The 57671-nt window shown below is 32.5% G+C and carries 57 protein-coding genes (1 of these 57 running past the window's edge); 42 read left to right on the top strand and 15 right to left on the bottom strand.

Features of this window, described 5'->3' with window-relative positions; all coding sequences use genetic code 11:
• The 5 genes from IWX84_RS12870 to IWX84_RS12850 form a co-directional block, all read left to right on the top strand.
• Nucleotides 1-442, top strand: partial view of a DUF1972 domain-containing protein gene (locus tag IWX84_RS12870; RefSeq protein ID WP_196851167.1) — the final stretch only. Its footprint begins 665 nt before the window's first position; only the last 442 of its 1107 coding nucleotides appear in the window; its start codon lies off the left edge, out of view; its stop codon occupies nucleotides 440-442.
• Complete coding sequence (locus IWX84_RS12865) at nucleotides 384-1709, top strand: O-antigen ligase family protein (protein WP_196851166.1); 1326 nt, start codon at nucleotides 384-386, stop codon at nucleotides 1707-1709. Before IWX84_RS12870 ends, IWX84_RS12865 begins: the two co-directional genes overlap by 59 nt.
• Nucleotides 1710-1717: 8 nt before the next feature.
• The gene (locus IWX84_RS12860; protein WP_196851165.1) at nucleotides 1718-2701 is read left to right on the top strand and encodes a UDP-glucuronic acid decarboxylase family protein; all 984 of its coding nucleotides are present in this window, start codon (nucleotides 1718-1720) and stop codon (nucleotides 2699-2701) included.
• 460 nt (nucleotides 2702-3161) lie between these two features.
• The gene (locus IWX84_RS12855) at nucleotides 3162-4529 is read left to right on the top strand and encodes an undecaprenyl-phosphate glucose phosphotransferase (RefSeq protein ID WP_196851164.1); all 1368 of its coding nucleotides are present in this window, start codon (nucleotides 3162-3164) and stop codon (nucleotides 4527-4529) included.
• 1 nt (nucleotide 4530) lies between these two features.
• Nucleotides 4531-5304 (top strand): glycosyltransferase family 2 protein, encoded by a 774-nt coding sequence (locus IWX84_RS12850; RefSeq protein WP_196851163.1) that lies wholly within the window; start codon nucleotides 4531-4533, stop codon nucleotides 5302-5304.
• Here IWX84_RS12850 and IWX84_RS12845 read toward each other — a convergent pair.
• From IWX84_RS12845 to IWX84_RS12835, 3 genes are read right to left on the bottom strand one after another with little or no spacing between them, the layout of a single operon-like run.
• Nucleotides 5288-6598, bottom strand: a complete 1311-nt coding sequence (locus IWX84_RS12845) for a phenylacetate--CoA ligase family protein (protein ID WP_196851162.1) — start codon at nucleotides 6596-6598, stop codon at nucleotides 5288-5290. The genes IWX84_RS12850 and IWX84_RS12845 overlap by 17 nt on opposite strands.
• Nucleotides 6599-6901, bottom strand: a complete 303-nt coding sequence (locus IWX84_RS12840) for a HigA family addiction module antitoxin (RefSeq protein ID WP_196851161.1) — start codon at nucleotides 6899-6901, stop codon at nucleotides 6599-6601.
• Between the two features lie 11 nt (nucleotides 6902-6912).
• The gene (locus IWX84_RS12835; protein WP_196851160.1) at nucleotides 6913-7194 is read right to left on the bottom strand and encodes a type II toxin-antitoxin system RelE/ParE family toxin; all 282 of its coding nucleotides are present in this window, start codon (nucleotides 7192-7194) and stop codon (nucleotides 6913-6915) included.
• A gap of 113 nt (nucleotides 7195-7307) precedes the next feature.
• Here IWX84_RS12835 and purD point away from each other — a divergent pair, with 113 nt between their 5' ends.
• Nucleotides 7308-8582, top strand: a complete 1275-nt coding sequence (purD, locus tag IWX84_RS12830; RefSeq protein WP_196851159.1) for a phosphoribosylamine--glycine ligase — start codon at nucleotides 7308-7310, stop codon at nucleotides 8580-8582.
• A gap of 30 nt (nucleotides 8583-8612) precedes the next feature.
• Here the strand turns inward: purD and IWX84_RS12825 are convergent, their stop codons facing one another.
• Entirely contained in the window at nucleotides 8613-8843 is a 231-nt protein-coding gene (locus IWX84_RS12825; protein WP_196851158.1) for a DUF6341 family protein, read from the bottom strand.
• Between the two features lie 143 nt (nucleotides 8844-8986).
• Here IWX84_RS12825 and IWX84_RS12820 point away from each other — a divergent pair, with 143 nt between their 5' ends.
• Nucleotides 8987-9916, top strand: a complete 930-nt coding sequence (locus IWX84_RS12820; protein WP_196851157.1) for a DUF6427 family protein — start codon at nucleotides 8987-8989, stop codon at nucleotides 9914-9916.
• On the opposite strand, the gene upp is transcribed toward IWX84_RS12820, so the two are convergent.
• Nucleotides 9911-10564: a uracil phosphoribosyltransferase gene (upp, locus tag IWX84_RS12815; RefSeq protein ID WP_196851156.1), complete on the bottom strand. Its 654-nt coding sequence runs from the start codon at nucleotides 10562-10564 to the stop codon at nucleotides 9911-9913. The two genes, IWX84_RS12820 and upp, sit on opposite strands and share 6 nt — an antisense overlap.
• 88 nt (nucleotides 10565-10652) lie before the next feature.
• Between upp and IWX84_RS12810 the strand changes: the two genes are divergently transcribed.
• Together IWX84_RS12810 and IWX84_RS12805 are read left to right on the top strand one after the other, a co-directional pair.
• Nucleotides 10653-11258, top strand: a complete 606-nt coding sequence (locus IWX84_RS12810; protein ID WP_196851155.1) for a DUF4254 domain-containing protein — start codon at nucleotides 10653-10655, stop codon at nucleotides 11256-11258.
• 44 nt (nucleotides 11259-11302) lie between these two features.
• The gene (locus IWX84_RS12805) at nucleotides 11303-12331 is read left to right on the top strand and encodes a glycosyltransferase family 9 protein (protein WP_196851154.1); all 1029 of its coding nucleotides are present in this window, start codon (nucleotides 11303-11305) and stop codon (nucleotides 12329-12331) included.
• A gap of 45 nt (nucleotides 12332-12376) precedes the next feature.
• Here the strand turns inward: IWX84_RS12805 and IWX84_RS15395 are convergent, their stop codons facing one another.
• Nucleotides 12377-12532 carry a hypothetical protein gene (locus IWX84_RS15395; RefSeq protein WP_231385493.1) on the bottom strand — a complete coding sequence of 52 codons (156 nt, stop codon included), beginning with the start codon at nucleotides 12530-12532 and terminating at the stop codon, nucleotides 12377-12379.
• A 265-nt stretch (nucleotides 12533-12797) separates the two neighbouring features.
• Nucleotides 12798-13850 carry a ferredoxin--NADP reductase gene (locus IWX84_RS12795; protein ID WP_196851153.1) on the bottom strand — a complete coding sequence of 351 codons (1053 nt, stop codon included), beginning with the start codon at nucleotides 13848-13850 and terminating at the stop codon, nucleotides 12798-12800.
• 152 nt (nucleotides 13851-14002) lie between these two features.
• On the opposite strand from IWX84_RS12795, the gene IWX84_RS12790 reads away from it, so the two are divergent.
• The 28 genes from IWX84_RS12790 to IWX84_RS12655 all read left to right on the top strand — a co-directional run bounded on the left by IWX84_RS12790 (nucleotide 14003) and on the right by IWX84_RS12655 (nucleotide 37790).
• Nucleotides 14003-14344: a PadR family transcriptional regulator gene (locus IWX84_RS12790; RefSeq protein ID WP_196851152.1), complete on the top strand. Its 342-nt coding sequence runs from the start codon at nucleotides 14003-14005 to the stop codon at nucleotides 14342-14344.
• An 11-nt stretch (nucleotides 14345-14355) separates the two neighbouring features.
• The gene (locus tag IWX84_RS12785; protein ID WP_196851151.1) at nucleotides 14356-15036 is read left to right on the top strand and encodes a hypothetical protein; all 681 of its coding nucleotides are present in this window, start codon (nucleotides 14356-14358) and stop codon (nucleotides 15034-15036) included.
• Nucleotides 15033-15704 carry a hypothetical protein gene (locus IWX84_RS12780; RefSeq protein WP_196851150.1) on the top strand — a complete coding sequence of 224 codons (672 nt, stop codon included), beginning with the start codon at nucleotides 15033-15035 and terminating at the stop codon, nucleotides 15702-15704. The genes IWX84_RS12785 and IWX84_RS12780 overlap by 4 nt, the downstream gene beginning before the upstream one ends.
• Entirely contained in the window at nucleotides 15701-16372 is a 672-nt protein-coding gene (locus IWX84_RS12775) for a hypothetical protein (RefSeq protein WP_196851149.1), read from the top strand. The genes IWX84_RS12780 and IWX84_RS12775 overlap by 4 nt, the downstream gene beginning before the upstream one ends.
• 348 nt (nucleotides 16373-16720) lie before the next feature.
• Nucleotides 16721-17032 carry a GIY-YIG nuclease family protein gene (locus tag IWX84_RS12770; protein ID WP_196851148.1) on the top strand — a complete coding sequence of 104 codons (312 nt, stop codon included), beginning with the start codon at nucleotides 16721-16723 and terminating at the stop codon, nucleotides 17030-17032.
• A gap of 89 nt (nucleotides 17033-17121) precedes the next feature.
• Complete coding sequence (locus tag IWX84_RS12765) at nucleotides 17122-17829, top strand: hypothetical protein (RefSeq protein WP_196851147.1); 708 nt, start codon at nucleotides 17122-17124, stop codon at nucleotides 17827-17829.
• 47 nt (nucleotides 17830-17876) lie between these two features.
• Entirely contained in the window at nucleotides 17877-19340 is a 1464-nt protein-coding gene (locus IWX84_RS12760) for a DUF5687 family protein (RefSeq protein WP_196851146.1), read from the top strand.
• 43 nt (nucleotides 19341-19383) lie between these two features.
• A complete protein-coding gene (locus IWX84_RS12755) occupies nucleotides 19384-20079 on the top strand; it encodes an ABC transporter ATP-binding protein (protein WP_196851145.1) in 696 nt (231 codons plus the stop codon).
• 391 nt (nucleotides 20080-20470) lie between these two features.
• Nucleotides 20471-23095 (top strand): tetratricopeptide repeat protein, encoded by a 2625-nt coding sequence (locus IWX84_RS12750; protein WP_196851144.1) that lies wholly within the window; start codon nucleotides 20471-20473, stop codon nucleotides 23093-23095.
• 2 nt (nucleotides 23096-23097) lie between these two features.
• Entirely contained in the window at nucleotides 23098-23505 is a 408-nt protein-coding gene (locus tag IWX84_RS12745; protein ID WP_196851143.1) for a polymer-forming cytoskeletal protein, read from the top strand.
• Complete coding sequence (locus IWX84_RS12740; protein WP_196851192.1) at nucleotides 23474-23701, top strand: AtpZ/AtpI family protein; 228 nt, start codon at nucleotides 23474-23476, stop codon at nucleotides 23699-23701. The genes IWX84_RS12745 and IWX84_RS12740 overlap by 32 nt, the downstream gene beginning before the upstream one ends.
• Before the next feature lie 71 nt (nucleotides 23702-23772).
• Entirely contained in the window at nucleotides 23773-24165 is a 393-nt protein-coding gene (locus tag IWX84_RS12735) for a hypothetical protein (protein ID WP_196851142.1), read from the top strand.
• A 121-nt stretch (nucleotides 24166-24286) separates the two neighbouring features.
• Nucleotides 24287-25441: a F0F1 ATP synthase subunit A gene (atpB, locus tag IWX84_RS12730; protein WP_196851141.1), complete on the top strand. Its 1155-nt coding sequence runs from the start codon at nucleotides 24287-24289 to the stop codon at nucleotides 25439-25441.
• Nucleotides 25442-25557: 116 nt separating this feature from the next.
• Nucleotides 25558-25749: an ATP synthase F0 subunit C gene (atpE, locus tag IWX84_RS12725; protein ID WP_007136870.1), complete on the top strand. Its 192-nt coding sequence runs from the start codon at nucleotides 25558-25560 to the stop codon at nucleotides 25747-25749.
• Nucleotides 25750-25874: 125 nt separating this feature from the next.
• The gene (locus IWX84_RS12720; RefSeq protein WP_196851140.1) at nucleotides 25875-26375 is read left to right on the top strand and encodes a F0F1 ATP synthase subunit B; all 501 of its coding nucleotides are present in this window, start codon (nucleotides 25875-25877) and stop codon (nucleotides 26373-26375) included.
• A 2-nt stretch (nucleotides 26376-26377) separates the two neighbouring features.
• Nucleotides 26378-26911, top strand: coding sequence for an ATP synthase F1 subunit delta (atpH, locus tag IWX84_RS12715; RefSeq protein WP_196851139.1), 534 nt, complete (start codon nucleotides 26378-26380; stop codon nucleotides 26909-26911).
• A gap of 38 nt (nucleotides 26912-26949) precedes the next feature.
• The gene (gene atpA / locus IWX84_RS12710) at nucleotides 26950-28527 is read left to right on the top strand and encodes a F0F1 ATP synthase subunit alpha (RefSeq protein WP_073209437.1); all 1578 of its coding nucleotides are present in this window, start codon (nucleotides 26950-26952) and stop codon (nucleotides 28525-28527) included.
• A gap of 83 nt (nucleotides 28528-28610) precedes the next feature.
• Nucleotides 28611-29471, top strand: coding sequence for an ATP synthase F1 subunit gamma (gene atpG, locus IWX84_RS12705; protein ID WP_196851138.1), 861 nt, complete (start codon nucleotides 28611-28613; stop codon nucleotides 29469-29471).
• 93 nt (nucleotides 29472-29564) lie between these two features.
• Nucleotides 29565-30008: a GNAT family N-acetyltransferase gene (locus IWX84_RS12700; protein WP_196851137.1), complete on the top strand. Its 444-nt coding sequence runs from the start codon at nucleotides 29565-29567 to the stop codon at nucleotides 30006-30008.
• 11 nt (nucleotides 30009-30019) lie between these two features.
• Nucleotides 30020-30517, top strand: a complete 498-nt coding sequence (locus IWX84_RS12695; RefSeq protein WP_196851136.1) for a hypothetical protein — start codon at nucleotides 30020-30022, stop codon at nucleotides 30515-30517.
• A gap of 37 nt (nucleotides 30518-30554) precedes the next feature.
• Complete coding sequence (locus IWX84_RS12690; RefSeq protein WP_196851135.1) at nucleotides 30555-32024, top strand: lipopolysaccharide biosynthesis protein; 1470 nt, start codon at nucleotides 30555-30557, stop codon at nucleotides 32022-32024.
• Nucleotides 32021-32455: a dUTP diphosphatase gene (gene dut, locus IWX84_RS12685; RefSeq protein ID WP_196851134.1), complete on the top strand. Its 435-nt coding sequence runs from the start codon at nucleotides 32021-32023 to the stop codon at nucleotides 32453-32455. Before IWX84_RS12690 ends, dut begins: the two co-directional genes overlap by 4 nt.
• A gap of 68 nt (nucleotides 32456-32523) precedes the next feature.
• Nucleotides 32524-32937 (top strand): nucleotidyltransferase substrate binding protein, encoded by a 414-nt coding sequence (locus tag IWX84_RS12680; RefSeq protein ID WP_196851133.1) that lies wholly within the window; start codon nucleotides 32524-32526, stop codon nucleotides 32935-32937.
• Nucleotides 32937-33239, top strand: a complete 303-nt coding sequence (locus IWX84_RS12675; RefSeq protein ID WP_196851132.1) for a nucleotidyltransferase domain-containing protein — start codon at nucleotides 32937-32939, stop codon at nucleotides 33237-33239. The genes IWX84_RS12680 and IWX84_RS12675 overlap by 1 nt, the downstream gene beginning before the upstream one ends.
• Before the next feature lie 88 nt (nucleotides 33240-33327).
• Nucleotides 33328-34338 carry a sugar phosphate nucleotidyltransferase gene (locus IWX84_RS12670; RefSeq protein ID WP_196851131.1) on the top strand — a complete coding sequence of 337 codons (1011 nt, stop codon included), beginning with the start codon at nucleotides 33328-33330 and terminating at the stop codon, nucleotides 34336-34338.
• A gap of 40 nt (nucleotides 34339-34378) precedes the next feature.
• Nucleotides 34379-35731 (top strand): tetratricopeptide repeat protein, encoded by a 1353-nt coding sequence (locus IWX84_RS12665; protein WP_196851130.1) that lies wholly within the window; start codon nucleotides 34379-34381, stop codon nucleotides 35729-35731.
• The gene (locus IWX84_RS12660) at nucleotides 35728-36513 is read left to right on the top strand and encodes a DUF4292 domain-containing protein (protein ID WP_196851129.1); all 786 of its coding nucleotides are present in this window, start codon (nucleotides 35728-35730) and stop codon (nucleotides 36511-36513) included. Before IWX84_RS12665 ends, IWX84_RS12660 begins: the two co-directional genes overlap by 4 nt.
• A gap of 23 nt (nucleotides 36514-36536) precedes the next feature.
• Entirely contained in the window at nucleotides 36537-37790 is a 1254-nt protein-coding gene (locus IWX84_RS12655; RefSeq protein WP_196851128.1) for a murein hydrolase activator EnvC family protein, read from the top strand.
• Between the two features lie 261 nt (nucleotides 37791-38051).
• Here IWX84_RS12655 and IWX84_RS12650 read toward each other — a convergent pair whose 3' ends face one another.
• The 3 genes from IWX84_RS12650 to IWX84_RS12640 all read right to left on the bottom strand — a co-directional run bounded on the left by IWX84_RS12650 (nucleotide 38052) and on the right by IWX84_RS12640 (nucleotide 40271).
• Nucleotides 38052-38903 (bottom strand): polysaccharide deacetylase family protein, encoded by an 852-nt coding sequence (locus IWX84_RS12650; RefSeq protein WP_196851127.1) that lies wholly within the window; start codon nucleotides 38901-38903, stop codon nucleotides 38052-38054.
• A 24-nt stretch (nucleotides 38904-38927) separates the two neighbouring features.
• Entirely contained in the window at nucleotides 38928-39965 is a 1038-nt protein-coding gene (locus tag IWX84_RS12645; protein ID WP_196851126.1) for a hypothetical protein, read from the bottom strand.
• Nucleotides 39966-40061: 96 nt separating this feature from the next.
• Nucleotides 40062-40271 (bottom strand): hypothetical protein, encoded by a 210-nt coding sequence (locus IWX84_RS12640; protein ID WP_196851125.1) that lies wholly within the window; start codon nucleotides 40269-40271, stop codon nucleotides 40062-40064.
• 148 nt (nucleotides 40272-40419) lie between these two features.
• Between IWX84_RS12640 and IWX84_RS12635 the strand changes: the two genes are divergently transcribed.
• On the top strand, nucleotides 40420-41520 hold the full coding sequence (locus IWX84_RS12635; protein ID WP_196851124.1) for an alpha/beta hydrolase: 1101 nt from the start codon (nucleotides 40420-40422) through the stop codon (nucleotides 41518-41520).
• Between the two features lie 512 nt (nucleotides 41521-42032).
• On the opposite strand, the gene IWX84_RS12630 is transcribed toward IWX84_RS12635, so the two are convergent.
• Genes IWX84_RS12630 through IWX84_RS12620 form a run of 3 tightly spaced genes read right to left on the bottom strand, consistent with a single transcriptional unit; the run spans nucleotide 42033 to nucleotide 44604 of the window.
• Complete coding sequence (locus tag IWX84_RS12630) at nucleotides 42033-43166, bottom strand: restriction endonuclease (protein WP_196851123.1); 1134 nt, start codon at nucleotides 43164-43166, stop codon at nucleotides 42033-42035.
• Complete coding sequence (locus IWX84_RS12625) at nucleotides 43163-44386, bottom strand: DNA cytosine methyltransferase (protein WP_196851122.1); 1224 nt, start codon at nucleotides 44384-44386, stop codon at nucleotides 43163-43165. Before IWX84_RS12625 ends, IWX84_RS12630 begins: the two co-directional genes overlap by 4 nt.
• Complete coding sequence (locus IWX84_RS12620) at nucleotides 44383-44604, bottom strand: helix-turn-helix domain-containing protein (RefSeq protein WP_196851121.1); 222 nt, start codon at nucleotides 44602-44604, stop codon at nucleotides 44383-44385. Before IWX84_RS12620 ends, IWX84_RS12625 begins: the two co-directional genes overlap by 4 nt.
• 978 nt (nucleotides 44605-45582) lie before the next feature.
• Between IWX84_RS12620 and IWX84_RS12615 the strand changes: the two genes are divergently transcribed.
• Nucleotides 45583-47682, top strand: a complete 2100-nt coding sequence (locus tag IWX84_RS12615; protein WP_196851120.1) for a TonB-dependent receptor family protein — start codon at nucleotides 45583-45585, stop codon at nucleotides 47680-47682.
• A gap of 22 nt (nucleotides 47683-47704) precedes the next feature.
• On the opposite strand, the gene IWX84_RS12610 is transcribed toward IWX84_RS12615, so the two are convergent.
• Together IWX84_RS12610 and IWX84_RS12605 are read right to left on the bottom strand one after the other, a co-directional pair.
• Nucleotides 47705-48148, bottom strand: coding sequence for a c-type cytochrome (locus IWX84_RS12610; protein ID WP_196851119.1), 444 nt, complete (start codon nucleotides 48146-48148; stop codon nucleotides 47705-47707).
• A gap of 3 nt (nucleotides 48149-48151) precedes the next feature.
• Entirely contained in the window at nucleotides 48152-49276 is a 1125-nt protein-coding gene (locus IWX84_RS12605; RefSeq protein WP_196851118.1) for a PQQ-dependent sugar dehydrogenase, read from the bottom strand.
• Nucleotides 49277-49712: 436 nt separating this feature from the next.
• Here IWX84_RS12605 and IWX84_RS12600 point away from each other — a divergent pair, with 436 nt between their 5' ends.
• The 3 genes from IWX84_RS12600 (at nucleotide 49713) to IWX84_RS12590 (ending at nucleotide 57597) form a co-directional block, all read left to right on the top strand.
• Nucleotides 49713-50744 (top strand): AAA family ATPase, encoded by a 1032-nt coding sequence (locus tag IWX84_RS12600; RefSeq protein WP_231385492.1) that lies wholly within the window; start codon nucleotides 49713-49715, stop codon nucleotides 50742-50744.
• Between the two features lie 270 nt (nucleotides 50745-51014).
• Nucleotides 51015-54125, top strand: coding sequence for an Eco57I restriction-modification methylase domain-containing protein (locus tag IWX84_RS12595; RefSeq protein WP_317192121.1), 3111 nt, complete (start codon nucleotides 51015-51017; stop codon nucleotides 54123-54125).
• A gap of 205 nt (nucleotides 54126-54330) precedes the next feature.
• On the top strand, nucleotides 54331-57597 hold the full coding sequence (locus tag IWX84_RS12590; protein WP_196851115.1) for a hypothetical protein: 3267 nt from the start codon (nucleotides 54331-54333) through the stop codon (nucleotides 57595-57597).
• The last annotated feature ends 74 nt before the right edge of the window (nucleotides 57598-57671 follow it).

Genomic DNA, 57671 nt, shown 5'->3' with positions numbered 1-57671 from the left:
AATTATTGTTGTTGGAAATCATCAAACAAAATATGGAGTGTTCCTAAAGAATAAATTTAAAGAGTACTCAAATATTAAATTCTTGGGCGGAATTTATAACTTAGATCACTTAAACAATCTAAGATACTATTCTAATTTGTATTTTCATGGTCATTCTGTGGGAGGGACTAATCCATCTCTTTTAGAAGCAATGGCTTCGAGAGCCTTGATTATTTCTCATGATAATATTTTCAATAGAGCTATTTTACAAGAAAACGCATTTTATTTTTCAAATGCTCAAGAGGTAAAAGAGCTTTTTTTGACAGTAAATAAAGAGTTGGACTCAAATTTCGTTCAAAATAATTTTGACACGATTGTTAATGAATTTAATTGGGATAAAATTAATGGAGACTACCTGCAATTATTTGAAAAATGCATGTCAAGAAATAAAATTGGAAAGTAAACAAAATCCTAATTTGCTGGCTTTAATAGTAGTTTTGCTTACTTTACCTTTGAGTTATGCGGTCAATAGTATTGCTATATTAATTTTTGCATTAATAGCTCTATTCTCTTTCAGAAAAAATAATTTTAGAATTGAAAAATATCTGATTGCGCCAATTATTTTATATCTTTTGATGGTAATTTCAATATTTTGGAGTCAGGATGTACATGCAACATTAAAAGCGATTTCAAAAGAACTTCCTTTATTGATTTTTCCAGTTTGCTTCATGGCAATGCCTGCTTTAGATGAAAATAAAAAACAATTTGTACTAAAATATTTTAGTTTTGGGATGTTCTTTTACATGGTTTTCTACTTGATTAAAGCCATAATTAGGTATTTAATTACTACAAACAACGCCGTATTCTTTTACCACGATTTAGTAAATGAAGATCTTAATGCTATTCATGTTTCAGTTTATATGAGTGTCGCATTTTTTTATTTTTATACAAAAATATCAGAATCAAATTTTTTTAAAACAATCTCTTTTTTATTGTCGATATTTATTTTTCTATTGTCATCAAAGAATATAATTATAGTTTTTGTATTCCTAGTTGTATTTTATGAATTTTATAATTTTAAAAAGAGTTTGGCGCGAAAAAAGACAATGATTGGTTTAATTGTAATGGGGTTGTTACTATTAGTGTTATCTCCTAGAATTAGAGACCGCTTTTCATCTGAATTTTATTCGAACAACAATACTGCCGTTAGTAACAAGCTTGAAAAACAAGGAAATGTAATTTATGTAAGTGTTTACCAGGCTTGGAAGCAACAAAAATTCCAACAAAACGATTATTTTTCCGGTACTGCTTTTAGAGTGTATCAAACCAGGATTTTTAAAGAAATGCTGCAGGAGGATCCAATTTTTTTTACCGGCTACGGACTTAACGCAACTGCTTTTAAAATTAAAGAAAAGGGAAAAGAACACGCCATTTTTTCCGGGGATAGCACTCATGATGGTTATCAAAATAAAAATTTCCACAATGAATATATTCAACTTTTTGCTGAAATGGGTGTTTTCGGTTTTTTATTAATAGTTGCGATTGTTATTTTAAATTTAATAAAAGGTATTCGATCAAAAGATTTCGTTCATATTTCTTTTGCAGTACTAACGATTAGTTTATTTTTGACGGAATCATTTTTATCTCGGCAACGAGGAATTGTTTTTTTTACGATAATGTATTGTCTTTTCAATTCAACAAAAATTTCAAAAGACATCAAAATAAGCTAAAAATCTATATGAAAAGAATACTTATTACCGGAGCTGCAGGATTTTTAGGATCACATCTTTGTGATCGTTTTATAAAAGAAGGTTATTTTGTCATTGGCATGGATAATCTGATTACAGGTGATTTAAAAAACATAGAACATTTATTCAAATTAGAACATTTTGAATTTTATCACCATGATATTACAAAATTTGTTCATGTTCCTGGAGATTTAGATTATATATTACATTTTGCATCACCAGCAAGTCCTATTGATTATTTGAAAATTCCTATTCAAACCTTAAAAGTGGGTTCACTTGGCACGCATAATCTTTTAGGATTGGCACGTGTCAAAAAGGCAAGAATTCTTATTGCATCTACCTCGGAGGTTTATGGAGATCCATTGGTTCATCCGCAAACCGAAGAATATTATGGAAATGTAAATACAATTGGGCCAAGAGGCGTTTATGATGAAGCGAAACGTTTTCAGGAATCTATAACGATGGCGTATCATACTTTTCACGGAGTAGAGACCAGAATTGTTAGAATTTTTAATACCTACGGCCCAAGGATGAGACTTAATGACGGAAGAGTGATTCCTGCATTTATAGGACAAGCACTTCGTGGTGAAGATTTGACCATTTTTGGCGATGGGATGCAAACACGCTCTTTTTGTTATGTAGATGATCAGGTGGAAGGTATTTTCAGATTATTGCATTCTGATTATGTTTTACCAGTAAATATTGGAAATCCAGATGAAATCACCATCAAGGATTTTGCAGAAGAAATAATTAAATTGACGGGAACGAATCAAAAAATAGTATATTTTCCTTTACCAATAAATGATCCTTTACAACGACAACCGGACATTACAAAAGCAAAAAAACTTTTGGGATGGGAAGCCAAAGTAAACCGTGCCGAAGGAATGAAAATTACCTATGAGTATTTTAAATCATTATCAAAAGAGGAGCTTTCAAAAGAGGAGCATAAAGATTTTTCAAGCTATATAAAGTAAAGCAATTTATTTCGAGGAAAATGAGTTTCGTCTGTTTTGTATCATATAATTGTTTAAATAGACAGCATAAACTACAGATTTATTAGTTAAACAGGTTGAAATTTAATGGATTAAGAACTAATTTTGATGTGGTATCGGATTGTATAGTTTAAATATACTTTGAATTTAATTAAAAATAAAAAAATAGCAGCACATTTACTGTAATAGATTTTGTGGGTGATTAAGTTGTTAAAAAAAAAGTACAGAAAGTAACATTAAGGTAATTTTTATGCGTTTTTCTGGAAGTTGATTTTTTAAAATTACTATTTGCTAACCAAAAGTCAAAACAGATAATATGTTGGAAAGCCAAAGTAAACCGATACGAAATGATAACCATTACCTGCAGCTGTTTCAATTCAATGGCAACAGGGATTTTTTTAAAAAAATTGATAAAGTACCGAACAGGTTATATTCGTTAATTATGACTGCATTTCAAACAGGAAGATATTCAAAATACATAAGACCGATTAGTGTTGCCACAGATTTATTGGTCATTTCTGTTATGAGCCTATTTTTCTTTAAAGAACTTAATTTAAACATTGAAATTTATCTTATTTATCAATCAGTTGGATGGATTTGCACTGCTGTTTTTATACAGTTTTATGATGTATATCGCTTTACTACACCAATCGAAATTATTTCAAAAATAATTAAGCAATCTGTCTTATTTTTGCTTATTGTCATTGCTTATTTTCCTTTCTCAAAACAGGTTGTTTTTAGCGGTAATACTATCGCTCTTTTTATAAGTTCTAGCATATTGCTGATTACTTTATCAAAATTCATGCTGTTTTATTATCTAAAAGAATATAGAATAGTAACCGGAAGTAATTACAGAAGCGCAGTAATCATTGGATATACACCAGAGGCAATTCAATTAAAAAATCTTTTCGAAACCAGAAACGATTACGGTTATCGATTTTTGGGTTATTTTTCCGATAAGAAATCGAATCAAAACATCAAAGGTAAGTTGGCAGATTTAAAGCCTTTTGTAATTGAAAATTGTGTTCATGAAATATATTGTTCATTAAATGAAATCTCCAACGTTGAGTTGAAAGATTTAATTGATTTTGCCGATGAAAATAACAAAACAATAAAATTCATACCAGACACAAAAGAGATTTTTTCAAAGAATTTGAAAATAGATTATTACGATTTTTTCCCGGTTCTTTCCTTAAAGAAAACAATTTTGCATGAACCTTTAATAAAGATATTTAAAAGGGTTTTTGATATTGTTTTTTCATCGCTTGTTGTAATATTTCTTTTATCTTGGCTAGTGCCTTTATTAGCTATTTTGATAAAATTGGAGTCTAAAGGGCCTATTTTTTTTAAGCAAGGCAGACCTGGAATTGATGAAAATGAATTTTTTTGTTATAAGTTTCGTTCGATGAGAATCAATGGAACAACCGAAAATGAGGCTTCCAAAAATGATCCGCGTGTCACCCGTATCGGTAAATTTATGAGAAAAACAAGCATAGATGAAATGCCGCAATTTTTGAATGTTTTACTGGGTGATATGTCAGTTGTAGGCCCTCGTCCGCATCTTTGGGCACAAAATAAATCATATGGAAAAAAAATAAAAAAATATATGGTGCGTCATTGCGTTAAACCTGGCATTACGGGTTTAGCTCAAGTTAGCGGCTGTCGAGGTGAAATTGAAACCGAAAAAGATATGATTAACCGAGTTAATTTTGATATTTTTTACATCGAAAACTGGTCGCTTATCTTGGATTTAGAAATTATTTTGCAAACGGTTGTCAATATTTTTAAAGGCGAAGAAAAAGCATATTAAAATGGAAACAGCATTAGTATCTATTATTACACCTTCTTTCAATTCTGAAAAATTCATTGCAGAAACGATTCAATCCGTGCAAAATCAAACCTACCAAAACTGGGAAATGATTATTGTTGATGATTGTTCTTCGGACAAAACAGTTTCAATTGCGGAAGAAATTGCAATTAACGATAGAAGAATTAAAATTTATACACTCGAAAAAAATTCAGGAACCGGAATTGCCAGAAACACCGCTTTAAACAAGACTTCGGGGAAATATATTTCATTTTTAGATGCTGATGATTTATGGAAACCAGAGAAATTGGAAAAACAAATAAATTTCCTAAAAAGCAACCATTTACCGTTTTCCTTTTCTTTTTACGAATGTATTGATGAAGAAGGGAAGTCATTAAAGAAACGAGTGGAATCACCCAGAAATCTTTCCTATCAACAGTTGTTTTTTTGTAATTATGTTGGGAATCTTACGGGTATTTACGATGTTGATTATTTCGGAAAGATTAATATTTCATCTATCAGAAAACGCCAAGATTGGATGCTTTGGCTCACGATTCTCAAAAAAATTAAATCTGCTCAACCTGTTCCTGAAAGTTTGGCTTATTACAGAATTAGAGAAAACTCAATCTCTGCTTCAAAATTAGATTTATTAAAGCATAATTTTGCCGTTTACAGAAGGTTTCACGGATTCAATTTGGTTGTGGCAACAATTTGTATGATAGGATTTTTATTTACGCAATTGTTAATAAAACCGCGCTACATTAAAGCATCGATTTAAACTGCTTCAATTTGCCACGATTACTTCTTTCCAAAGTACTTTTTCGAATAAAACTGAAGTTTAAATTAGGTTCTAAATACAACTCAATTGCTTTTCTAATTTTTTGAATTTGTGCCAAATTTAATTCGGTTTCACTAACGTATTCAATTTCAAAACAATCCATTTTTGTTTGTTTAATAATGAATTCTTTTACGTTTCCATCGTCTTCAATAATGCTTTTTGTCACATAATAAAAGGTCAGTCCGGGAGATTTTTTACCGCTTGGCAAAATCGCAACGTCATTAGTTCGACCAACTAATTTTTTGAGAATGGGTTTTTTTAAGGTGCTTTTTTCGTCCAAAATCCCAATATCACCTATGTCATATCGAATAAACGGATGCGCTTTATTGAACAAGGAAGTGATGACAACGCGACCTTCTTGACCATACGGTAAAACAATGTCGTTTTCATCCAAAATTTCCACAAACAGCGTTTCTGAATTCACTTGCCATTGTCCTTCGGGATTCTGAAAAGCAATTAAATCCAGTTCTGATGCGCCGTATTCATTGACAATAGGGATTCCAAATTGTTTTTCCAGCACTATTTTATCATCTTCAAAAAGCATTTCGGAAGTAACCATACACACTTTTAACGAAGGACAAATATCTTTTAATACGATATTTTTCTTCTGTAAAAATTTGGCAAACAAAACAATCGAACTCGTGTAGCCATTGATATAATCGAATTTTTTATGATAAAACTTTTTCAGCATCTTTTCTAAAACAGCATCTGATAAATCGAAAATAGAGAATCGAAACCGATTACTCAAAAAATCCTTGAACCGTTCTTTTTTGTTGCCAATAAAATCCATTGGAATTCCATAAAAACGGGCTTGATAGGAACTGTTGAAATCAATTCCGTACCAGCCGAAACGATAGATATTAGAAGCCCAAGTTAATGCATGACTGTATTTGTCTTTGGCAAAAATAAATGGATCACCGCTGGAACCGGAAGTCTTATTAACGTAAACATTTTTTGGAGTATAGCCTTTCGAAAGTCGTTCCAATAATGGTTTTTGTAAATTTTGTTTATTTAAAACAGGTAAATCATGCCAGTTTTTATCATTTTTTAAACCAATTAATTCCCGATAAAAAGGATTGTTTTGCATATGAAATGCAACAATTTCTCTTTTTTTATTATCGACAAAAATTTTGTGGTCTTCAGCTGATAGAGCAACAATTTTTTGCAATTCGGATTTGGCTTCCTTCATTGGGAAACCATTTATTTGGAGTGATAAGTCGAATAGTGGAAACATCTAAGCTATATTTTTAGTAGCAAAACGTTTGATGGATTGCAGTTCTTGTGCTTTATTTTCTTGTTCTTCTTCAATATCAAAATCATCCTGAAGTCCTAACCAAAATTTTGCAGAATTGCCAAAATACAGACTCAAACGCAAAGCGGTATCAGCCGTAATTCGTCGGTTTCCTTTAGTAATTTCAGAAATTCTGGTTTGCGGAATTTTCAGTTCCTTTGCTAATCGGTAGGCGGATATTTCTAAAGGAATAAGAAATTCTTCCAATAAAATTTCACCAGGATGTATATTTTTTAATTTTTCCATTTTAAGAACTTTTAATGGTAATCTATAATTTCGACATTAGCAACATTTCCTTTTTCCCATATAAAAATGATCCGCCATTGACTGTTAATCCGAGTGCTGTAATAGGCATTCAAGTCGCCTTTTAATTTTTCTAATCGATTGGAAGGAGGAATGCTCAAATCTATTAAATCTTGAGAGTTATTAAGCATTCTTAGCTTTCTTCGGGCTATTTGTTGTATTTCTATTGATGGTTTTTTTACCACAATTCCATTCCATATTTTTTCAGTTTCTTTGGATCCAAATGAAATTATCATATCTTTTACGTTACTAACGTCAAAAGTAAGTAAAAAAAATTATTATTTCAGCCTAAAACCAACTATTTTTGCACCATCCTCCAAAAGGTGGATACACAACTAAAAACTACACCATGACAATTTTACTACTGGGTTCCGGCGGAAGAGAACATGCTTTTGCATGGAAAATGATTCAAAGCCCACTTTGTGACAAACTTTTTGTAGCACCGGGAAATGCTGGTACCGCTTCAATCGCAACTAATGTTGATATGAGCCCAACTGATTTTCACGCTATAAAAACGTTCGTGATTCAGGAAAAAGTAGCGATGGTTGTTGTAGGTCCAGAAGATCCATTAGTAAAAGGAATTTACGATTTCTTTCTTAACGATGATGATTTGAAACATATTCCAGTTATTGGTCCATCAAAAATAGGTGCGCAATTAGAAGGAAGTAAAGAATTTGCCAAAGAATTTTTGATTAAACATAATATTCCTACAGCCGCTTACGATAGTTTTACTGCTGAAACGGTTGAAAATGGATGTAAATTTCTTGAAACCTTGCAACCGCCTTATGTTTTGAAAGCAGATGGATTAGCAGCAGGAAAAGGTGTTTTGATTATTCAGGATTTGGCAGAAGCCAAAGAAGAATTACGAAACATGTTGGTTCACCAAAAATTTGGCGCAGCTAGTTCAAAAGTGGTTATCGAAGAATTCCTTGACGGAATAGAATTAAGTTGTTTTGTGCTGACTGACGGGAAAAGTTATAAAATTCTGCCAACGGCTAAAGATTACAAACGCATTGGTGAAGGCGACACGGGGTTAAATACAGGCGGAATGGGAGCAGTTTCTCCAGTTCCTTATGTTGACGCTGTTTTGATGGAGAAAATAGAAACTCGCATCGTAAAACCTACAATCGAAGGTTTTCAAAAAGATGGAATTCCGTACAAGGGATTTGTTTTTATTGGTTTAATCAATGTGAAAAACGAACCAATCGTAATTGAATACAACGTGAGAATGGGTGATCCGGAAACCGAAGTGGTTATTCCTAGATTGAAAACGGATTTAGTTGAATTATTTTTGGCTGTAGCCAATGAAAAACTAGATGAGATTACGCTGGAAGTTGACGAAAGAAGCGCTACTACAATAATGGTTGTTTCTGGTGGATATCCAGAAGAATTTGAAAAAGGAAAAGTAATTCAAGGATTAGAAAATATTACCGATTCGATTGTATTTCATGCGGGAACAAAATTAGTCAACGGCAATGTTGTGTCTAATGGAGGAAGGGTTTTGGCGGTAACGTCCTATGGAAATAATTTTGAAGAGGCCATAAAAAAATCTTACCAAAACATAGATAAACTTTGCTTTGATAAGATGTATTTTAGAAAAGATATTGGAAATGATTTAAAATAGTTTCCAATTATCGTTCACTTTTTTTAAATATTATTTTAAAAAAGAGTGAGCGGTAGTATCTTGGTTTTCTTCACCATTGTCTTGATGTAATTTCAATTGCAAAATCCAATAGACCATTGCTGCTGCGCAAATAATCATGAAAATCCAGTTGATAGTACTAGCTACAAACCAAGATTTCAGTTCTAAAGCGCGTAAAAAGTCAAGAGGAGCAAATAAAATGTTTACAAATAAGTATTCTATTCCTTCGAAAAATGCTTTCATAATGTATAAAATTAATTTTATTAATTGTTTTTAAAGGTTTCAGATTACAAAAAAGTTCATTTTCAATAATAATCTTTTGAACTTGCAGCCTTTCCTTTTAAACAAGTATTATATTTACAATCACAAAAGTATAAAATATCCTTATGATAACAAGTGTTTTTAAAAAATCTACTCCATTAAATTTATCTTTGGTCGTAATTTTAATACTGGTTTTCTTTTTAATGTATCAGTTTCAGGATCTTTCTTGGATGGGCTCGGGTATTTTAATTTTGAAAAAAGTAACAATCTTAGGTGTTTTATTAGCCTCAGTTTTAATTACAAATTTCGTTGCAAAGAAAAATGGATTGAGTAAAGACAGTAGCTACACCATTTTTTTTTATCTTTTATTCCTACTTTTTTTCCCCTCTGTACTCGATAATTTGAACCTCGTTGTTTCAAATTTCTTTATTCTATTGGCACTTCGGAGATTGATTTCTTTACAATCACTGAAAGCTTCCACAGAAAAAATATTCGATGCTTCATTATGGATTTTTGTAGCTGCTTTATTTCATTTTTGGAGTGTTCTATTTATTATACTTGTATTTATTTCGATACTTTTTCATGTTTCCAACGAGTTTAGAAATTGGGTATTACCATTTATCGCACTTTTTATCGTAGGAATTATTTCTTTGCTTTTATCTATGGTTTTCAATGTGAGTATCATTGAATTTATAAATAGAAACGTAGCAACTACTTTTGAGATTAATTATTTCACCAACAATTATCAAAATGCCGCGTTGTCCATTTATGCCACTATAGCCTTGTTTTTTGTAATATCTATGTTTGCAACCTTATCACACAGACCGGTACTTTTGCATACTTCATTCAAAAAAATTATAGTTTCATTTTTTATTGGAGTAGTAATTTTTGTGGTTTCTGCAAATAAAAGCAATGATTTATTGCTGTTTACTATTGCACCTTTGGCAATAATGGCAACAAGCCACATTGAAACACCGCAATCAAAGTTAAGTCAAGAAATAGCATTAGTTGTACTTATTGCTTGTAGTTTTTTTGCTTTTTTCTCGCAATTATAATTTTTGTCCAAAGGCCAAATCTCCAGCATCTCCTAGTCCTGGAATAATATAACTTTTCTCATCTAGCTTCTCGTCTAAGGTGGCAATCCAAAGATGACAATTTTCAGGTAAATGTTTCTCAAGATGAGCAATGCCTTCTGGAGCTGCTATAACAACAGCGACATGAATTTCTTTCGGGCTTCCTTGTTCCATTAATCGATTGAAAACAGCTACTATGGATTGTCCCGTAGCAAGCATAGGATCAATCAGTATTACATTTTTATTATTGATATCAGCAACTGCTTGATATTCGACTTTAATTTCAAAATAATCATCATTGTTAGGATGATGTCTGTAGGCTGAAATGAGACCATTTTCGGCACTGTCAAAATAGTTTAAAAAACCCAAATGCAATGGTAATCCAGCGCGTAGAATGGAGCATAAAACTAACTGATCTTTAATTTCAGTGGTTTTTTTTATGCCAAGTGGTGTTTGGATTTCGATGTCTTTAAAGTGTAATTCTTTACTCAATTCATAGGCCATTATTTCACCTATTCGCTCAATATTTCTTCGAAAACGCATACTGTCATTATGAATATTGATGTTTCTGATTTGCCCTAAAAAATGGTTCAGAACACTATTGTTTTCTGATAAAATATGAATTTGCATAATTTGAATTTTGGAATTAAACTTCTAAAGTTTTTTTTTATTCCATAAAAGTATAAAAAGTATCTTTGTATTTATAAAATATAAAAATATGTTTTCAAAATTAGCTTATTCCGTATTCGAACAAAGTATTAAGGATTATCATCAATTTGATAATGTAGATCAGCCTATAAACAATCCTTTTCCAAAAGATAAATTCGAACATTTATTATACCTGAAAAATTGGATTGACACCGTACAATGGCATTTCGAGGATATTATCCGTGACCCAAATATTGATCCTGTAGCCGCTTTGACATTAAAAAGAAGAATCGACGCCTCTAACCAGGAACGTACTGATATGGTAGAATATATTGATGGCTATTTCCTTCAAAAATACAGCAACGTAAAGGTAAAAGAGAATGCAAAAATCAACTCTGAAAGTCCAGCTTGGGCATTTGACCGGTTGTCTATTTTAGCTTTAAAAATTCATCACATGAATGAAGAAGCCACTCGTGCTGAAGCTTCACAAGATCATAGAGATAAATGTCAGACAAAATTGAACATTTTATTGGAACAAAGATCAGATTTATCAACGGCAATCGATGACTTATTAACAGACATTGAAAAAGGAGACAAATTCATGAAAGTTTACAAACAAATGAAAATGTACAATGATGATGAATTGAATCCTGTTTTGTACCAAAACAAGAAATAATTCGCATTTTTAAATTGCCAAAAAAAATCCAACATATAGCCGTCATGAGACTTTCCGCAATGGGAGATGTCGCCATGACGGTTCCTGTTTTACGGGCTTTTGTAAGTCAGTATCCGCAGATTAAAATCACGTTGGTTTCCAGACCATTTTTCAAACCATTTTTCGATGGAATTCCTAATATTTCTTTTTTTGCTTTCGATGAAAAAGAGCGGCATAAAGGAATTGCTGGATTGTTGCGATTGTTCCAAGATTTAAAAAAGCTGGATATCGACGCTTTTGCCGATTTGCACAACGTTTTGCGTTCTAAAATTATCAGATCGCTTTTTGCCTTGAGCGGAAAAAAAGTGGCTTCAGTTGACAAAGGTCGGGCAGCCAAAAAAGCATTGACGCAAGATGAGAATAAAGTTTTCAAGCAATTACCAACGATGTTTGAGAGACATGCAAAAGTATTTGAGGAACTTGGTTTTTTAGTTAATTTATCATCACGAAGTCTCGGGACAGAATTTCCCGAAAAAGCCGTTTTAAGCCCAGAAATTTTAAATTTAATTGGAGATAAAAACCAAAAACTAATTGGAATTGCGCCTTTTGCACAATACGATTCTAAAGTCTATCCGTTGGATTTAATGGAACAAGTCATAGTCGAATTGGCTTTAGACAAAAACAATACAATCTTGCTTTTTGGCGGCGGTAAAAAGGAAATCGAAATTTTAAATTCGCTTTCAAATAATAAGGAAAATGTCATAAATATGGCGGGTAAAATCAAATTTCAGCAAGAACTGCAACTCATCAGTAATCTGGACGTTATGCTTTCCATGGATTCCGGAAATGCACATATTGCGGCAATGCTAGGAGTAAAAGTTATAACCCTTTGGGGCGCAACACATCCGTATGCGGGATTTTTGCCTTTCAATCAACCGATGGAAAATGCTTTAGTTTCTGATAGAAATCGGTTTCCAAAAATCCCCACATCCGTTTATGGAAATATAAAAGTAGAGGGTTATGAGGACGCAATGAGAACGATTTTACCGGAGAAAGTAGTTTTAAAAATAAAAAATGCCCTTTTTAGCCATTAAGTTATTTAAGAAATAATGAAACTAAATTTCTTAATTGTTTAAAATTCAAAGCCAAATTTTCTCATCTTGACATCGCTTCAAAATATACCTTTTTAAATTCGAAATGGTTTCCTGATAATTTGGCGCATCATACCCAAAACGGTCATGTTCGGCTTGTTCTTTCTCGATAGCATGGCAGCCTTTTATAACTTCTTTTATCATATCAAGTATCGCTAATTCTTTTTTATTCTTTTTTATTCGTTTTTTGAAATTTGAATTATACGATTTTATCTTGCAATTGCTCACAATATTCCAATAGTTGCGCTACTTCTGGTTTGTCCAGAAGATGGGGTTTATTTTTAAAAAGTTCTCAAAGTTTTTTCATGTTGTTTGATCTCTAATTTAAAAATTCCAAGTTGGATATTCAAAATTATAAAGATTGAATATTCAACGTGGAACTTCGAATAATGAATTAATTCAGGTATTCCTAAACATCATCATAATCTATGTAAACACTGGTAGAGGTTGGATGCGCTTGACAAGTAAGAATCAGTCCTTCGGCAATTTCACCATCAGTCAAAATAGAGTTTTTAGTCATTTCTGCAGTTCCAGACGTCACTCTTGCCAAACAACTGCTGCATATTCCTCCTTGACAGGAATAAGGAGCGTCAATTCCTTGTTTTAAAGCGGCTTCAAGAATCGTCTGTTTTTTTGACATGTCAAAAGTCGTTTCTTCATCATCCACCATCACGGTGATTTTTGTATGACCTTCCAAATTTTCTTTTATAGCGTTCTCCGTGGAAGAAGTGGTGAAAAGCTCAAATTTTATAGCGGATTCTTTTACGTTTTTTTCTTTTAAAACAGAACTTACCAGATTAATCATTTCTTCTGGACCACACAAATAGAACTTATCAAATTCCAGTTCTTTGTGTTTGTTATTCAAAACAAAATTAACTGCCGATTTTTCTATGCGGCCAAATAATGCATTTTCTGCTTTGGCTTGACTGAAAACATAGTGCACAAAAAAGCGCCCGACATATTGTAATTGTAAATCGTGTAATTCTTGAAAGAAGATAGTTTCCTCAGGCGATTTATTACCGTAAACAAGCACAAAAGAACTTTTAGGTTCGTTTTTCAAAACCGACTTCAAAATAGATAGAACCGGAGTAATCCCGCTTCCTGCCACAAAAGCAACATAATTTTTTTGTCGTTCGGCTTGAGGATCAAATGTGAATTTTCCTTCTGGTGTTCCTACTTCCAGGGCGTCACCCGCTTTAAGTTTTGTATTTGCAAATTGAGAGAAAGCTCCATTTTTTACCGCTTTCACCGCAATTCGTAATTCCCCGCTTTCTGGCGACGAACAAATCGAGTAGGCACGACGAATTTCTTGTCCGTCTAATGTTAACCTTAAATTTAAGTATTGACCCGCAATAAATGAATAGTTGGGTTTTAATTCTGCAGGGACGTTAAAAAGTATGGAAACGGCATCTTTGGTTTCGCGTTTTACTTCTTTTATAATGAGTTTTAAAAAGGACGACATGTGATTATTTTTTTACAAAGATAGTAAACCGATATGTTTTCTAAGAGTGATATATTTTGAAATTTTTATACCTAATTTAATTATGTATAAGATTCTTATGTATATTTGTGTTCTAAACTTGAGATTGCTTCGTGCCTCGCAACGACAAAAAAATGAAAAATTCACAATTATATAAAGGAAGTTTGAATACCATAATCATGAAATTGCTGGAAGAAAATGGCAAGATGTACGGTTATGAAATCACCCAAAAAGTAAAAGCGATTACCCAAGGCGAATTGAACATTACCGAAGGCGCTTTATATCCTGCCTTGCATAAACTAGAAGCCGAAGGCATACTGGATGTGGAGATTGAAAAAGTGGATAACCGAATGCGGAAATATTATAAATTAACTGAAAAAGGAACCACAGAAACCGTAAACAGACTCTCAGAACTGGAAGATTTTATCCGAAATATGCAGAGTTTAGTGAATCCAAAACCGAATTTAGAATTTTAATTTTTTTAGAAATGAAATTAACCACAGTACAAATCACCCAAATAGAAGAAACTTTAGTTTTAAACGGTCTAAAATATGACGACATAAAACTAGAAGTTACGGATCATATTGCTTCAGAAATAGAATTTTTAATGGAAGAAAACACACTTTCATTTAATGAAAATTTAAAAATTGTTTTCGGAAAATGGAAGCCACAATTAAAATCTACAACTTATGGTTTATTGCTTGGTTATGCTTATTCAGGACCAAAGATTGCAATGGAAAAAATGGCAGATTTCTCTAAATCGGAGTTGAAATGGGGTTTTGTTTTGAGTATTTTTAGCGCATCGATTATCGTGATAATTAATAAAATATTTAACAACATCAATTTCTTATTAATGCTCGGAATAATTGTAAAAACATTATTATTTGCAATTACATTGCTAATTATTTACTATCGAGTTATTCTTTCAAAATCGAATTGGCGAACCACTTATTCCGTAATGTTTAAAAGAAGAATATACTTGACTTTGGCACATTCAATTTCTATATGGTCTGGGATTTTCCCAATAGTACCGTTGAACAAAAGCTCAGAAGTTAAAATATTTTCTTTGATTATTCCATTAATACTTATATTGTATGGTTTAAACAGCTTAAGATTTCTGCACAAACACTTTCAAATAGAAAAAAAACTATCTATTTCCAACTCATGAAACTAACTCAAGAACAAATAACACAAATAGAAAAAACTTTAGTTTTAAACGGTCTTAATTGTGAAGATTTAAAACTGGAAGTTACGGATCATATATCCTCAGAAATAGAAATTCTTATGGATGAAAACGACCTTTCATTTAAAGAAAACGCACAAATGGTTTTTGAAAAATGGAAGCCGCAATTACAACCTTCTTTTTCATTTTTAATTGGTTTTACGAATCCTAAAATAATGACTTCCAAATGTCATGAATTATTAAAAAAGCAGTTGTTAATTGTAATTTCTGTAGCTACTTTGATTGCAAGTTCAGTATTGTTATTGGTAAGAAATTCAAGTTTTATAACCGTTCCCACAAACATTGAACAAGTTTTTAAATCTTTTATTCTTGTCGAATTTTGCTTGGTTATTTTAGTTTGGGCTTTACTTTGGAAATCAAAGAGACAAACAACGTATAGTTATTTGATGAAGAAGAAAAGCGCTGGTCTGATCATCTTTCTTCTATTGTTAGGAATTGGCGTATTTCCAATTCGTTTGAACCATCCAGACACGAAAATTGCTTTTTCATCTATTTTTTTTGCAATAATTTACGTTTTATTAGCGGGATTTTATTTGCAATTGGCGCAGAAACATTTTCAATTTGAAAAAAAATTATCCAATACTTTAGCATGAAACTAAATCAAGAACAAACCCAACATATTTTCAACTATTTTGCTTCATTTGATATCAAGTGGTACGAGCTTCAACTAGAATTCACAGATCACATGGTAAGCAGTATGGAGGAAATTTGGGAGAAAGATCCAAATTTAACTTTTGAACAAGTTAAACAGTTTACTGCAAATAAGTTTATAGGGGATTCTAGTTTTAAGACAATTGAAAAGGAACGAAGAAAAATTCTTAGTAAAGAATTATCTAGAGAGCACAGAAAAATGATTGCAAAGTATTTAACATTTCCAAAAATCATCGGTAGTGTTTCATTAGTTTATTTAGCGTATACTTTCTCAGCTTATTTTGTTAGTCCTCAGAAATATTTAGCGGTATTATTTTCTTCTTTATTGCTTGTTGGTTTACCATTACTTTATTATTGGTGGAAAAGCAAAGAAATTGATGGCAATCAATTTTTGACTTTGCAAACCTTGAATCCGCACCTTTTAGTGTTTTCATTTCCATCTTTAGGAATGAATATCACAATACAATTAAAACAAGAATTATTGGAATATCAATGGCTCGTATTACTTTTTTGTTGTTTGTGGGTGGTGGAATTATTATTTATGATTACAGCAATTCATATTCAAAAAACGACTATTGCAAAAATCAAAAAACAATATCAACTTTCATGATTTTTTGTAACAATTTGAACATTCCCACAAATTTGTCATGCTGAGGAACGAAGCATCTCTACAAGTTGCTAAAGCTAATACAAGAACAACGAATTAAAAAAATGAATTTTAATTGTATACGTACAAAACTCAAACAGTGAAGATGCTTCGTTCCTCAGCATGACAAAAAAGAGAGAAAAAAATTAGTAACACAATACAAATTAAAACATAAATAATTAAGACTAATTTTACTACCAATCAAAAAATAAAACGAATTATAAATGTCAACCATATACTTCCACAAATTTGTCATGCTGAGGAACGAAGCATCTCCAAAAAATTGGCAAATCACTTTTAAAGCGAAAAAAGATGATTAAATTTCAAGAAGGGTACCATACGTATTATATTTACATTTTGACTAACAAAGCGAAAACGGTTTTATATACTGGCGTTACAAATAATTTAAAAATTCGATTACAGCAGCACAAAGAATCCTTGAATCCTAATTCGTTTACAGCCAAATATAATGTTCATTTTTTGTTGTATTTCGAAAAATTTGCTTGGATTCAATTAGCAATTGCAAAAGAAAAAGAAATTAAAGGCTGGAAAAAAGACAAGAAGATTACATTAATTAAAACAATTAATCCGGAGTTAAATTTTTTGGACCACTGTTTTGAATAACCAAGCAGAGATGCTTCGTTCCTCAGCATGACAAAAGAAGTAAGAAAATCTTAAGCGACAAATAACTTTCAAGAATACCAAAACATATCATGAAACTAACCACCTCACAAATTGACCACCTTTTCACTTTCACCCGCCAGCATTATGTAGAATGGTATGACTTGCAATCGGAATTAGTGGATCATTTAGCGAATGCCATTGAAACCGAATGGGCACAAAATCCTAAACTTACTTTTGATGAAGCTTTGAACAAAGAATTTAAGAAGTTTGGCGTTTTTGGGTTTATGGACGTAGTGGAAAAACGACAAGCCGTTTTGGGTAAAAAATACAACGGTTTGGTTTGGCAACATTTTAAAGATTTTTTTGGCATCCCAAAGATTGTATTGACGATAGCTATGACGCTAGTTTTATACAGTATTCTCAAAATAAGTCGGTACAACGAATGGATTTTTATCGGGTTTTACCTCATTTTGATTGGGTTTACATTTTACGAAATTTTCAAAAACAATAAAATCAAAAAAAGAAAAAAGCAAACCAAAGAAAAAAGATGGCTTTTTGAAGAAATAATAAATCAATATGGAAGTTTTTCATGCGCTATCATTTTTCCATTTAACTTCTTCGTTTCAATCTTTAATCATTCCGAAAAGTATTTGGGTAATGAAATCTGGACACTAGGTTTGAGTTTCTTTCTGGTAGTTCTTGGTCTGTTGATTTTCATCATTTTTAAAATTATTCCATCCAAGGCAGAAGACTATTTACAAACTACCTATCCCGAATATAAATTAGAAAAGCTGTAACATTTTTCCGTCTTTATCTACTTACAATAAAACCAAACCACTAAATTATGTTTAAACGCTTTATTTATCTCGAATGGAAGGCTTTTACACGGTCAGCTTCTTTCGCAACTAATTTGGGACTAAAAATTCTAATGTTATTTCTTATTGCTTATTTTTCTGTGGCTTTCTTGGCCTTGGGAATTGGAGCATTTTACATTCTTAAGGAAATGAAACTTGATCCATTAGTAACGGTAAATAAGTTTCTGATTTATTACTTCCTGCTGGATTTAATAATTCGTCTTTTATTACAAGCTATTCCGGTAATGAACATTAGACCATTATTAATTTTACCAATAAAAAAACCAACAATTGTGCATTTCTCTTTGGGAAAGACAATTTTGTCCTTTTTTAATTTTGTTCATGCTTTTTTCTTTATTCCATTTACAATTGTATTAATTATAGAAGGATATGATGTTGTGAGTTCGGTACTTTGGTATTTGGCAATGATTTCATTAATTTACATCAATAATTTTCTCAATATTTTATTGAACAACAAAGACAATTTGTTTGCCATTTTCGTTGGGATTGTACTTGTTTTAGGAGGTTGTCAGTATTATAAATTTTTTGATATTACCAATTATACTTCTTTGTTTTTCGATGCATTGTTTCATACAAAATGGATGTTTTTGTTTCCTGTTATGGCTTTAGTGGGATTATATTATTTCACTTTCCATTTTTTTAAAAATAATTTATACTTAGATGCGGGACTTTCGACTAAAAACAAAATTGCCAAAACAGAGGATTTGACTTGGTTAAACCAATTTGGGACTTTGGGAACGTTCTTAAAAAACGACATCAAATTAATCAAAAGAAACAAAAGATCGAAAACCACCGTTATCATGAGTGTGGTGTTTTTATTTTATGGATTGTTATTTTTTAAAACGAATGGTTTATATAATCCGGTGATGCACATTTTCGCAGGAATATTTGTCTCGGGAGGATTCTTATTCACTTTCGGTCAATTTGTACCGAGTTGGGACAGCGCTTATTATCCGCTGATGATGACACAAAACATCCCTTACAAAGGATATTTGAGTTCAAAATGGTGGCTGATTGTAATTGCAACCTTTATTTCGACAATTTTAGCGTCGTTTTATTTGTATTTTGGTTGGCAGGTGTATCTTACAATTGTCGTTGGGGCGATTTATAACATTGGAGTAAATTCGCACTTGGTACTTCTTGCCGGCGCTTACACGAAAACACCAATAGATTTAGATTCTACCAAAGGCGCTTTTGGAGACAAAAAAGCATTTAATGTAAACACAATGTTGATTTCACTTCCAAAATTGCTACTGCCTTTGGGACTTTATTGGATTGGTTCCAAAATTATGGATCCCAATTTGGGTCTGGCTTTAGTAGCCATTGCAGGATTAATAGGTTTTGCTTTGAAAGATAAAGTCTTCTCCCTAATCGAAAAAATCTATAAAACCGAAAAATATAAAACCATTGATGCTTACAAGCAGAAATCATAAAAACCGTCTATCTAATATCGTATTTCTAAAATCGTAAATCAAAATGATACAAGTAAACAACCTTTCAAAAACATATAACGGAACAACAGTTCTAAACATTGAAACTCTTGAGATTCCAAAAGGACAAAGCTTTGGTTTAGTAGGAAATAATGGAGCCGGAAAAACCACATTTTTCAGTTTGTTATTGGATTTAATCCAACCTTCAACGGGAAATATTATCAATAATAATGTTCAAGTAAATACGAGTGAAAACTGGAAACCGTTTACCGCTTCTTTTCTGGACGAAAGCTTTTTAATAGGTTACTTAACACCCGAAGAATACTTTTATTTCATTGGCGATTTACGTGGTCAAAACAAAGCCGATATTGATGCATTGCTGGCTAAACACGAAGAGTTTTTTAACGGTGAAATCCTTAAAAACAAAAAATATTTACGCGATTTGTCCAAAGGAAACCAAAAGAAAGTGGGGATTATTGCTACGCTTATTGGAAATCCGGAAGTGGTAATTCTAGACGAACCCTTTGCTAATTTAGATCCAACGACGGTAAATAGATTAAAGAAAATCATCAAAGAACTGGCTGAAAATCCCGAAATTACTGTTCTGGTTTCAAGTCATGATTTATTGCATACGGTGGAGGTTTGCGATAGAATTGTAGCACTAAACAAAGGAGAAATCGTAAAAGATATTCAAACCTCTAGAGAGACACTTCAAGAGCTGGAAATGTTTTTTGCGGTTTAAAATTTAAATTAGCGAGTACATACAAAACAGTTTACCGCTAATTCGCTAATTACATTTATTAATTCGTGAATTAGCGGTTTATTTTTAGTAAGTCAAATTAAAATTTATAGCATTCAAGCCTGGAAGAATTTATTTTGGGCGTGACCCGGAAAGAAAAATTCCGGGTCGGGCTTTTGTTTCAATTAAAATATCATAATGGAATCTTTACCTAAAACAGCAATAATAAATACCTAACAGCCACTGGCTGTTCTCCTCTTAATCTCAAATCTCACGCGAAATCGGGAATCAAAAAGAAACCTAATAATTTCCACACTATCAAAAAGAAACGTATTTTTACAAGTCATTATACTAAAAAGTATTTTTGAAAGTTAATTGATAAAAACGTTTACCATTGAAAACCAATACATTTAGACAACTATTTTCTATAGGATTTTTGCTCTTTTTGATAGCATGTTCTACCAAGAAGGATACTTTTTTGGCTAGAAAATCCCATGCTTTAAGTACTAAATACAACATTTTATACAACGGTCAAATAGGACTGGATAAAGGTGTAGTAGGTATAAAAGCCGGCAGCCGCGATAATTTTTGGAAACGTTTGCCAATTGAAAAAATGCAAATGAAAGAAGAGTTCGTTGCAGGAGAAAAACCCAAAAATGCTGATTTTGAATTGGCGGAAAGCAAAGCCACAAAGGCAATTCAGAAACATTCGATGAACATTGACGGAAGAGAAAAAAATAGCCAAATTGATGAAGCCTATTTATTGCTTGGTAAATCTCGATATTACGACCAAAGATTTGTTCCCGCATTAGACGCGTTCAATTACATCTTATACAAATATCCAAACAGTAGCAATATTTACGAGGCCAAAATTTGGCGTGAAAAAACCAACATGCGTTTAGGAAATGATGCATTGGTGGTTAAAAATATATCCAAACTTCTAGACGAACAAAAACTAAGCAATCAGGTTGTGGCAAATGCCAATGCACTTTTATCAGAAGCTTTCTTGAATTTGGAGGAAAAAGACAGTGCAGTAGCAAAACTAAAAATAGCCGAAAAGTACACCAAAGTAAAAGCTGAAAAAGCCAGATATCGTTTTATACTGGGACAATTGTATGAAGAACTAGGGAAAAAAGATAGCGCAATATACAGCTACCAGTCCGTTATTGACATGAAAAGAAAAGCGGCAAGAGAATATGTTATTCAATCCCAAGTCAAAAAAGCACAACTGTTTGATTATGAAAAAGGAGATACCACGTCTTTTGTAAATACATTCAATAAGCTACTTGCAGATCGAGAAAACCGACCTTTTTTAGATGTAATTTATTACCAAATGGGTGTTTTTCATGATAAAAACAACAACCAGAAACAAGCGTTAAAATATTACAACTCTTCACTTAAAAAAGCAACCACAGACCAATATTTAATTGCGTCAAATTACCGAAATTTAGGAAATATGTATTTCAAAAATACGGATTATCCTATGGCTGCGAAGTATTACGACAGTACGTTAGTAAAACTGGACATTAAAACCAGAGAATATCTTTCGATTCAAAAAACCAGAAAAAATTTAGATGAAGTTATAGAATACGAATCTATTGCCAAAAGAAATGACAGTATTATTAACGTCGCTTCTTTGTCGGAAACGGATCGTGTTTTATATTTTGAAAAATACATTGATACTTTAAAAAAATCGGATGAAAAGAAAAAAATTTCAGAAGAGAAAGAAAAAGTAAGAATTGAAACGATAGAAAGAAATACTAAACCCGCTACAATTGATGCAGCTGTTGCGGGGCAAGATATAGGAAAGCCCAAAAAAGCATCCTTGTCACCTCCTTCCATTGCAGATGTTGCCAGTAATCAAGCCAGCGCGTTCTATTTTTATAATCCTACCACCGTATCCTTTGGAAAAGTGGAATTTAAAAAATTGTGGGGAGAACGGTCTTTGGGCGGAAATTGGCGATTGTCCACCACTAAAAATAGTGTAACCGTGAATGACACTTTAAATGGGAATAAAATACCGACAGATAATAAAGTAGTAGAGGAAAATATAATTGAAAAATACTCGACTGATTTTTATATAAAACAACTTCCAAAATCAAAAGCGGAATTAGACAGTATTGTAAAAGAACGCAATTTTGTCTATTATCAACTTGGTGTTGTTTATAAAGAAAAATTCAAAGAATACAATTTAGCGAGCAGTAAATTAGAGCAATTATTGACATACAATCCGGAGGAAAAACTAGTGCTTCCTTCAATGTACAACTTGTTTAAAATTTACCAGATTACTGATGCAAACAAAGCCGAAGAAATGAGAAAAAGAATATCTTCTCAATACCCGGATTCTCGCTATGCGCAAATTATAAACAATACAAATTTGAATGAGGCTGCAGCCAATGCAACTCCAGAAAGCGAATATAACAAATGGTATAAGCTATATAAGGAAGGAAACTATGCTGTTGTTTTAGAAAAATCAGATGCACTGATTAGTCAGTTTTCCGGGGACGAAATTGTGTCTAAATTTGAATTGCTTAAAGCAAATACTATTGGAAAACTAAGAGGATTAATTGCCTATAAAAACGCATTGCAATATGTGGCGGATAATTATCCAAATAGTGAGGAAGGCAAAAATGCACAAGAAATAGTGACGACTCAAATCCCATTTTTGGAACAAATGAGTTTTAATACCACGGATACCAAAAACTGGAAAATTCTTTATAAAGTTGGGAATCGAGAAGATAAAAACACTAAAATAATAGAAGAAAAAATCAAGAAATTAATCTCAGACGAAAATTATCAAAACCTGACTTATTCGTATGATGTATATACCGAAAAAGAAAATTTCATAACCATTCATGGGATTAATTCTGAAGTTTATGCAAATGCAATAACTAGAACTTTAAAAGAAGATAAAAAATATAAGGTGGAGGAACCGGCTATTGTAGTTTCTAATGATAACTACAAAGTAATTCAAATCAAGAAAAGTCTTGAAGTGTATTTAGCACCCAAAAATCCTTAGCCATGTTTGATAAAAAACCAAAATCGTACACGGATCTTTTAGGAAAAACCAACAGAATAGTGGAAGGAACCACTATAAATGGAGATATTGTTTCTCAGGCAGATTTTAGATTGGATGGAGCATTAAACGGAAATTTTCAATCCAGCGGAAAAATAGTTATTGGGCCAGCAGGAAGTGTTACAGGAGATATTATTTGCAAAAATGCAGACATTGAAGGTAAATTTGACGGCAAGATTCAAGTGACAGAAATCCTGAATGTAAAAGCAAAAGCAAGTATTCATGGCGAAGTTATCTGCGGGAAACTGGCAGTTGAGCCTGGTGCTGATTTTAGCGCCTCTTGTACCATGAAAACCAATATAAAAAATCTAATGCTAAATGATGGACAACAAACCCAACAAAAAACAAGCTAGTAAATGGATTGCCTTGATTAATATTCCAATTCAAATGGGAGTAATCATCTTTCTGTTTTCTTATCTTGGGAATTGGTTAGATGAAAATCATCCTAGTCCTAAATTATATTACAATAAAATTCTGATTATGATTGGTGTCGCATTAGCCTTATACAATGTTATACGACAAGTAAAGGAAATCAACAAATCAGAGTAAATCCCCATAGAACAAATCTAAATCCCCAGAAGACCAAGAGTCGTTTTGACTTTTTGGTAAAATAAAATCTAATGAATTTTAAAAATTACAAACCGGTACTGAATTTATTGTTGTTAACAGTGGTAGCTTATGCACTCCATAAAACTATTTTTTATAGTTTCAATATATATGATGCAGCATTTCATTATTCGCTAGAAACGCTTTATTTAATATTTTCAGTGTTATCCATTATTGTCCTTGTCGTTTTGTTGAAGGTAAAAGAACGAAGTTTTGACAATGTTGGAATGTCATTTCTACTCAGCACAAGTGTTAAAATGGTGGTTTGTTATTTGATTTTAAGGCCGGTATTGCAAGCCTCAAGTCAGAATAATGGCATTGAGAAAAAGAATTTTTTCGCAATGTTTATTCTCTTTTTAGCAATGGAAACCATTCTTACAATACGAATATTAAACAAAAATCAATAAACAAGGAGTTTTATAAGCAGAATGTCCGAAAAATAATTTTTTATATGCTTTTGAATATTAATAAAAAATGTACCTTTGCACCAAATTTTAGAAACGTAATAAATTAAGATATTTAACTGTTATGGTGATTTCAAACAAACCGCTTAGATTTATAATAGCGACTTTAGTAGCCTGTCTTCCTTTAATTAGTTTTGCAAATCCGCAAGTGGATTCTGTGAAAGTACAAACGGAAGTTGCTCTTTCAGCAACGGAAAAAAGCCAGGAAGAAGCTCATGCTGAACCAACGGATGTTAAATCTAAAATCAGAGCATTTATTGGTCATCACGTTTTAGATTCTCATGATTTTACTTTCTTTTCAGATGAAGTAGAAGGAAAACATTACGGTTTTTCTTTACCTGTTATTCTTTGGGATAATGGATTGCAATTTTTCTCCTCTTCTAAATTTGAACATGGTGAAGCAGTAGCTGAGTCCAATGGGAATTTCTACAAAATAAACCATCACGACGGTAAAATATACAAAACTGATGCTTCGGGAACAATAACTGAGAACGAAGAAACAGGTCATCCAACAAACGTTCGTCCAATCGATTTCTCTATTACAAAAACGGTTTTTTCTATACTATTGGCTTCCCTAATAATGTTTTTATTATTCACTGGTTTAGCAAAATCATATTCCAAAAACAAAGGAATTGCTTCTGGAGTTGGAAGAATATTTGAGCCGGTTGTTTTATACATCCGTGATGAAATTGCTATTCCAAACATTGGTGAAAAACACTATAAGAAATACATGAGTTATTTATTGACCATATTTTTCTTTGTTTTATTCTTGAACATATTTGGATTGATGCCTTTCGGAATTAATGTAACTGGAAATTTAACCGTTACATTTGCATTGGCAATCCTGACATTTTTAATTACAAACCTTACGGCAAATAAAAATTACTGGGGTCATATTTTCTGGATGCCTGGAGTGCCTAAAGCGATGCGAATAATTTTGGCTCCTATTGAATTGTTAGGAATTTTTATTAAACCTTTTTCATTGATGATACGTTTGTATGCAAATATTTTTGCAGGTCATATTGTACTGATGAGTATTATTGGTTTAATGTTTATTTTCAAAAGCTGGTTAGGAAGTAGTTTGTCTTTTGGATTGTCATTCGTGCTTTCCATACTTGAAATATTGGTAGCTTTTTTACAAGCGTATATTTTCACCATGTTATCTGCTTTGTACTTTGGTTCAGCTGTAGAAGAGCATCATCACGAGGAAGCTCATTAATTTGTCGAAAGTCAAATGTCGAAAGTTTAAAAGTCACGGTAATAATGGACTTTAGACTTTAAGACATTACAACTTTAGACTCAAAAAAAGAATGTTTAATTTTTAATATATATATTATGCAAATTCCAACTATTGTAGGAGCAGGGTTAATTGTAATCGGAGCAGGTTTAGGTATTGGTAGAATTGGTGGTTCAGCAATGGACGCTATTGCTCGTCAACCAGAAGCTTCTGGAAAAATCCAAACAGCTATGCTTATCGCAGCTGCACTTATTGAAGGTATTGGTTTCGCTGCGTTGTTCGCATCTTAATTAAAACTTAAAAAACAATAGTTGCAACGGTTGGTTGTAACTATTGTTTTTAAAATTAAAACATTACCAATTGCTTTTTTATGAGCAATTAAAAAATCATAATTTAAAATTTATAATTATATATAATGGATAAGTTAATAAATCAGTTTGAGTTAGGTTTGTTCGTTTGGCAAGTATTAATATTTGTTGGATTAATATTCTTATTGAAAAAATTCGCTTGGAAACCAATTCTTGATGCAGTTAATGATAGAGAAGAAGGAATCAAAAATGCACTACTTTCTGCTGAAAATGCTAGAAAAGAAATGCAAAATCTTCAAGCTGACAATCAACGTATTTTACAAGAAGCAAGATTAGAGCGTGACAACATGCTTAAAGATGCTCGTGAAATGAAAGAGAAAATGGTTGCTGATGCTAAAAATGAAGCGCAAGTTCAAGGTCTGAAAATGATTGAACAAGCAAAAGCAGCAATCGAAGGTGAAAAAAATGCAGCTATGGCTGAATTGAAATTACAAGTTTCTACTTTGTCATTGAGTATTGCAGAAAAATTATTGAAAGACGAATTGTCTAACAAAGAAGCTCAAACTAAATTAGTTGAGAAATTGTTAGGTGACGTAAAACTGAACTAATTATGGCTAGTACAAGAGCAGCAATTCGTTATGCAACAGCAATTTTAGATTTGGCAAACTCAAAAGGTGTTGCTGAAGTTGTGAATAACGATATGAAATTGATTGCTTCAACAATCAACGGAAACTTAGAATTGAGTACTTTTATTCAAAATCCAACTTTGAAAGTTGAAGCTAAAGAGAAAGCGCTTTTAGAAGTTTTTGCAGGTATTGATGTAGTTACTCAAGGGTTATTTCATTTGTTATTTGAAAACAAAAGATTTGAAATTCTAGAAGGTATCGCTACAGAATACAGTAAATTATCTGACGTGATGAACGGTATTGAAGTAGCTAAAGTTACTACAGCCATTCCTATGGATGATGCATTAGAAGCTAAAGTTAAAGCTAAAATTGCAACACTTTCAGATAAGAAAATTACAATTGAAAATATAGTAGATGCTTCTATCATAGGAGGGTTTATTCTAAGAATAGGCGACAAGCAGTATAATGCTTCAATTGCCAACAGATTACAAGTATTAAAAAGAGAGTTAAGTAATTAGTTTTATTGCACATTTAAGTGTCTAAATTATAAATTAAGATGGCGGAAATCAAACCTGCTGAAATTTCAGCAATATTAAGAAAGCAAGTAGAAGGTTTTGAATCTGGTGCTACACTAGAAGAAGTAGGAACAGTACTTCAAGTTGGAGATGGTATTGCTCGTGTTTACGGGCTTTCTAATGTTCAATACGGAGAATTAGTAGAGTTTGACAATGGATTAGAAGCTATTGTTTTGAATCTTGAAGAAGACAATGTAGGTGTGGTACTTTTAGGACCATCAACAGGAATCAAAGAAGGTTCAACTGCTAAAAGAACACAACGTATTGCTTCTCTTAAAGTAGGAGAACAAATGGTAGGTCGTGTAGTAAACACTCTTGGTTTTCCAATTGATGGAAAAGGACCAATAGGTGGAGATTTATACGAGATGCCTTTGGAAAGAAAAGCTCCTGGAGTTATCTTCCGTCAACCAGTTACTGAGCCATTACAAACAGGTATTAAAGCAGTAGATGCTATGATTCCAGTTGGTCGTGGACAACGTGAGCTAGTTATTGGTGACCGTCAAACAGGTAAATCAACTGTTTGTATCGATACTATCTTAAATCAAAAAGAATTTTACGATGCAGGAAAACCTGTATTTTGTATATATGTTGCAATTGGGCAAAAAGCTTCAACTGTAGCAGGAATTGCTAAAATGTTAGAAGAAAAAGGTGCAATGGCTTACACCATAATTGTTGCAGCTAACGCTTCTGATCCAGCTCCTATGCAAGTGTATGCTCCTTTCGCAGGTGCTGCAATTGGAGAATATTTTAGAGATTCAGGTCGTCCAGCTTTAATTGTTTATGATGATTTATCTAAACAAGCGGTTGCGTATCGTGAAGTTTCTCTTTTATTGAGAAGACCACCGGGACGTGAAGCATATCCTGGAGACGTTTTTTACTTACACAGTCGTTTATTAGAGCGTGCTTGTAAAGTAATCGCAGATGATGGAATTGCTAAAAACATGAATGATTTACCAGATTCATTGAAATCAATTGTAAAAGGTGGTGGTTCATTGACTGCTTTACCAATTATTGAAACTCAAGCTGGTGACGTTTCTGCATATATCCCAACAAACGTAATTTCGATTACAGATGGTCAAATTTTCCTTGATGGAGATTTGTTTAACTCTGGGGTTCGTCCAGCGATTAACGTAGGTATTTCGGTATCTCGTGTTGGTGGAAATGCACAAATTAAATCAATGAAAAAAGTGGCTGGTACATTAAAACTAGATCAAGCACAATTCCGTGAATTGGAAGCGTTTGCTAAATTTGGTTCTGATTTAGATGCTGTTACTTTAAACGTAATTGAAAAAGGAAAAAGAAACGTTGAAATCTTGAAACAAGGTTTGAACGATCCTTATACTGTTGAAGACCAAGTTGCAATTATCTATGCTGGTTCTAAAAACTTATTGAGAAATGTTCCTGTGAACAAAGTAAGAGAATTTGAGAAAGATTTCTTGGAATTCTTGAACAACAAACACAGAGCTACTCTTGATGCGTTGAAAGCAGGAAAATTAACAGACGAAATTACAGATGTAATCGAAACTGTAGCAAAAGAATTATCAGCAAAATATAACTAAAAAGTACTAAGTAAGGAGTATTAAGTATCTAGATTTTCTAGGTACTTAATACTTAATACTTAAATCTTCATACTTACAAAACAATGGCAAATTTAAAGGAAATCCGTAATAGAATTACTTCCGTTTCATCTACGATGCAAATTACATCGGCAATGAAAATGGTTTCTGCAGCAAAGCTAAAGAAAGCACAAGATGCAATCACAGCAATGCGCCCTTATGCCGAAAAATTAACGGAATTATTGCAAAATCTTTCTGCTACACTAGAAGGTGATGCGGGCGGAGAGTTTACAACACAACGTGAAATCAAGAAAGTATTACTTGTTGTAGTAACTTCTAATAGAGGTTTGGCAGGTGCTTTTAACACGAATGCAATTAAAGAAGCTAAAAATCGTGCAGCCTTTTACGAAGGTAAACAAGTGGATATTTTTGCTATTGGAAAAAAAGGAAATGATGTTTTGAGTAAAACGCTTTCAGTTGTTGATAATCAAAGTGCTATTTTTGACACCTTGACTTTTGACAATGTAGCTTTAATTTCAGACATGTTGACTCAGAAGTTTGTTTCTGGTGAATATGACAAAATCGAATTGATTTACAATCAGTTTAAAAATGCAGCGACACAAATTGTACAAACAGAACAATTTTTGCCACTTGCACCTATTAAATCGGATAAACCAGTTTCTACTGGAGATTATATTTTTGAACCTTCAAAAGAAGAGATTGTATTGACTTTGATTCCAAAATCATTGAAAACACAATTGTACAAAGGGATTCGTGATTCATTTGCATCAGAACATGGCGCTCGTATGACCGCTATGCACAAAGCAACGGATAACGCAACCGAATTGAGAAATCAATTAAAACTGACTTACAATAAAGCACGTCAAGCTTCGATTACTAATGAGATCCTAGAGATCGTTGGTGGAGCGGAAGCATTGAACGGATAAGAAAAATAGTATCTAATATATTTAAGAGGTATGCTAAGGCGTACCTCTTTTTTTTTGATTAAATTTATAGCGTAAAACAATAGTAGATTTAGAATGAAATTAGAAATTAAAGAACTGATTACAAAAGAGGAAATGCTAGCCCAATTTGAAGTAATGCAGCATTTATATACCAAATTTACTTTAGAAAAGTATGAATCCTATCTTACTGAGATGATTCCACATAATTACAAGCAAGTAGCTGTCTTTGAAGGTGATGTTTGTGTCGGTATTTCGGGATTGTGGTCGGGAACTAAACTCTGGTCGGGCAAGTATTTAGAAATAGATAATTTCATTGTTCATCCTGATCATCGTTCGAAAGGTATTGGTAAAATGATGACCGATTATATTGATGCTAAGGCTAAAGAGACGGGCTGTACGATGATTGTTTTGGATGCTTTTACTGGAAATTACACGGCACACCGTTTTTATTACAACCAAGGCTATGTTCCAAAAGGGTTTCATTTCTTAAAAATATTAAATGAAGAAGGATTAAGCTAAAGCTCCGAGCTATGAAAACTTATTTAAATATTTTATTTTTTTTATTAATTGTAATTAGTTTGGCTTTTTGCGCTTCAAAAGGTGATTTGCAAACTATATTTCCACAAAAAATAAAATCGGTTTATTACCAAAGAATAATTGGTGGGCGGGAGCAAGCAGGAAACGGAACTAATTTTTATATCGAATTTTACGTTCCATTGTCCAAAGATATTCAGTTGGTTAAAATCTATTTTCAAAAACAGGAGGCTAGTTTTGAACAAGTAAATGGGACTATTTTTGTAGCTCATTTGTATTCAAAAAATAGAATTCCAGATTTGATTTTAGACAGTGATAGCATTAAAGAATACGGGAATCAAGCACCTATTATTACTAAGCCAAAATTTGCTTTGAAACCAACGGAAGCATTGTTGGAATATAAAAGTAATGGAAAAGCCCGTTTTTTCAATGTTAAGAACCCCAAAGAAGAGCCAATGATTAGCGATCCAAGTATGATTAAACCAAAGAAATAGTTATTTTTGTTTTCTTAATATTAATAGACATACTATTTTGAGTTTATATAAAAATCTTTTTAAACAGACTGCTATTTATGGATTAGCAACGGTTTTGCCGAGAATAATCAGTTTTTTATTAAATCCATTGTTTGTTATTTATTTACCAAACAAAAGCGAAATGGGAGAAGTTTCTGTGATTTTCTCGTATTTAGTTTTCTTTAATGTCATTTTATCTTATGGAATGGAAACCGCTTTTTTTAGATTTTTCAATACAGAAGAAAACAAGAAAAATGTAATATCTACCTCAACTCTTACCCTTTTTTGGTCTTCTTTAGGCTTTTTAGTTATTGCATTATTGTTTAGAAGAACACTTTCTGAATGGGCAAATATCAACCTAGAATACATCACATATACTATTTGGATTTTGACACTTGATGCATTGGCAATTATCCCATTTTCAAAATTGAGGGCTGAAAAAAAACCTTTAAAGTATGCAGCAATTAAAATTGGTAATGTTTCCGTTAATTTTTTGCTGACAGTCTTTTTCCTTGCTTTTTTGCCAAAACTAGTTCATCAAAACCCTAATGGTTTTTTTAAAACTATTTATCTTGAAAACTTCCAGATAGGTTATATTTTCATTTCGACTCTTGTAGCCAGTTTGCTTACTTTTATTGTTTTAATTCCAAACTACTTAAATATTTCGTGGAAATTTGATTACTCATTATGGAAAAAAATGATGAATTATGGTTTTCCAATTTTAATAGCAGGAATTGCATTTGCAATAAACGAGCATTTTGATAAAATTCTTTTAGATTGGCTTCATGTTTCCAAATCTGATATTGGGGCCTATTCAGCTTGTTATAAAATAGGAATGTTTATGGTATTATTTAGAACGGCTTATACATTGGGAATCGAACCATTTTTTTTCAGCCATGCCAGTAATGAAAATGCGCAGCAGACCTATGCAACCATCACCAAATATTTTGTCATTTTTGGCTCCTTTATTTGTCTTTTTGTAATTGCTTTTATCGATTTGTTAAAACGACCGCTTGTGCCAAATCCAGAATATTGGGATGCAATAAAAGTGGTCCCATTAATTGTTTTAGCCAATTTTTTTCTGGGTATTTACACCAATCTTTCGGTTTGGTATAAAATTATAGATAAAACTAAAATTGGAGCTTATATTTCTATTGTTGGTGCAATTATAACGTTGCTGTTAAATTATTTATTAATTCCTACAATGAGTTATTATGGTTCAGCCATTGCAACTATTGCTGCTTATGGAAGTATGATGATTATCTCCTATAAAATGGGACAAAAAAGTTATCCTATTCCGTATGAAATAAATAAGATTTTCAGCTATTTAGGAATTACAATATTATTTTCAGCTATTTCATTTTATATTCCACAGTTAAGAGAAAATTATTTTTTAAAAATAGGTTTACTATTGTTATTTTTATATTTCATATACTATAATGAAAAAGAGACACTTACGAAAATTTTAAAAAGAAAAACAAAGTCATGAAAATAAACATCATCAATAAATCAAATCATAGTTTGCCAAATTATGAAACCAAAGCTTCGGCAGGAATGGACTTAAGAGCCAATTTAACCGATTCAATTATACTGAAACCATTAGAAAGAGCCATTGTAAAAACAGGTCTTTTCATCGAATTACCTATAGGATACGAAGCACAAGTGCGCCCAAGAAGTGGACTCGCTGCCAAAAACGGAATCACCGTTCTTAATTCACCCGGAACTATTGATGCGGATTATCGTGGCGAAATAGGAGTAATTTTAGTAAATTTATCCAACGTACCATTTGTCGTAGAAAATGGAGAACGCATCGCACAACTTATTATTTCCAAACACGAACGAGCCGAATGGTTCGAAGTTCAGGAATTAAATGAAACGTCAAGAGGTGAAGGCGGTTTTGGAAGCACGGGAGTGAAGTAACCAGATTTTAGATTAGTAACATAATTTTTGGATAGAAATTATTAAAGGCAGTCTTTAAAATAAGCTACATGGAGAATCAAGATATTAGATGGAAACAACGCTTTGATAATTTTAGCAGAGCAATTAATCTATTACGAGAGCCGTTTGAAAAGGATTTGTCAACTTTGTCTCAACTCGAGAAAGAAGGAATAATTCAACGTTTTGAATTTACTTTCGAGTTGGCATGGAAAACTTTAAAAGATTATATGGAAAACGATGGACTCCTTTTGGATACCATTTCTCCAAAAGGAGTACTTAAAGATGCCTATCAAGCTAAATATATCAATAACATAGAAGTATGGCTGAAAATGATTAATGATAGAAATTTAATGAGTCATACGTATAATTTTGCCACATTCGAAAAAATAATTAACTCTATTAAAGAGGAATATCTTGCTGTATTAGATGAATTTTATTTTAAATTATTAGAAAAAAGAATCTAATGAAATATGGGATTAGTGATAAGAATTTAAATCTGTTGAAAAATATATTCGAGAAGTATGATTCTATCGAAGAGGTTATTCTTTATGGGTCGCGAGCAAAAGGGAATTATTCAGATAGAAGCGATATTGACTTAGCAGTTAAAGGCAATGGCATTGATAGACATTTAATAGGAGCTGTTTCATTAGAATTTAGTGATTCAGATTTTCCTTTTAAAATAGATTTACAGGACATTTCCGAAATAAATAATCTAAAACTTTTAGAACATATCAACCGAGTCGGACAAATTTTTTATAAAAAATAAAATCAAAAAATCATAAAATTTGAAAGGTTTAAAAGTGATTAAAAATCATATCATTTTTTAAATTATTCAATCATTAAAAAAAACAACAATGAAAATAATAGTACCAATGGCAGGACGTGGATCTCGCCTTAGACCACATACCTTAACTATTCCAAAACCATTAATTCCAGTCGCAGGAAAACCAATTGTCCATAGATTAGTGGAAGATATTGCAGGGGTTCTGAATCAAGAAATTGAAGAAGTAGCCTTTATAATTCATGAAAGTTTTGGTAAAAAAGTAGAAGAAGAATTAGTTGCAATTGCCGAGAAATTAGGAGCCAAAGGAACTATTTATTATCAAAATGAAGCACTTGGAACGGGACATGCCATTATGTGTGCCAAAGATTCCTTAAGTGGACCGGCGGTTATTGCATATGCTGACACTTTAATTCGTGCCGATTTCGATTTAGACACCACTGCCGACAGTGTTATTTGGGTAAAACAAGTGGATGAACCAGAAGCTTTTGGTGTAATCAAGTTAAACGACTTAAATGAAATAGTAGAATTAGTAGAAAAACCAAAAGAATTTGTTTCGGATTTAGCTGTGATTGGGATTTATTACTTCAAAGATATTGCCGTGTTGAAAAACGAGTTGCAATTGGTGTTAGATAATAACATTATTCACGGCGGCGAATATCAAATAAATGACGGAATTAAGCAAATGATGGCAAAGGGCATGAAATTTGTACCGGGTAAAGTAGACGAATGGATGGATTGCGGAAACAAGAACGTGACCGTTGAAACTAATTCCAGAATGTTGGGTTTTTTACATAATGATGGGGCGCATTTAGTGGACTTTGACGTGAAACTCGAAAATTCAACCATTATACCGCCTTGTTACATTGGAAAAGATGTGGTGTTGATTAATGCAACCGTTGGACCCAATGTGTCATTAGGAAACGGATGTCATGTGCAAAACAGCACCATAAAAAATAGTTTGGTGCAAACTCATTCGCATATAATAAATGCCAATTTGGATAACGCCATGATCGGGAATCATGCCAGTTTTGATGGTAATTTTACGAGTATCAGTATTGGAGATTATTCGGTATTGGAATAGATTTTGCTTAATAATCCCAAAGAGGGGGAAATAGAAACAAATGAAGAAACTTTCATTTTTATTTATGTTTTTCGTTTTGCAATGCAATTCCGCTTTGCTATTGGCACAAATTCAACCCGAGGAAGTTAAACTGGATAAGGACCAGTTTGAGGATTCGTTTTATGAGTCATTGATTCAAAAAGGAATTGAAAATTACGACAAAGCAATTGTTGCTTTGGATAAATGTGTAAAATTACAGCCCAATAATGCAACGGTATATTTTGAATTGGGAAAAAATTATTTAGCATCCAAGGATTATAGAAATGCTTACAGTTCATTTGAACATGCCACCCAAATTGACCCCACCAATGAATGGTTTTGGGTGGGAATGTATGATGTGAGTTATGCAACCAGGAATTTCAGTCAGGCTATAACTGTTATCAATAAACTGGTTACATTCGATGTCAAATATAAGGAGGATTTAGCATCGCTTTATATGGCCACCAATCAGTTTGACAAAGCGTTAGCGCTCATTAATGAATTGAATGACACTTCCGGTAAAACGGAAAGACGAGAGTTATACAAAATGCAGATTTTATCCGAAGGGAAATATCAAAACACGGAAATATCAAATCTGGTAACCCAAATTGAGAAAAACCCCAAAGAAGAATCTAATTACATTGCATTAATAAATATATATACCAGAAATAACGAAGAGGAAAAGGCATTTGATACCGCCAGAAAATTAGCAGAAGCAATCCCAACATCGGAGTGGGCGCAAGTGAGTTTGTTTAAAATTTATTTAGACAATAACGAAGCTCAAAAAGCAATAAATGCAATGAATATCGCTTTGTCCAGTGGCAAAATAGATTCAAAAATTAAGCATAGAATGTTGAATGAGTTTTTGATTTTTACCGATAAAAACCCTCAGTATTCCGCAGATTTAGAAAAGGCAATCGGTTATTTTGATTCGGATAAAGAAGTTAATGTGGCAAAGGAGATTGGGAAGTTTTATCAAATTAAAAAACAATGGGATAAAGCCATTAAATATTATGAAAAAGCTTTAAAAAACGGAAATTCAGAAGAAATCGAAACGAATTTGCTTTTGCTTCAAGCATATACCGAAGTAAAACAATTTGAATTAGTCGCCAAAAAAGCCATGTCGATGATCGAGTCGTTTCCATCACAGCCCCAATTTTATTATTATTTGGGTTTGGCAAATAACCAATTGAAGCAATTTAAAAAAGCGAAAGAGATTTTGGAAATGGGAATGGATTATTTAGTAGACGACAAAACACTGGAGATAAATTTCAATATTCAGCTTGGTGAAGCATACAATGGTTTAGGAGATGCGACAAAAAAAGAACTGTATTTTTCTAAAGCCAATCAATTATTAAAAGAAAAAAAACAATGAAAAAAATTTCAATACTAGTAGTACTTGTCCTCGTGATGGCGTCATGCAAAACGAAAGCCATTGCAGTAGCGGCAAGCAATGAGCCAAGCACTGCGGCTAACAAGATGACGGCTAAAAAAATAATAGAAAATCATTACAACAATAAAAACAATTTTTCTACATTATATATTAAGTCAAATGCGCGATATGCCGATGACAAACAGACACAAAACGTTACCGCCGAAATAAAAATCAAGAAAGACGAACAGATTTTGATAAGCATTCGTTTTCTGGGAATTACAATGGCAAAAGCATTGATAACACCAACATCAGTTAGTTATTACGAGAAAATCAACAGCAGTTATTTTGAAGGTAATTTCAGTGGTTTGAGTCAATGGTTAGGTACTGATTTGGATTTTAATAAAATTCAAAACATGTTGATAGGAGATGCAATTGATGATTTGAATAAAGGAAAATACACGGAGTCACTGATAGAACAAACGTACAGATTAGACGATATTTCGAGTAATAATACTAAAAAATCGTTCTTCTTTGATGCTGATAAATTCTTGGTTAAAAGTCAGGAAATAACGCAAACTGCCGAAAACAGAATGATAAAAGTAGCGTATGCAGACAGCAAAGTGTATAATGAGGCTACATTGCCCACGAATGTTCTAATAAACACTTTTCAGAAGAAAGGTAAAACCGAAATAAATTTAGATTACAACACCGTATCCTTCAATGAAGAACTTTCTTTTCCTTATAGTGTTCCAAATGGGTATAAAAGAATTATAATTAAGTAAATTTGTAAAAATATTTTTTTAGTATGCCAAAATTTCTCCTAAGCCTAATTTTAATATGCACTACTTCACTGCTGTGGAGCCAAGAATCACAACAAGAAAAATTAGAAGCACGAAAAGCTCAAATTCAAAAAGAAATCCGCGAAAACGAAAAGCTTTTGCAGAGCGTTAAGAAAAAAGAAAAAAGTGCCGTAAATGTCATTGTAATCCAAAGCACTAAAATAAAGCTAAAGGAAAAACTAATTGCCACTACCGAAAAGCAAACGAAGCTTTTGGGGAATGACATGTATGTTAATCAAGTAAAGATCAATAAGCTAAAAGGGGAATTGGAAGTCCTCAAAGCAGATTATGCTAAGATGATTGTAAAATCATATAAAAGTCGCTCTGAAGAAAGTAGAGCAATGTTCATTTTGTCGTCTGAGAATTTTTTGCAGGCTTACAAAAGAGCGCAATACATGAAGCAGTACACCAATTATCGCAAAATGCAAGGAGAGGAAATAAAATCAAAATCCGATCAACTTCTTGATTACAATGGTAAATTGAATGTGCAAAAAACAGCCAAACAAAAACTGATTGCCGAAAAAGAAAAGGAACGCTTATCTCTAGAAAAAGAGAAAAGAGAGCAAGAAAAAGTAGTTAGTTCTATTAAAAAGGATAAAACTAAAATTCAGGCTGAAATTAGAAAAAAACAGCAAGAGTCTCGTTTAATCGACAGACAAGTGAATCGAATAGTGCGTGAAGCCATTGCAGCCGCCAATAGAAAAGCAGCATTGGAAAGAGCGAAGGCCAATCCAAGTGCACCGGTTTCTAGAGCGCCAGTTTCCAGTACAAAAATAGAATTGACCCCAGAAGCTAAATTAATTGCGGATAACTTTAGATCCAATAGAGGTAGATTGCCTTATCCGGTAGAAAAAGGATTTATATCATTGGGTTATGGAGACCAGCCTCATCCTGTTTTTAGTACGTTGACAATTCACAACAGTGGTGTTGAAATTACAACAGAGCAGGGTTCTAATGCCAGAGCGGTATTTGGAGGAGAAGTAACAAGTGTTATTGTAATATCGCCTTTAAACAAAGCAGTAATGGTACAACACGGAGATTTCTTTACGGTATATCAAAACTTGAGTTCCGTTTCGGTGAGTAAAGGGGATAAAGTGAGCATTAAGCAAAGTTTAGGTAGAGTAAGAACTAACAGTGAAACAGGAAAAACAATTATCAAATTTTTAATCCTGCAAAACACAACTTACAATAATCCACAGAGTTGGTTGTCACCAAGGTAATCACAATAATAAAGAACAAGGGAAGTGAATCTATTGGATACACTTCCTTTTTTATTTCCAAATAACAAACAGCATTTCGGGATTATACAATTCAGGAAGCTGTTTTTTTGTACACTTAAAAAATGGATATATTCATTACTGATAACTAGGTTTCATTTGCAAGTGAAACGAATAAAAAAACGCCCTATTCTTATGATGAGAATAGGGCGTTACTTTTTTATAAGCTAGAATGAAAACTAACTTGCGCATTCATTATAATTATTAGTAAAAAGAAGATTTTATAGCTTCCATAGTGCTTGGCGTAGACCATTGACCAGCAACAATAATACGTCTAATCGTATACAAAGGATTAACAGAATCTCTTTTTGTTGCTAAAATATAGGCCATTTGGTATCCACTCTTTTTTATCTCAGGAATCGCCGCTTTATTCCACAAGCCAAATGGGTATGCAAAATAGGTCACTGGCTTGCCAATGATTTCTTCCAATTTAGCTTTTGGTTTGACCAATTGTGTATTCCAGTCGTCACCAGCATATTTAGTCACCATATGATGATCCCAAGTATGGGCTGCAACAACATTTCCACTATCGGATAAACTTTTAATTTGCTCTTTGCTCAGATAGCCTGGACGATTAATTGAAACGGTCATTACAAAAAATACTCCTTTAAAACCATATTTTTTCATTTCGGCAGCACCAATGCTAAATTGTTCTCCTCGAGTATCGTCAAAGGTGATCATTACCGGATTTGAAGGCAATGGAGCATCATATACAAGATAGTCATACAGTTGATTGGGTAAAATACTGTGGTAACCGGCATCTGATAAAGCTTTCATTTGCTGAGCAAAATTGGCTGGTGAAACAGTATATGTTTTTGTCATTTCACCATCACCTGCTTTAAGTTCTTTAATATTATGATAGCATAAAATAGGCACTTCTTTTTTGGAAAGAATCTTCGCCGCGTCATTGGCCGTCGTTTTTTGAGGTGTTGTTTTTGTTACCACAGCCGCAGTTTCTGTAGCTTCAGCCGCTTCAGTTTTGGGTTTATCAGATTTTGTGTTACAGCTCGCCAATAAAAAAATACTGGAAAAAACTAAAAAAGCACTCTTTTTCATAAATCGAAAATTAATTTAAAGGAATTATTGGTATTGGATGTAGCTAGGTTTTGGAGTGAATTTAACCAATTCATCCGGTGTGTACATCACCCAGTTTTTTCTGATATCATTTTTGTAAAACAATTTGAAGCCAGTAAACTGAACCGGTTCTCTATAAATATAACTCATGTAAGAATCCTTCTTAAGTACTTTATCACCAAATCCGTCCATGTGCATTATCACTTGAACCTCTGGTACTGTTTTTATTTTTTTATAGTTGGTTACCATTCCTTGAGTAAAACGGTGTACGATAAGTATTTTTGGAGTCAATTTGTTTTTGCGAACAAGGTTGGCCAAAATATCGATTGCATCATTAATATCATCTGCAGTAAAAGTTCCAATTTTTGAACCAGGAATCTCTCCATGTTTCAATGAAAATTCAGGATCAATTCCTAAATGAACATTTGGCTTTGCAAGATATTCTTCCAGTGCGGTAACTTCGTCTTTTACATTACTGTGTCCTACTTGAATATCAACAAAAACTAAAGCATTAATAGGTTTTGCCCAACTTATAATCGTGTCAATTTGTTTAAATGGCATTCTCATGCGGTGCTTGTTATCTTTACCTGCAGCACCTTGAGCGGTAACAGCGATGTAATGCAAAGCAGGAATCGCCTTAACAGATGGATCTGCTTTTTGCCATTTAGCTACTTCGCCTTGTAATTTTTTAATCATTTCGGCTCTAGGAATTTCTCCTAAAATCCCCATTCTCTTAGAATATAAGTTTCCGTAAAAAGCAATGATACGGTTGTAAGGTAACACTGCTCCAGGCAAAGGGTAAGGTGTTTTTACAGGCCATCTTCCAGTCGTGTCATGATTGCTTAAAGCCAACATACGCTTGTTGTAATCGGCGGTGTCAATAATTGTGGCTACTGGTTTTTGTACAGAATCAACTGCTACATCTGTTGTTTTTTCTTTTGTGTTTCCTTCTGCTTTTTCATTGTCAGCCGCTTTGCTAAAATTGCAACTCGAAACAAATAATAATACTGGAAGGATAAGGAATGCAATAACCGGCTTTTTCATAAATTAATTCTCTTTGATTTTCAATGCAAATATAAAGTATTTTTAAGAACGCTTGGTCCATTAAAATAGTATTCAAAGGGGATTTTTTTATATAATTTACGGATTTTGATAATGAGTTTCATTTTCCGTAGGATATGTTATCCATGCAGCATTCCTTTGATTTGCAGAATTGTAAAAATTAGTAAGAAGAATAGGTTTAATAGCAGTTTCATTTGGCATTAAAATCAGTCTTTTCAAAAATTTGCTAGTAATTTCTGCTATTACGGATGTTACTATCGATTTTAATTTCCTAACTTTATATTCCATTAATTTTATTTAAATGCTTTATAATCAGCATTTAGTAGGTGAGTTCGAGAAACTGCAAAAGTCCCGCAAACAATACCCGAAAATGAGGGGAGATGACCATACTAATTTTAATAACAAATAAAATCTGATTAATCTAAAATTCACCAACATGAAAACAACCTCATTTTTAAAGCTAACAGCAGGATTTTTTTGTATGACAATTGCATTATCATCCTGTAATAAATCAGCTAATTTGTCTAATGAAACCAAAAAAGAGAACATGGGAACAACAACAGAAACAATGGAAGTAAAAGATTTTGCAACAGACCCTCATATCGATAAAGGGACAAAGGAATTTTTGAAAGTTTTAAATACGGGTGGAACGCCTGTGGAACAACTTTCTAAAGAAGACGCACGAAATGTTCTTGTAAAAGGACAAGCATCCGTGAAAGTGGATGTTTCAGGAATTGATGAATCAGAAAAAACCATTACTGCAGACGGGCATACTGTAAAACTAAACATTGTACGTCCTGCAGGTGTCAAAGAAAAATTACCGGTTTTTATATTTCTCCATGGTGGTGGATGGATATTAGGAGATTATCCTACTCATAAAAGATTAGTTCGCGACCTGGTTGTACTTTCCGGATGTGCCGCGGTATTTGTAAACTATACGCCCTCACCCGAAGCTAAATACCCACAGCCGCTAAATGAAATCTATGCGGCAACTAAATGGGTGGCCGAGCATGGGGATGAAATAAATGTTGATGGTAAAAAACTAGCTGTTGTAGGGAATAGTGTAGGAGGGAATATGGCAATCGCTACTGGTTTGATGGCTAAAGAAAAAAAAGGTCCAGAAATAAAATTGATGGTATTGCTTTGGCCTGTTGCCGATTCAGGATTTGATACGGACTCGTATAAAATGTATGCCAAGGACCGATTTTTAACCGCACCACTTATGAAATGGATGTTTGACCAATATACCACTGATCCTAAACAACGTAAAGAAATATATGTGTCGCCCTTACAGGCCACAGTGGAACAGTTACAAGGACTTCCTCCAACATCGATTCACGTGGCCGAAAATGATATTCTACGGGATGAAGGAGAAGCCTTAGGCAGAAAACTCGATGAAGCAGGTGTTGCTGTCACCACCATACGATACAATGGCGTTATTCACGATTTTGGACTGCTAAATGCCCTTGCTGAATTGCCTACCACTCGCATCATGCTTGAAAACGTGGCGGCGAAACTCAAAAAAAGCCTTAAATAATTAAGTATATTGTGGCGCCTTTTTGGCGCCATAATTTTTATGAAGAAGGAGTTGTAATTCAAAAATCCACTATTGTAGTACAGTTAGATAGAAACCAGCGCTGCGCTGGTTTTTTTATTTTAGCTCTTTTCGAAGTTTTTGCTGCGTTTATCTCGGATACTGATTAAACTATCGCTGGCTCGATTTTCTCAAATTAGAAACGGAAAAAACGGTTTAGGTTTTTTTAGTTTCCTTGCCACTACCGCGTTTCGATAGCAATCGTAAAGAAGTAATCTCATTTTATTTAACTATTCTAATCTTATGTCGCTTTCCTAGTGAGACTGTATAGACGCTAAATTTTAGTTTGTTGAAGGAAAGATTTGGTGTGTCGAAAACCATGTGGTTGTTCTGCAGTAGCCATTTTAGGATATTAAAGGGCTGTGGCATACGTACCTCGTTCGTGGTATTACTTACTTGAAATCTTAGCCATGTTTTCGAAACGTTGTAGTGTGGTTAGATCACTGATTTCATACTTATTCAACCATGAAATCGTCAAAACTATCTAACTTTGCTTTATCCATTTTAAAATCCCCTTTATTATCTTTAGAAATAATCACACTATCAAAACCTAGTTCTTCCATTTTTTCTATAGTTGCTAACTCTCCTTCTTTTAAGTCAAATACTTTTCTCAATAGCCAGTCAGACAAAGCCTTATTTGGGTTAGTCATTAAAGCTTTGGAGTTTTCCTGACAAACTTTTGCTTTAAATATTTCTCCAGTTGGTATCTGCAAATTAAATTCTTGATCTCTTTTTGGAAAAAAATCAGGATATAGATGATGTATAATAATTGGTATTGGGATATAAACTTCACCAAAATCTCTTTTTCTCCCATTTGCATTCCATTGATTCAATCCACTTTTCTCAAAAACAAATTTTTGTTTTTCTTTAATTCCATATAGAGGTAATATTACATAATTTTCTCCTTTTAAAAATAGACCAGTTGCTTTAGGGATATTTTTGTTCTCTTCAAATAGTTCTAAAAGTAGCGAATATGGATCGCTTATAATATCTATTGGCAAACGATATACTTTTTCAGGAATTTCGAATTTTCTAAATAATGTACTTTTCGAATAATTGTATGAGTAAGCGTTCTTGCCGTCATGAAATTGTAATCCAGAATTGCTTTCTTTTACCGAGGAAATATTATAAATGTCAATTTTATGATAATCAGTCTCAAATAGAAGTAATTCATCTTTTTTTCTAGCCACAATATGGTAAATTGAATTATCAATGTCATAAAGTCTGTTTGCTAAATCGATTCTTTCATTTCTGAATTCAGCTAATTTAAATGCCAACTCTTTACCTTTAAAACCATTAAGCTGCTTAGAGAGTTTGTTGAATTCGGCAACCTTTTCCGTGCTTACCTGTTTATTACATATAAATGTTTTTAGACCAACACCAACAGAATTATAATTAGCATCAAATGCAGAGTCTCCTCTAGAAAGATTTTCTGCATTGAAACTTCTACAAAATATATTTTCCGCGGCTCTATAATAAATATATGGGACTTGACTTTCGCTAAAAAGTTTAGAAAGTTTTGCTGATGCAGAAAGTAATTTTAAATAATTTCCATTATTTTCCTGATCTATTTCTGCAAATGATTTCATAGTACTTGTATAATTTGATTAGCAATTCTCTCGATCAGAGTCGTGGTAACTGAGTTGCCTGCCTGCATATATAGTTTGCTATTTGCGACATTTGGTAATATATATTTCTCCATTGGATAGCCCTGAAAAGCAAAACATTCTTTAGGACTCAATTTTCTAATGCCGTAATCATCTAAAATCAAAGGAACATTGTGACCACCAGAGCCCATGTTAGCAGTTAAAGTAGGGCAAACTTGACTTTTGTTTTCTCTTACATACACCCTTCTCCATTGATAAATCGTATCTTTTGAAGTCATTGTTTTTTCTAGCTCTGGATAATATTGGTGTTCCTTTTTATAATAAAGGTTATCATCTTGCTTACCGTTTTCTAAAATATCGTGAATAGATTTTGTTAAAGGAATTGGTTCTGGAAATTTAAAATCGCTATGGTTCTTAACTTGGTTTTGATCGAAAGCTACTATGAAAATCCTTTCTCTATTTTGAGGTACATTTGCGTGGGTAGCAGAATTTAATATTTTTGTATAAGCTTTATATCCAAGCTTTTCCTCTAAAATTTCGAGAATTATTTTTAATGTATTTCCGTTATCATGCGAAACTAAATTTTTCACATTTTCAAGGAATACGACTTTAGGTCTTTTGGTTTCAATGATTTTTTCTAAATCAAAAAACAAAGTTCCTCTTGTGTCGTGAAACCCTTTTCTATTCCCAGCAATTGAAAATGCTTGGCATGGAAATCCAGCACATAGAATATCAAATTTTTCCGGAATATAGTTTTTAGTTACATCTTTAGTTATATCGCCAAATGGGACTTCACCAAAATTTGCTCTGTACGTTATTTGTGCGCCAGGATTCCATTCACTTGTGAATATACATTTCCCCCCAACATTTTGGAGTGCTATTCTAAATCCGCCAATTCCTGCAAACAAGTCGATAAATTTAAACGTATAATTTTTAGGGGTTGGAAAGGGTACGTCTTTTACTTCAAATAGTAATTGTTGTAGTGCTAAATCCTCAACAAGATTTAGTTTTTCTTCCTCGTTTTTATATTCTACAATTTGCTTTAAATACTGCGTTGCTTCTTCCTCAAAATGTGCTTTAACACCATTATCAATATTATGTAAATAATGAGTTAAAACAGCTTTTTTATTGTCATGATCTTCAATAAATTTTATTTTAAATTTTTTTCCGTCAAATTCATCAATTGATATTTTCTCTTTCATTTTTTAAAATCTTTATCGTTGAAGAATGTTGTAAAATCGGTGTCAAGTGCGAAGATTATTTTTTCAATAATTGTTATCGAAACGTTTCTTTTTCCTTTCTCAATGTCAGATATATAGTTCCTGTCCACGTTTGAGATATTGGCTAAATGCTCAATAGAGATTTCTTTTTGTTCTCTGAGTAATTTTACTTTTTGACCAAATTTTTCTTTAATATTCATAGTTTATAAATTTAGATTTACGCCTACAATTGACCCGCCTACAATCGTATGCAGCGCAACTGTTTTTGTGAACAAGTTATCAGTGTCTTGAAAAGAAGATTTTTAGCTCTTCATATGTAAGTAAATACCGGTCAATATGCTTTTTTGAGAATCTAGTTTTGGAAATGACAGTAAAATAAAATCAATAATTCACATTGACTTCAAATCCCCTAGCCCTGATCGCAGTGAAACTCCTTATGAAATAGCCTTGAATTTTTTCTTTGGCTAAAAGAGCGACCAACGGAAGCTCCTTTTTGGCCGTAGAAAAAACAAGGATAGGAATAAGAGTGCAGCGTAGAGCGGGAGTAGCTCCTAATTATTTTTTGGAGACTGAAATGTCCTAAAAGCAAAAAAGACCACCGTTTCCGATAGTCTCTTTTTCACTTTACGACAATTGTTAACCAAAACCCCATCATAACAATGGTAAGCCGAAAAGCAATAAAATATTTTAAAATAAACTTTGGAGGGAAGCTCTACCGGATTGGGTGAGCAAAATGTTTCACTCAAGAACAAATTACAAATGAATTCGGTTTTTGGAACTTCCCTAAATCAGCACGCTGTTTCCAAAGTTTTATCGGTTTATTTTTCTGATTTATTGGAATTTTTTCAAAACCAATTGCTAAAATCGTTACAAACATAAGGTACTCGATTGTAGGTATTTTACGGGAAACCGTAAAGGGTTGATTTTTTTTTAAATTAAATGCTAAGGCAAGAGTAAAAGAATAAAATCAAGTCTTAGATGCAAATGTGATGAAGTGATTTTATTTTGGAATCATATAGCAATGGAGTGGTAAAAGTCAGAAGCAAAGGCCATCAATGCTGATAGTCTTTTGATGCTTTGTGGGTAAGTATAAATTAATCGTTGCATCCGCAAACCGAATTTCAACCTGTACGCTGTTTTGTAAGATAAAAGAAAACGCTAACTTTATAAAAGTTTTTATGTATCTAAATACCAAACAATTGTTCAAAAACTCCCTTTCTTTCCTTCTTTTTTTATGTAGTGCTACTGCTTTTTTTGGGCAAATAAAAAAAGATACCATAGCACTCTCAGAAATCACCTTGAAGGGTTCGCCTATCAAAAATGTGCTTCAAAATGCTGCTTCCTCCGTTTCGGTGATTACTGCGGCTGATATCAATAAAAGTGACGGAATTATATTGACTCCGGTTTTAAACAAAATCCCCGGCGTTACGATGCAACAAGGTGCTTTGAATACTAACAGGATTACTATTCGTGGCATAGGTGCGCGATCGCAATACGGAACTAATAAAATAAAAGCCTATTTTGATGGGATTCCATTGAGTTCCGGTGAAGGCGAAACCACAATTGACGATATTGATTTAGCCTCAGTCGAAAAACTGGAAATTATAAAAGGACCAAATTCCACTAGTTTTGGTTCTGGTTTGGGTGGAGTGATTCAATTGTTTTCAAAAGAAACTCCTTTGTTAGAATCCTTTGGCAAATCTACGGTCACTTTTGGAAGTTTTGGTTTGTTGCAGCAACGACTTTCGGCTGGATACAGTGATGCTAAAATAAACCTATTTGCCAGTTACACGGATTTGGAAACAAATGGATTTAGAGCCAACAGTTCCTATAAACGGAAAACATTCAACCTACACGGCAAGCAACAAATAAGTTCCAAAGGGAATTTGTCTTTTTTAGGCATTTTCACCCGTTTGAAAGCATTTATTCCGAGTTCTATTAATGATAATGATTTGAGAAATAATCCGGAGAAGGCAGCCGCCACGTGGGCAGCGGCACAAGGTTTTGAGTCCTATGATAAATTGCTACTCGGATTGAAATACGACCATCAATTTTCCGAAAAATGGTTGCTACAAACTACTGTTTTTTCTAATTTTAAAGACGCTTACGAACCCAGACCTTTTGATATTTTAGATGATAAAACAAGTGCGGTAGGTTTTCGATCCCATGTCAATTATAAAGACAAAATTTTTTCGTTACCCTTTGAAATGAGTTTTGGTACCGAATTGCTAATCGAAATATACGAGTATTCCCTTTTTAAAAATTTGTACCAATCGCAACCGGGTCAGGGAAGTATTCAAGGTGATGAATTCAGTGCCATCAAGCAAAATAGACAGTACGGAAACTACTATTTACAGATGGAAATTTGGATTTCAGAAAAGCTACATTTAGAAACGGGTATGGCGTTCAACGTTACTAAATATTCGTTAGAGGATGTTTTCAAAAATAGTGCTGGCGGTCAAAAAGTCCCATTCACTTTTGGAAATATTTGGTCACCAAGAGTTGGTTTGTCTTATAAAGTAAGCAATGGGAAGAATATATTTATGTTGGTGAGCAAAGGATTTTCGGTTCCTTCAGTTGCAGAAACATTGACTCCCGAAGGTCAAATAAATACGGATTTGAAACCAGAAATAGGTTGGAATTATGAATTGGGTTTCAAAGGGAATTGGCTTACAAATAAACTATACACCGAAGTAACGTTTTATACCGCACAAATTAAAAATTTATTGGTGGCACGACGCACTGCTAATGATCAGTTTGTGGGGATTAATGCGGGAAGTAGTTCCCACACAGGGTTAGAATTATTGGTGAATTATAAACTTTTAGAATTGACAAGCCTCCAAATTACACCCTATTTTTCAGCAGCGGTGAATGATTTTAAATTCAAAGAATTTTTGGATGGTGATGCTGATTATTCGGGAAACCAACTGACGGGCGTTCCCGAAAAGCAATTTAATTTTGGAGTCGATTTAAACATAAAAAACGGATTTAGTGTCAACACCTCTTTCCGAACGATGGGCAAAATTCCGTTGAATGATTCCAATACAAAATACAGTGAACGGTATTCGTTGCTTGATATTAAAACTACGTATGTTTTTTCAATTCTCAAAATCCTAAAAACAGAGTTGAATGCCGGAATTAATAATGCATTAGACACTAAATACGCAGCCAACATTTTGCCTAACGCTATAGGTTTTGGTACTGCTGCTCCACGTTATTTTTATCCTGGAAATCCGGTGAATTTATATGGAGGTTTTTCAGTGGCATATCTTTTTTAGATAGCAATCTCAAGTCCGTCTTTTATTTTTTAATGGCAGCTACTTCTTTCGCTGTAACGACTTTCGTTTGTTTATTGCTCCAAGAAGTCATGATGTAATTCATCACATCGGCAACTTCTTGATCCGAAAGTCCCATGGCTGGCATGCTGCTATTGTACTTAATTTTATTGACAACAATTTCGCCACTTTGTCCAAATTTCACAGCAGCAATACTTTGATTTCTTTTCTTTTTTAACCAATCAGAACCGTCAAGAGGAGGAAAGTTTTTAGTATCTCCCTTGCCATTGGCACCATGACATTGCATACAAAAATCAGCATAAATTTCTTTTCCGGTTGATTGAAATTTTGAAACAACAGCCGTTTTAGTATTCAAGTCAATATACTTTTCATGTTGAAATGGGTTTTCGAATGAAATGCTTCCCAATACAAATACTCCAAATCCCAAAAATAATTTAGTTGTTAGCATCGTTTAATTTGGTATAATTTTGACAATTCCTTTTCCTTCCACACCCATGTAAATATAGCCGTCTGGACCTTGCGCCACATTACGCACGCGGCCTATGTCGGTTGCTATTTTTTGTCTGCCGATAACTTCGTTTCCTTTCAGTTTTACCAATTCAAGATATTGAAATTTCAAAGATCCTACCAGTAAATGTCCTTTCCAGTCCGGATATTTATCGCTGGTAACAAATGCCATTCCGCTAGGAGCAATGGAAGGCAGCCAATAATAAATAGGTTTTTCGATCCCTGGCTTTTCGTTTTCTTTGCTAATCGTTGTTCCGTCATAATCGATGCCATAAGTAACAACAGGCCATCCATAATTAGCCCCTTTTTTTATGATGTTGATTTCATCTCCACCTTGAGGACCGTGTTCATGTGCCCAAATTGCTCCTGTTACGGGATTTTTTGCCATTCCTTGCGGATTTCGATTTCCATAGGTAAAAATAGCTTCTTTTGCTCCGGTCAAGCCAACAAATGGATTGTCTTTAGGAATGCTTCCATCGTCATTTAAACGGTATATTTTTCCGCCATCGCGTTTAATATCTTGCGGATTTACGAAATGCTCACCGCGCTCTCCAACGGAGAAATACAAATAGCCATCGTTGTCAAATACAATTCGGGATCCAAAATGTTGCCCTTTTGTGGTATTGGGAGTCGCTTTATAAAGCGATTCGATTTGTGTTAGACTTCCGTCCAATAATTTGGCTCGAATGAGTTTAGTGTTGCCGCCGGTACCTTCGCCTTCATCGGAAGCATACGTCAAATAAAGCCATCCATTTTTAGCATAATCTGGATGCAAAACAATATCTAACAATCCGCCTTGTCCACGAGAATATACTTTTGGAACATTTTTAATTTCTGTTTTTGTACCGTTTTTGATGTGATATAAAATACCACTTTTTTCGGTAACTAACAGTGTGCCGTCCGGCAACCAAGTCATTCCCCAAGGAATAGCAATATCGGAGGCTACGGTTTGGAGTTTATAGTTTTTTACTTCGTCTTTTATGGGGATGTCATTAGATTTTAACTGCGCATCGCAACTGAAAGATAGGAAGGATATAATTGAAAGTAAAAACAGTGTGGTTTTTTTCATGAGTATGATTTTTATCTTTAGAAAAAAGTTATGCTGATTTAAAGATAGTAAAAGAGGATTTAAAAAAACAAGGTAGTATTTTAAATTTGCTTAGAATTAACAGATTAGAAATTCTGTCTTACTGGATGGTGATCTATATTTTATCAAAATATTTTGCGTAAAGTATATAAAACAAAAAAGACCTTACATTGCTGTAAAGTCTTTTTAAAAAGCTCCCTCTCTTGGGCTCGAACCAAGGAGTGTTTATGGCTTTAAATCAATACTTTACGTTATTTTACTTTTTTATGTTACCGAATTGTATGCCTATTAGTATTATATATAGTGTAAAATTAATCAAAAAATTTTAATATTGTCCTGTCCTTTTAATATTATACTATTAGGACATTATGTATCTTAAATTATTTGTTATCTGATAAATTATTATAAAGTTATTATGATGGAATTAAATTCTTTACCTGAGGAAATCACTAACGAATTTAAAAGCTTGTTTGAAGGCTTAGAGAATTCTACTGCTACAGAAACTGTTGATGAGTACAAAAGTACATTTGATGCACTGGAATTGTACAATCTCGAAATTGATACTGTACCAAAATTATTAGATCCCTTTTTTCAAAAAGTAGGTTTGGCTGCGTTAGTTGGAACTTCCGACAGTGGAAAATCAACTTTTCTTAGACAGCTTAGTCTAAACATAGTTTTACAAAAAGAAACTTTCATTCGTTGTAAACTTAATTGTGAAAGCAATAAGGTTATTTATGTCAGTACTGAAGACGACTCCAATTCTGTGAGTGCTGCTATTAGAAAGCAGGTTAATTATATGATTGTGCAAGAAGAGAATTTAGATTTTTCTTTATTAAAAAATTTACAATTCATTTTTGACACTGAAAATCTTTTAGAAAAATTAAAGAAACGTTTAGAAAAAGAACCTTGTGACCTAATTGTTATAGATGCTTTTTCTGATGTATTTGCAAAGGAGATCAATGCTAATACTCAGGTTCGTCAGTTTTTAAATGACTATGATAAAATTGCCAAAAAACACAACTGTCTAATTATATTTCTACACCACATCGGTAAAAACACCCAAAAGAATACCCCAAGTAAAGACAGCATAATTGGATCACAAGCATTTGAAGCTAAAATGAGAGTTGTAATTGAACTTCGACCTAGTAGTTACATAGAGAATTACAAAGATTTGTGGGTATTAAAAGCAAATTTTCTGGACAGTTCTTTTAAAACTAAGAGTTATGTACTTGAAATGAATTCTGATTTAATTTTTAAAGAAACTGGCGATAGGAATAGTAAGAATCAAAATGCCAAGAAAGATAATAGCGCGATTATTGAAAAAGTACAAGAACTGTCGGGTAAAGGTTTGTCTGTTAGAAAAATTGAAGAGGAATTGAAATCCACTGAACTTAAAGTTAGTAAGTCTGTTATTGGAGAAATTCTTAAAAAGAATAGACAAAAGAATTAAAACTTATTGTTTCAAAAATATCACTAATTATGGGTATTGCTAATTACCATTATTAATACTTTATTTGAGGAAAGTTAACTACTACTAATTTACAAGTGTTAGATAAGTAGGAAAGTAATTCCTACGAAATCTACTTTAATTTATTACTTTTATCAAAACTATTAATTCCGCAAGATGTCCCTTTTTCAAAAGACTGTAATTACAAAGTATTTAAACACCCAAAAAAAGGAGTGTATTTCTCTTAGATGGGAATCTTATAAAACCCATTTTTTGAATCCTAAAGTTCAAGATGAAATTAAGAGTTTAAAAGAAGAACAGTATCAAGGTGAATTTCTTGAAGATTTATTTGTTAAAATTTTAGGTTACACTAAGCCAGCTTCTTCCTCAGAAACGCAATATAATCTTACTACTGAATATAAAAACATTAAAGACAGCAAAAAAGCAGATGGTGCCATTATTATAGATACCAAAGTAAAGGCTGTAATTGAGCTTAAAGGAACCAATACTACCGATTTAGGTAAGATTGAAGCACAAGCTTTTGGATATAAAAATAATCAACAAGAATGCGTGTATGTCATTACTTCTAATTTTGAAAAACTACGCTTCTATATTGATAATGCCATAGAACATATAGAGTTTAATTTGTTCACACTTACGCAAGAAGATTTCTCGTTACTCTATTTGTGTCTTGGTTATGAAAACATTGCCAATGACATTGCCAAAAAAATCAAAGAAGAATCTCTTAGTGAAGAGGATGTAATTACCAAAAAACTTTATAAGGATTACTCCGTTTTTAAAAGAGAGTTATACCAAAGTCTAGTGCAACTAAATCCGGATTATGAGCCACTGGAACTTTTTAAGAAATCTCAAAAGCTATTAGATCGATTTTTGTTTTTGCTATTTGGTGAAGACAGGAACTTACTACCACCCAACTCTGTTAAGTTGATATTAAGCCAATGGAATCAATTACGGGAATTAGATGAATACACGCCGCTTTACGATAGATTCAAGAAATATTTTGGGTATTTGAACACAGGCTATAAAGGCAAGCAGTATGATGTGTTTGCTTATAATGGTGGTTTGTTTAAACCCGATGAAATATTAGACAGCATTACGATTGATGATGATTTACTCTATAAGCATACTTTAAAACTGTCTGAATATGATTTTGCCAGCGAAGTAGATGTAAATATATTAGGTCATATTTTTGAAAATTCCTTAAATGAATTAGATGAAATTAAAGCTCAATTAGAAGGTGCTGCAATTGATAAATCTAAAACCAAACGTAAAAAAGACGGTGTTTTCTATACTCCAAAATACATTACTAAATACATAGTAGAAAATACCGTTGGTAAATTATGCGATGAAAAGAAAATAGCACTTGAAATTATAGAAGAGGATTATTTTACGGATAAAAAAAGGCAGAAGAAAACAGTTAAAGGACTAATTGATAAATTAGAAGATTATAGAAAGTGGTTATTACAATTGACCATTTGTGACCCAGCATGTGGCTCTGGGGCTTTCCTCAACCAGGCTTTAGACTTCCTAATAGACGAACACAGATACATTGATGAATTACAAGCTAAGCTCTTTGGAGACGCTATGGTTTTGACTGACATGGAGAATAGCATTCTTGAAAACAACTTATTTGGAGTTGATTTAAATGAAGAAAGTGTAGAGATTGCCAAGCTCTCTTTATGGCTAAGAACTGCGCAGCCTAACCGTAAATTAAACGATTTAAGCAGTAATATTAAATGTGGCAACTCTTTATTAGATGACGCAGCTATCGCAGGAGATAAAGCTTTTAATTGGCAAAATGAATTTCCAAAAGTATTTGACAAAGGAGGTTTTGATGTGATTATTGGGAATCCGCCTTATATAAAAGAAGCAACAAATAAAAATGCGTTTAATGGTTTACATTCCCATCCATGCTATCAAGGCAAAATGGATTTATGGTATTTTTTTGGATGGGATGGTTTAGAATTAGTAAAGCCTGAAAATGGTTTAGTTGCTTTTATAGCACCCAACAATTGGATTACTAATGATGGCGCTTCAAATTTTAGAAATAAAGTACTGAGAGATTCAGTTTTAATTGAATTTATAGATTTTGGAGATTTCAAAGTTTTTGAATCAGCAGGAATACAGACAATGATTTATGTAATGAGAAGGAGTAATCTTAATTCTAATTACCTTTTTGAATATTCTAAAATCATTGATAAAAAGATTTTGTCAAATGAGATTCAAGATTTTCTGTTAAATCTCAAATCAATAAAGACAGAAATTTACAAAGCTAGGGTTGTTAAGATAAATTGTCTAGATAATATGTTAAGTTTTTCAAACGAAAGTAACGAAATTATATTAAGCAAGATTGAATTGAAGGGAGATTTTAAATTAGAAAAAGAAGAGATAAATTCAGGAATTGATATTGGACAAGATTTTGTCAATAGTAAATCTAAATTAATTTTAGGAAAGGAAAATAATATTGGCGATGGTGTATTCAATTTATCAAAGAGTGAGTATAGTGAATATAATTTTACAGAAATAGAAAAAAAAATATTAAAACCTTTTTACACCACCAAAGAAATAAATAGGTACTTAAGTCTGAATAAAAATAAATATTGGGTGATTTATACTTCTTCAAAATTTAAAAACCCAGAAGAAATTATTCCTTATCCAAATATAAAATCACATCTAGATAAATTTACTGAAATAATTACATCTGACAACAAACCATACGGATTACACAGAACAAGGAATGAAAAAATATTTAAAGGAGAAAAAATTCTCTCTATTCGCAAATGTACTAGACCTTCATTTTCTTATGTTGATTTTGATTCTTATGTTAACAGAACATATAATGTTATTCAGACTACAAGAATCAATTTGAAATATTTAACTTTATTGTTAAACTCAAAGCTCGTAAGATTTTGGTTAAAAGAAAAGGGGAAATTGCAAGGAGAAATTTTTCAGGTGGATATGAATCCGATTCTATCTATACCTTTAATTAACAAGTCAAAAGACAAACAACTACCTTTTATCGAAAAAGCAGATTTAATGCCTTCATTAAATAAAGAATTTTACGAACACTCTCAAAAATTCCAAAGAACTATTCAAAGAAAATTTGATTTAGAAGAATTACCAAAAAAACTACAAGATTGGTATTTATTGCATTATCCAGAGTTTATCAAAGAACTAGCTAAAAAGAAAGTAAAACTCTCCTTATCTCAAGAAGCAGAATGGGAGGATTATTTTATGGAGGAAGGCAAAAAAGTATTAGAACTAAAATCTCAGATTGATACTACAGATAAAACTATTGATAAAATGGTTTATGAGTTGTATGGGTTGAGTGAAGAGGAAATTGAAATTGTAGAAAATAGTTAAATCCATGAATCTTGATGTGGAAACTAATTTAAATATATAAAATTCTTTTTGTTTTTGGTGGAAAGGCAAATGCAACTAACTTAATTATTTGGATTAACACTGCATGTAAGCGTGGTTACTGGAGGTGTTTTTCATTAAGAAAAATCATTTTTTTTAGATTATATAATTGGTTATTTAATAAAAAAACAAACTAGAAATAAAGCAGATGGCAAAAAAAAATAAACCTTCGCATATAAAAAGAATAAAAATACAATCTAATGAATTAATCAGAAGCTCAGATAAAGGAAGATTTTTTTCAATTAAAAGCCATAGCCCAGAAAGACTTATAGCTAGTATTAGATTTACTACACTTCCTGAATTTTATAATGTAGTCCTAAAAGAACTGGAAAAACATCCTAATTCAGCTGCACATTTGTTAAATTCAAAAAAGAAGAAAAAAATAGAAGAATTAGATTCTCCAAAATTATTTTTTTCGAGTTTTGAATCTGAATTTGTGTGGGCGAAAAATATCTTGTTAAAGAATTTTGAAGCATTAAATCAATTTGTTCTGGTCTCTGAAAAATTCTCTGATGTTTTAATAAATGGTAATCTAAAAGATGCCGCAGTTATATTAGAAGATATCGAAAGAGAATTTGGTTTTTCACTGTGGCTGATTAAAAATAAAATTGCATACTTACAGTTGGTCGATGGTTTAGAAGCGCAAAAAAGGTATACACAAAGTATTAAGAATAAATTAAAAGATACTACTTTACCACGGTTTATTACACATTGGGTAAGTGTTAGAAATGAAAAGCAAACATCATCAGTAAGATATAGGAATAGAATTCAAACTATAACAAATCGAATGACATCTTCTAAGCAGTTAGGTTTCAGGGAATATATCAATTATCATTTGTTAGCAGTAGACGATCTTGATCCTGAGCGTTTCATACATGTTTTACGTTTGGAATATTCAAGCTCTTTAATCGATTATTATGAAGCGTTTGTAGCTTTGTTAAGGGTTTTATCTGTCAATCCAGATGACAAACTGAAATCAAAAGTTTTTAATCTTGTTGGGAATAATAATTTTTTGATTAACGATAATAGAATTGAACATTTAAGTGTATTACTTGGAGTTAAAAAAGGAATGCCAAATGAGGTTAATAATTATCTGAATAATAGATATAATCTAATCTTTACTGGTAATAATTCAACCAATTCTGATTTAACATTACAGACACTAGAAAATCCAATAGCTTTGATTGCTGATTCTTATGAAAAAGCATTAATTAATAACTCAAATAAAAATTTTAAAAGTATTGATATAAACAGTTTCAACGATTTATCCCAATTACGGTTAAGAGATATTTTAATAGATAAATTATCCAAAGTGATACAAAATGGAATTGTTAACTCTTCAGAAGAATTCAATGAATTAAATAAAATAGCTATGAATTTTGCTAGTTTTCCTTGGGCATCTGCAATTAATATACAGTTGATTAAAGAAAATGTAGCATTGAGTAAATTAAAAGCAGATTGTGAGATTTTCGCATTAAAAATCCCCTATATTCATTCTGATTTAATAGACTGTATCGCTGATATTAAACTAGCAAGGAGTTATGAAGATTTATGTGTTCATTATTCACCAGAAGGGATAACTACAAAATTTTATATATCGTTGAAAGATTTAAATGAAAACGCAATACCGTTAGGGCTAACTCAAGATTATAATAACTTATTACGTGGTCTAATTGAATTTAATATTAATAAACCTCATGATGCAATTATTAGAGGGGAGGAATTGAAAAAATCAAATAACAGTTATTTTAAAAGGAGAGGTTACAGCATAATTTCGTACTCTCATTTAAAAATAAATGATTTAAAAATGGCATGTTTTAGTGTTGCGGAATGTTATGTTAAAGAAAGACATTTTTATCCATTTTTACCCTTGGAACAAATTTTAAAGTTAATTAAACCAGGTACCGCTGAATGGAAAACCGTCAATTCTTTTATTGATTTTTCAATAGTTTTAGATGCGTATTTTAAACATATTAATACAAATTTGGAAACTGAGAGGAGATTTGCTTATGAAGATTTTTTATTAAAAAATGGTATGGAGAAACCTTCTGAATTAGTTGATTACATAAATAAATTTGATAAAAATAAAATAATCTACTATTTGCGATTTATATGTATTGAAACAATTATGGATACCTCAGGAGCTTTTAATGGAGGTAGTGAAGAAGTTGTAACAGAGAGATTAACCATTTGTAGATTACTATTGACGATTGATTCCGTTAATAGTAATGTTTATAAGCAAGAAATAAATGATCTAGTTAAAAAACAGGTTATTACTAGTAGGAAGCAAGAGGTTGATCAAAGTAGGATTTATGTTGATATTCAAAGTATAAAAAATTGGGCAGAATCTGAGCTTGACGAAAATTTTAATAGGTATATTGCTTATTTGAAAAACAACCTTAATATCCTAGAAAATAAAAGTCAGTCTTCAAATATTTTAATTCAAAGCAATGATTTGTCTATGAATATACCTGAAAACGAAGTAAATGCTTTGTTGAAGTTTATGATACAAGAGATTACCGATGCTTATCTTTCTCCCGATTTTGGATTAGATAGGTTTTTAAGTACACGTATTAGACACGGTATTTTAGAGGGACATTTAAGAAGACCAATACAGAATCATGAATTGATAACAAAAAGAGAATTTAAAAACGGACCATATTTGCGAAATGATTATTGGCTAAAGAAAATTAACCCAACATCGGGCAAGCTTCTTAAGCATTTCGATTCTGCTTTTTCTAAGTTTTCAGAATCGTATGACAAATTAATTTATGAAGCGAATGAATGGTTACAAATTAATAAGCAAAATGGGTTGTTTAATTTTTCAGTACAAGATGATGATTTGAACACTATTTCTACAAAAATATCTCAAGAAACTTCTTTGAATGACTTTGTTGATTTGATTATAAATGCTTTAGATTCTTCATTGATACTTCAATTAATTTCAATAAGAGATGCACTTAACAAAAATTCAAAAATTAAAGCCAAAAAATTATTAAATGAATTGTACGCAGCTACACATAACATTGGAAATTCTAACTCGCTTGAGTTACAAGCTGCAATTAACCAAGCAAGAACCGATGTTCAGGCACAATTTGATAAAATCATTGAATGGTTCGTTCCTCCGTCTTCAGGTAATACGACTCCCTATTTTATAGAGGATGCCATGATGGTTGCTGAAGCAATAATTAAAGAAACTGACCCAGAGTTTAAAATTGAAGTTACTACAAAAGAAGAAAATGAGTTTTCAATTCATGGACAATTACCAATTTTTGTTGATATTTTTGTTAATATTTTTGAAAATGTCGTAAAGAGGTCTGGTCTTGAAAACCCTGAAGCAAAAATAAAAATATGGTGTAAGAATATCAGCGATGATTTTACCGTTATTAATTTTAAAATCATTGTTGTCCGATAAAAAAGAAGCCAAATTAATGGCTTCTTAAAATAATCGTAATTTAGAGTTGCAAAATTCAAATAACGATGGGTAAA

It is taken from the genome of Flavobacterium sp. CG_9.10, from assembly GCF_015752245.1.
Classification (GTDB): domain Bacteria; phylum Bacteroidota; class Bacteroidia; order Flavobacteriales; family Flavobacteriaceae; genus Flavobacterium.
Note: the sequence above shows the minus strand (reverse complement) of the source record. Positions and strands in the feature narration are given on the sequence as shown.

Coding starts and splice junctions, on each gene's coding strand:
- IWX84_RS12865 (WP_196851166.1), top strand. CDS start 384: ATGGAGACTACCTGCAATTATTTGAAAAATGCATGTCAAGAAATAAAA.
- IWX84_RS12860 (WP_196851165.1), top strand. CDS start 1,718: ATGAAAAGAATACTTATTACCGGAGCTGCAGGATTTTTAGGATCACAT.
- IWX84_RS12855 (WP_196851164.1), top strand. CDS start 3,162: ATGACTGCATTTCAAACAGGAAGATATTCAAAATACATAAGACCGATT.
- IWX84_RS12850 (WP_196851163.1), top strand. CDS start 4,531: ATGGAAACAGCATTAGTATCTATTATTACACCTTCTTTCAATTCTGAA.
- IWX84_RS12845 (WP_196851162.1), bottom strand. CDS start 6,598: ATGTTTCCACTATTCGACTTATCACTCCAAATAAATGGTTTCCCAATG.
- IWX84_RS12840 (WP_196851161.1), bottom strand. CDS start 6,901: ATGGAAAAATTAAAAAATATACATCCTGGTGAAATTTTATTGGAAGAA.
- IWX84_RS12835 (WP_196851160.1), bottom strand. CDS start 7,194: ATGATAATTTCATTTGGATCCAAAGAAACTGAAAAAATATGGAATGGA.
- purD (WP_196851159.1), top strand. CDS start 7,308: ATGACAATTTTACTACTGGGTTCCGGCGGAAGAGAACATGCTTTTGCA.
- IWX84_RS12825 (WP_196851158.1), bottom strand. CDS start 8,843: ATGAAAGCATTTTTCGAAGGAATAGAATACTTATTTGTAAACATTTTA.
- IWX84_RS12820 (WP_196851157.1), top strand. CDS start 8,987: ATGATAACAAGTGTTTTTAAAAAATCTACTCCATTAAATTTATCTTTG.
- upp (WP_196851156.1), bottom strand. CDS start 10,564: ATGCAAATTCATATTTTATCAGAAAACAATAGTGTTCTGAACCATTTT.
- IWX84_RS12810 (WP_196851155.1), top strand. CDS start 10,653: ATGTTTTCAAAATTAGCTTATTCCGTATTCGAACAAAGTATTAAGGAT.
- IWX84_RS12805 (WP_196851154.1), top strand. CDS start 11,303: ATGAGACTTTCCGCAATGGGAGATGTCGCCATGACGGTTCCTGTTTTA.
- IWX84_RS15395 (WP_231385493.1), bottom strand. CDS start 12,532: ATGATAAAAGAAGTTATAAAAGGCTGCCATGCTATCGAGAAAGAACAA.
- IWX84_RS12795 (WP_196851153.1), bottom strand. CDS start 13,850: ATGTCGTCCTTTTTAAAACTCATTATAAAAGAAGTAAAACGCGAAACC.
- IWX84_RS12790 (WP_196851152.1), top strand. CDS start 14,003: ATGAAAAATTCACAATTATATAAAGGAAGTTTGAATACCATAATCATG.
- IWX84_RS12785 (WP_196851151.1), top strand. CDS start 14,356: ATGAAATTAACCACAGTACAAATCACCCAAATAGAAGAAACTTTAGTT.
- IWX84_RS12780 (WP_196851150.1), top strand. CDS start 15,033: ATGAAACTAACTCAAGAACAAATAACACAAATAGAAAAAACTTTAGTT.
- IWX84_RS12775 (WP_196851149.1), top strand. CDS start 15,701: ATGAAACTAAATCAAGAACAAACCCAACATATTTTCAACTATTTTGCT.
- IWX84_RS12770 (WP_196851148.1), top strand. CDS start 16,721: ATGATTAAATTTCAAGAAGGGTACCATACGTATTATATTTACATTTTG.
- IWX84_RS12765 (WP_196851147.1), top strand. CDS start 17,122: ATGAAACTAACCACCTCACAAATTGACCACCTTTTCACTTTCACCCGC.
- IWX84_RS12760 (WP_196851146.1), top strand. CDS start 17,877: ATGTTTAAACGCTTTATTTATCTCGAATGGAAGGCTTTTACACGGTCA.
- IWX84_RS12755 (WP_196851145.1), top strand. CDS start 19,384: ATGATACAAGTAAACAACCTTTCAAAAACATATAACGGAACAACAGTT.
- IWX84_RS12745 (WP_196851143.1), top strand. CDS start 23,098: ATGTTTGATAAAAAACCAAAATCGTACACGGATCTTTTAGGAAAAACC.
- IWX84_RS12740 (WP_196851192.1), top strand. CDS start 23,474: ATGGACAACAAACCCAACAAAAAACAAGCTAGTAAATGGATTGCCTTG.
- IWX84_RS12735 (WP_196851142.1), top strand. CDS start 23,773: ATGAATTTTAAAAATTACAAACCGGTACTGAATTTATTGTTGTTAACA.
- atpB (WP_196851141.1), top strand. CDS start 24,287: ATGGTGATTTCAAACAAACCGCTTAGATTTATAATAGCGACTTTAGTA.
- atpE (WP_007136870.1), top strand. CDS start 25,558: ATGCAAATTCCAACTATTGTAGGAGCAGGGTTAATTGTAATCGGAGCA.
- IWX84_RS12720 (WP_196851140.1), top strand. CDS start 25,875: ATGGATAAGTTAATAAATCAGTTTGAGTTAGGTTTGTTCGTTTGGCAA.
- atpH (WP_196851139.1), top strand. CDS start 26,378: ATGGCTAGTACAAGAGCAGCAATTCGTTATGCAACAGCAATTTTAGAT.
- atpA (WP_073209437.1), top strand. CDS start 26,950: ATGGCGGAAATCAAACCTGCTGAAATTTCAGCAATATTAAGAAAGCAA.
- atpG (WP_196851138.1), top strand. CDS start 28,611: ATGGCAAATTTAAAGGAAATCCGTAATAGAATTACTTCCGTTTCATCT.
- IWX84_RS12700 (WP_196851137.1), top strand. CDS start 29,565: ATGAAATTAGAAATTAAAGAACTGATTACAAAAGAGGAAATGCTAGCC.
- IWX84_RS12695 (WP_196851136.1), top strand. CDS start 30,020: ATGAAAACTTATTTAAATATTTTATTTTTTTTATTAATTGTAATTAGT.
- dut (WP_196851134.1), top strand. CDS start 32,021: ATGAAAATAAACATCATCAATAAATCAAATCATAGTTTGCCAAATTAT.
- IWX84_RS12680 (WP_196851133.1), top strand. CDS start 32,524: ATGGAGAATCAAGATATTAGATGGAAACAACGCTTTGATAATTTTAGC.
- IWX84_RS12675 (WP_196851132.1), top strand. CDS start 32,937: ATGAAATATGGGATTAGTGATAAGAATTTAAATCTGTTGAAAAATATA.
- IWX84_RS12670 (WP_196851131.1), top strand. CDS start 33,328: ATGAAAATAATAGTACCAATGGCAGGACGTGGATCTCGCCTTAGACCA.
- IWX84_RS12665 (WP_196851130.1), top strand. CDS start 34,379: ATGAAGAAACTTTCATTTTTATTTATGTTTTTCGTTTTGCAATGCAAT.
- IWX84_RS12660 (WP_196851129.1), top strand. CDS start 35,728: ATGAAAAAAATTTCAATACTAGTAGTACTTGTCCTCGTGATGGCGTCA.
- IWX84_RS12655 (WP_196851128.1), top strand. CDS start 36,537: ATGCCAAAATTTCTCCTAAGCCTAATTTTAATATGCACTACTTCACTG.
- IWX84_RS12650 (WP_196851127.1), bottom strand. CDS start 38,903: ATGAAAAAGAGTGCTTTTTTAGTTTTTTCCAGTATTTTTTTATTGGCG.
- IWX84_RS12645 (WP_196851126.1), bottom strand. CDS start 39,965: ATGAAAAAGCCGGTTATTGCATTCCTTATCCTTCCAGTATTATTATTT.
- IWX84_RS12640 (WP_196851125.1), bottom strand. CDS start 40,271: ATGGAATATAAAGTTAGGAAATTAAAATCGATAGTAACATCCGTAATA.
- IWX84_RS12635 (WP_196851124.1), top strand. CDS start 40,420: ATGAAAACAACCTCATTTTTAAAGCTAACAGCAGGATTTTTTTGTATG.
- IWX84_RS12630 (WP_196851123.1), bottom strand. CDS start 43,166: ATGAAATCATTTGCAGAAATAGATCAGGAAAATAATGGAAATTATTTA.
- IWX84_RS12625 (WP_196851122.1), bottom strand. CDS start 44,386: ATGAAAGAGAAAATATCAATTGATGAATTTGACGGAAAAAAATTTAAA.
- IWX84_RS12620 (WP_196851121.1), bottom strand. CDS start 44,604: ATGAATATTAAAGAAAAATTTGGTCAAAAAGTAAAATTACTCAGAGAA.
- IWX84_RS12615 (WP_196851120.1), top strand. CDS start 45,583: ATGTATCTAAATACCAAACAATTGTTCAAAAACTCCCTTTCTTTCCTT.
- IWX84_RS12610 (WP_196851119.1), bottom strand. CDS start 48,148: ATGCTAACAACTAAATTATTTTTGGGATTTGGAGTATTTGTATTGGGA.
- IWX84_RS12605 (WP_196851118.1), bottom strand. CDS start 49,276: ATGAAAAAAACCACACTGTTTTTACTTTCAATTATATCCTTCCTATCT.
- IWX84_RS12600 (WP_231385492.1), top strand. CDS start 49,713: ATGGAATTAAATTCTTTACCTGAGGAAATCACTAACGAATTTAAAAGC.
- IWX84_RS12590 (WP_196851115.1), top strand. CDS start 54,331: ATGGCAAAAAAAAATAAACCTTCGCATATAAAAAGAATAAAAATACAA.